At 43.0% G+C, this 57,671-nt stretch carries 52 protein-coding genes, 1 tRNA gene, 3 pseudogenes and 1 other annotated feature (2 of these 57 cut by a window edge); of the genes and pseudogenes, 36 read left to right on the top strand and 20 right to left on the bottom strand.

The window, feature by feature from the left end; translation table 11 throughout:
- Positions 1-1,172, top strand: partial view of a M16 family metallopeptidase gene (locus F6K64_RS02675; protein WP_008180608.1) — the 3' portion only. It extends 316 nt beyond the left edge of the window; the window shows 1,172 of its 1,488 coding nt (coding positions 317-1,488); its start codon lies beyond the left edge, outside the window; it ends in the stop codon at positions 1,170-1,172.
- 100 nt (positions 1,173-1,272) lie between these two features.
- On the top strand, positions 1,273-2,490 hold the full coding sequence (locus F6K64_RS02670) for a glycosyltransferase family 4 protein (RefSeq protein WP_008180606.1): 1,218 nt from the start codon (positions 1,273-1,275) through the stop codon (positions 2,488-2,490).
- 167 nt (positions 2,491-2,657) lie between these two features.
- Here F6K64_RS02670 and murJ read toward each other — a convergent pair whose 3' ends face one another.
- Positions 2,658-4,280 (bottom strand): murein biosynthesis integral membrane protein MurJ, encoded by a 1,623-nt coding sequence (gene murJ / locus F6K64_RS02665; RefSeq protein ID WP_008180604.1) that lies wholly within the window; start codon positions 4,278-4,280, stop codon positions 2,658-2,660.
- 171 nt (positions 4,281-4,451) lie between these two features.
- Here murJ and F6K64_RS02660 point away from each other — a divergent pair, with 171 nt between their 5' ends.
- Positions 4,452-5,636, top strand: coding sequence for a DUF3095 domain-containing protein (locus F6K64_RS02660; protein ID WP_287249438.1), 1,185 nt, complete (start codon positions 4,452-4,454; stop codon positions 5,634-5,636).
- A 74-nt stretch (positions 5,637-5,710) separates the two neighbouring features.
- Here F6K64_RS02660 and F6K64_RS02655 read toward each other — a convergent pair whose 3' ends face one another.
- A complete protein-coding gene (locus F6K64_RS02655; protein WP_287249440.1) occupies positions 5,711-6,019 on the bottom strand; it encodes a hypothetical protein in 309 nt (102 codons plus the stop codon).
- A 24-nt stretch (positions 6,020-6,043) separates the two neighbouring features.
- Between F6K64_RS02655 and F6K64_RS02650 the strand changes: the two genes are divergently transcribed.
- Complete coding sequence (locus tag F6K64_RS02650) at positions 6,044-6,283, top strand: hypothetical protein (protein WP_287264768.1); 240 nt, start codon at positions 6,044-6,046, stop codon at positions 6,281-6,283.
- Positions 6,284-6,409: 126 nt separating this feature from the next.
- Here the strand turns inward: F6K64_RS02650 and F6K64_RS02645 are convergent, their stop codons facing one another.
- From F6K64_RS02645 to F6K64_RS02630, 4 genes and pseudogenes are all read right to left on the bottom strand, one after another.
- Complete coding sequence (locus F6K64_RS02645) at positions 6,410-6,556, bottom strand: hypothetical protein (protein WP_154659697.1); 147 nt, start codon at positions 6,554-6,556, stop codon at positions 6,410-6,412.
- A 112-nt stretch (positions 6,557-6,668) separates the two neighbouring features.
- Positions 6,669-7,931, bottom strand: coding sequence for an RNA-guided endonuclease InsQ/TnpB family protein (locus F6K64_RS02640; protein WP_071105495.1), 1,263 nt, complete (start codon positions 7,929-7,931; stop codon positions 6,669-6,671).
- A gap of 92 nt (positions 7,932-8,023) precedes the next feature.
- Positions 8,024-8,903: pseudogene (locus F6K64_RS02635) on the bottom strand (Rpn family recombination-promoting nuclease/putative transposase).
- A 290-nt stretch (positions 8,904-9,193) separates the two neighbouring features.
- Positions 9,194-10,576, bottom strand: coding sequence for an aminopeptidase P family protein (locus tag F6K64_RS02630; RefSeq protein ID WP_287264766.1), 1,383 nt, complete (start codon positions 10,574-10,576; stop codon positions 9,194-9,196).
- A gap of 72 nt (positions 10,577-10,648) precedes the next feature.
- Between F6K64_RS02630 and F6K64_RS02625 the strand changes: the two genes are divergently transcribed.
- The 7 genes and pseudogenes from F6K64_RS02625 (at position 10,649) to F6K64_RS02595 (ending at position 19,141) form a co-directional block, all read left to right on the top strand.
- Positions 10,649-10,840: a hypothetical protein gene (locus tag F6K64_RS02625; RefSeq protein WP_287264764.1), complete on the top strand. Its 192-nt coding sequence runs from the start codon at positions 10,649-10,651 to the stop codon at positions 10,838-10,840.
- A 145-nt stretch (positions 10,841-10,985) separates the two neighbouring features.
- Positions 10,986-11,078, top strand: a pseudogene (locus F6K64_RS02620) (abscisic acid-deficient protein Aba4 family protein); the annotation flags it as partial.
- 167 nt (positions 11,079-11,245) lie between these two features.
- Positions 11,246-12,505: an RNA-guided endonuclease InsQ/TnpB family protein gene (locus F6K64_RS02615; RefSeq protein WP_287264763.1), complete on the top strand. Its 1,260-nt coding sequence runs from the start codon at positions 11,246-11,248 to the stop codon at positions 12,503-12,505.
- Positions 12,506-12,520: 15 nt separating this feature from the next.
- Positions 12,521-12,838 (top strand): annotated as a pseudogene (locus tag F6K64_RS02610) (ABA4-like family protein); the annotation flags it as partial.
- Positions 12,839-13,331: 493 nt separating this feature from the next.
- Positions 13,332-15,773 carry a dynamin family protein gene (locus F6K64_RS02605; RefSeq protein ID WP_287264762.1) on the top strand — a complete coding sequence of 814 codons (2,442 nt, stop codon included), beginning with the start codon at positions 13,332-13,334 and terminating at the stop codon, positions 15,771-15,773.
- A gap of 87 nt (positions 15,774-15,860) precedes the next feature.
- Positions 15,861-16,730: a hypothetical protein gene (locus F6K64_RS02600; protein WP_287264760.1), complete on the top strand. Its 870-nt coding sequence runs from the start codon at positions 15,861-15,863 to the stop codon at positions 16,728-16,730.
- Positions 16,731-16,849: 119 nt separating this feature from the next.
- A complete protein-coding gene (locus tag F6K64_RS02595; RefSeq protein WP_287264758.1) occupies positions 16,850-19,141 on the top strand; it encodes a dynamin family protein in 2,292 nt (763 codons plus the stop codon).
- Between the two features lie 189 nt (positions 19,142-19,330).
- Here F6K64_RS02595 and F6K64_RS02590 read toward each other — a convergent pair whose 3' ends face one another.
- The 3 genes from F6K64_RS02590 to F6K64_RS02580 form a co-directional block, all read right to left on the bottom strand.
- Positions 19,331-20,494 (bottom strand): 5-(carboxyamino)imidazole ribonucleotide synthase, encoded by a 1,164-nt coding sequence (locus F6K64_RS02590; protein ID WP_287264756.1) that lies wholly within the window; start codon positions 20,492-20,494, stop codon positions 19,331-19,333.
- A 227-nt stretch (positions 20,495-20,721) separates the two neighbouring features.
- Positions 20,722-21,102: a pentapeptide repeat-containing protein gene (locus F6K64_RS02585; protein ID WP_008180578.1), complete on the bottom strand. Its 381-nt coding sequence runs from the start codon at positions 21,100-21,102 to the stop codon at positions 20,722-20,724.
- Positions 21,103-21,334: 232 nt separating this feature from the next.
- The gene (locus tag F6K64_RS02580; protein ID WP_131827131.1) at positions 21,335-21,604 is read right to left on the bottom strand and encodes a hypothetical protein; all 270 of its coding nucleotides are present in this window, start codon (positions 21,602-21,604) and stop codon (positions 21,335-21,337) included.
- 77 nt (positions 21,605-21,681) lie between these two features.
- On the opposite strand from F6K64_RS02580, the gene F6K64_RS02575 reads away from it, so the two are divergent.
- Positions 21,682-22,032: a phage holin family protein gene (locus F6K64_RS02575; protein WP_044492381.1), complete on the top strand. Its 351-nt coding sequence runs from the start codon at positions 21,682-21,684 to the stop codon at positions 22,030-22,032.
- A gap of 577 nt (positions 22,033-22,609) precedes the next feature.
- On the opposite strand, the gene F6K64_RS02570 is transcribed toward F6K64_RS02575, so the two are convergent.
- Complete coding sequence (locus F6K64_RS02570) at positions 22,610-22,783, bottom strand: hypothetical protein (RefSeq protein WP_287264754.1); 174 nt, start codon at positions 22,781-22,783, stop codon at positions 22,610-22,612.
- Between the two features lie 654 nt (positions 22,784-23,437).
- On the opposite strand from F6K64_RS02570, the gene F6K64_RS02565 reads away from it, so the two are divergent.
- The 7 genes from F6K64_RS02565 (at position 23,438) to F6K64_RS02535 (ending at position 29,351) form a co-directional block, all read left to right on the top strand.
- Positions 23,438-26,386 carry a zinc-dependent metalloprotease gene (locus F6K64_RS02565; protein WP_287264753.1) on the top strand — a complete coding sequence of 983 codons (2,949 nt, stop codon included), beginning with the start codon at positions 23,438-23,440 and terminating at the stop codon, positions 26,384-26,386.
- Between the two features lie 214 nt (positions 26,387-26,600).
- Complete coding sequence (locus tag F6K64_RS02560; protein ID WP_287257328.1) at positions 26,601-26,744, top strand: hypothetical protein; 144 nt, start codon at positions 26,601-26,603, stop codon at positions 26,742-26,744.
- A 128-nt stretch (positions 26,745-26,872) separates the two neighbouring features.
- Positions 26,873-27,289, top strand: a complete 417-nt coding sequence (locus F6K64_RS02555) for a hypothetical protein (RefSeq protein ID WP_008180569.1) — start codon at positions 26,873-26,875, stop codon at positions 27,287-27,289.
- Between the two features lie 55 nt (positions 27,290-27,344).
- Positions 27,345-27,587 carry a hypothetical protein gene (locus F6K64_RS02550; RefSeq protein WP_131827129.1) on the top strand — a complete coding sequence of 81 codons (243 nt, stop codon included), beginning with the start codon at positions 27,345-27,347 and terminating at the stop codon, positions 27,585-27,587.
- A gap of 71 nt (positions 27,588-27,658) precedes the next feature.
- Positions 27,659-28,417: a DsbA family protein gene (locus F6K64_RS02545; protein WP_008180566.1), complete on the top strand. Its 759-nt coding sequence runs from the start codon at positions 27,659-27,661 to the stop codon at positions 28,415-28,417.
- 533 nt (positions 28,418-28,950) lie between these two features.
- Positions 28,951-29,172: a hypothetical protein gene (locus tag F6K64_RS02540; RefSeq protein WP_008180564.1), complete on the top strand. Its 222-nt coding sequence runs from the start codon at positions 28,951-28,953 to the stop codon at positions 29,170-29,172.
- A gap of 2 nt (positions 29,173-29,174) precedes the next feature.
- Positions 29,175-29,351 (top strand): hypothetical protein, encoded by a 177-nt coding sequence (locus F6K64_RS02535; protein WP_008180562.1) that lies wholly within the window; start codon positions 29,175-29,177, stop codon positions 29,349-29,351.
- 234 nt (positions 29,352-29,585) lie between these two features.
- Here F6K64_RS02535 and F6K64_RS02530 read toward each other — a convergent pair whose 3' ends face one another.
- The 4 genes from F6K64_RS02530 to F6K64_RS02515 all read right to left on the bottom strand — a co-directional run bounded on the left by F6K64_RS02530 (position 29,586) and on the right by F6K64_RS02515 (position 34,053).
- Positions 29,586-32,138, bottom strand: a complete 2,553-nt coding sequence (locus tag F6K64_RS02530) for an NB-ARC domain-containing protein (protein WP_008180560.1) — start codon at positions 32,136-32,138, stop codon at positions 29,586-29,588.
- Positions 32,135-32,527, bottom strand: a complete 393-nt coding sequence (locus F6K64_RS02525) for a hypothetical protein (RefSeq protein ID WP_008180559.1) — start codon at positions 32,525-32,527, stop codon at positions 32,135-32,137. Before F6K64_RS02525 ends, F6K64_RS02530 begins: the two co-directional genes overlap by 4 nt.
- 271 nt (positions 32,528-32,798) lie before the next feature.
- Positions 32,799-33,002, bottom strand: coding sequence for a DUF433 domain-containing protein (locus F6K64_RS02520; protein WP_008180552.1), 204 nt, complete (start codon positions 33,000-33,002; stop codon positions 32,799-32,801).
- Between the two features lie 853 nt (positions 33,003-33,855).
- Positions 33,856-34,053 carry a hypothetical protein gene (locus F6K64_RS02515; RefSeq protein ID WP_287264751.1) on the bottom strand — a complete coding sequence of 66 codons (198 nt, stop codon included), beginning with the start codon at positions 34,051-34,053 and terminating at the stop codon, positions 33,856-33,858.
- A gap of 105 nt (positions 34,054-34,158) precedes the next feature.
- On the opposite strand from F6K64_RS02515, the gene pruA reads away from it, so the two are divergent.
- On the top strand, positions 34,159-37,356 hold the full coding sequence (pruA, locus tag F6K64_RS02510) for an L-glutamate gamma-semialdehyde dehydrogenase (protein WP_008180545.1): 3,198 nt from the start codon (positions 34,159-34,161) through the stop codon (positions 37,354-37,356).
- Positions 37,357-37,574: 218 nt separating this feature from the next.
- Here the strand turns inward: pruA and F6K64_RS02505 are convergent, their stop codons facing one another.
- Together F6K64_RS02505 and F6K64_RS02500 are read right to left on the bottom strand one after the other, a co-directional pair.
- The gene (locus tag F6K64_RS02505; RefSeq protein WP_008180543.1) at positions 37,575-38,330 is read right to left on the bottom strand and encodes a hypothetical protein; all 756 of its coding nucleotides are present in this window, start codon (positions 38,328-38,330) and stop codon (positions 37,575-37,577) included.
- Positions 38,331-38,821: 491 nt separating this feature from the next.
- Positions 38,822-39,601 carry a hypothetical protein gene (locus tag F6K64_RS02500; RefSeq protein ID WP_287264750.1) on the bottom strand — a complete coding sequence of 260 codons (780 nt, stop codon included), beginning with the start codon at positions 39,599-39,601 and terminating at the stop codon, positions 38,822-38,824.
- Between the two features lie 1,009 nt (positions 39,602-40,610).
- On the opposite strand from F6K64_RS02500, the gene F6K64_RS02495 reads away from it, so the two are divergent.
- From F6K64_RS02495 to F6K64_RS02480, 4 genes are all read left to right on the top strand, one after another.
- Positions 40,611-41,276: a methyltransferase family protein gene (locus F6K64_RS02495; protein ID WP_008180535.1), complete on the top strand. Its 666-nt coding sequence runs from the start codon at positions 40,611-40,613 to the stop codon at positions 41,274-41,276.
- Positions 41,277-41,460: 184 nt separating this feature from the next.
- Entirely contained in the window at positions 41,461-43,077 is a 1,617-nt protein-coding gene (locus F6K64_RS02490) for a glycosyltransferase family 39 protein (RefSeq protein WP_008180533.1), read from the top strand.
- A gap of 20 nt (positions 43,078-43,097) precedes the next feature.
- Positions 43,098-43,262, top strand: coding sequence for a hypothetical protein (locus tag F6K64_RS02485; RefSeq protein ID WP_008180531.1), 165 nt, complete (start codon positions 43,098-43,100; stop codon positions 43,260-43,262).
- Between the two features lie 161 nt (positions 43,263-43,423).
- Entirely contained in the window at positions 43,424-43,861 is a 438-nt protein-coding gene (locus F6K64_RS02480) for a GNAT family N-acetyltransferase (protein WP_008180527.1), read from the top strand.
- A gap of 116 nt (positions 43,862-43,977) precedes the next feature.
- Here the strand turns inward: F6K64_RS02480 and F6K64_RS02475 are convergent, their stop codons facing one another.
- The gene (locus tag F6K64_RS02475; protein ID WP_008180525.1) at positions 43,978-44,286 is read right to left on the bottom strand and encodes a helix-turn-helix domain-containing protein; all 309 of its coding nucleotides are present in this window, start codon (positions 44,284-44,286) and stop codon (positions 43,978-43,980) included.
- The gene (locus tag F6K64_RS02470; RefSeq protein WP_044492385.1) at positions 44,279-44,671 is read right to left on the bottom strand and encodes a type II toxin-antitoxin system RelE/ParE family toxin; all 393 of its coding nucleotides are present in this window, start codon (positions 44,669-44,671) and stop codon (positions 44,279-44,281) included. Before F6K64_RS02470 ends, F6K64_RS02475 begins: the two co-directional genes overlap by 8 nt.
- Positions 44,672-44,771: 100 nt before the next feature.
- Here F6K64_RS02470 and F6K64_RS02465 point away from each other — a divergent pair, with 100 nt between their 5' ends.
- From F6K64_RS02465 to rplL, 11 genes are all read left to right on the top strand, one after another.
- Positions 44,772-47,927: a phospholipid carrier-dependent glycosyltransferase gene (locus tag F6K64_RS02465; RefSeq protein WP_008180522.1), complete on the top strand. Its 3,156-nt coding sequence runs from the start codon at positions 44,772-44,774 to the stop codon at positions 47,925-47,927.
- 661 nt (positions 47,928-48,588) lie between these two features.
- Positions 48,589-49,761, top strand: a complete 1,173-nt coding sequence (locus F6K64_RS02460; protein ID WP_131827128.1) for a zinc metalloprotease — start codon at positions 48,589-48,591, stop codon at positions 49,759-49,761.
- A gap of 112 nt (positions 49,762-49,873) precedes the next feature.
- Positions 49,874-50,236 (top strand): 50S ribosomal protein L19, encoded by a 363-nt coding sequence (gene rplS / locus F6K64_RS02455; protein WP_287248026.1) that lies wholly within the window; start codon positions 49,874-49,876, stop codon positions 50,234-50,236.
- Positions 50,237-50,415: 179 nt separating this feature from the next.
- Entirely contained in the window at positions 50,416-50,565 is a 150-nt protein-coding gene (locus F6K64_RS02450; protein ID WP_158026589.1) for a hypothetical protein, read from the top strand.
- Positions 50,566-50,916: 351 nt separating this feature from the next.
- A tRNA-Trp gene (locus F6K64_RS02445) sits at positions 50,917-50,989 on the top strand.
- 682 nt (positions 50,990-51,671) lie between these two features.
- Entirely contained in the window at positions 51,672-51,899 is a 228-nt protein-coding gene (gene secE / locus F6K64_RS02440) for a preprotein translocase subunit SecE (protein ID WP_008188891.1), read from the top strand.
- A complete protein-coding gene (gene nusG, locus F6K64_RS02435) occupies positions 51,899-52,516 on the top strand; it encodes a transcription termination/antitermination protein NusG (protein ID WP_008188893.1) in 618 nt (205 codons plus the stop codon). Before secE ends, nusG begins: the two co-directional genes overlap by 1 nt.
- A 10-nt stretch (positions 52,517-52,526) precedes the next feature.
- Positions 52,527-52,952 (top strand): 50S ribosomal protein L11, encoded by a 426-nt coding sequence (gene rplK, locus F6K64_RS02430; RefSeq protein WP_008188895.1) that lies wholly within the window; start codon positions 52,527-52,529, stop codon positions 52,950-52,952.
- Between the two features lie 174 nt (positions 52,953-53,126).
- Positions 53,127-53,843, top strand: coding sequence for a 50S ribosomal protein L1 (gene rplA, locus F6K64_RS02425; protein ID WP_008188897.1), 717 nt, complete (start codon positions 53,127-53,129; stop codon positions 53,841-53,843).
- Between the two features lie 484 nt (positions 53,844-54,327).
- Positions 54,328-54,496 (top strand) — a sequence feature (ribosomal protein L10 leader region).
- Positions 54,497-54,630: 134 nt separating this feature from the next.
- Positions 54,631-55,197, top strand: a complete 567-nt coding sequence (gene rplJ, locus F6K64_RS02420; RefSeq protein WP_008188899.1) for a 50S ribosomal protein L10 — start codon at positions 54,631-54,633, stop codon at positions 55,195-55,197.
- A 102-nt stretch (positions 55,198-55,299) separates the two neighbouring features.
- A complete protein-coding gene (gene rplL / locus F6K64_RS02415; RefSeq protein WP_008188901.1) occupies positions 55,300-55,704 on the top strand; it encodes a 50S ribosomal protein L7/L12 in 405 nt (134 codons plus the stop codon).
- A 375-nt stretch (positions 55,705-56,079) separates the two neighbouring features.
- On the opposite strand, the gene F6K64_RS02410 is transcribed toward rplL, so the two are convergent.
- Positions 56,080-56,352 (bottom strand): hypothetical protein, encoded by a 273-nt coding sequence (locus F6K64_RS02410; protein WP_008188903.1) that lies wholly within the window; start codon positions 56,350-56,352, stop codon positions 56,080-56,082.
- Between the two features lie 2 nt (positions 56,353-56,354).
- Positions 56,355-56,483, bottom strand: a complete 129-nt coding sequence (locus tag F6K64_RS02405) for a hypothetical protein (protein WP_267872105.1) — start codon at positions 56,481-56,483, stop codon at positions 56,355-56,357.
- Between the two features lie 635 nt (positions 56,484-57,118).
- On the opposite strand from F6K64_RS02405, the gene F6K64_RS02400 reads away from it, so the two are divergent.
- Positions 57,119-57,671: the 5' portion of a hypothetical protein gene (locus F6K64_RS02400; RefSeq protein WP_008188904.1), read on the top strand. It continues 188 nt past the right edge of the window; the window shows 553 of its 741 coding nt (coding positions 1-553); the start codon lies at positions 57,119-57,121; its stop codon lies beyond the right edge, outside the window.

Raw genomic sequence — 57,671 nt, 5'->3', positions numbered from 1 at the left:
GAGTTGTGATGCGTACTGGGGGTACCACTGAACACTCAGGCAATGAGTTAAATGTGCTCTTAGAAGAAAAGGCAGCTTCGGTGGAAACTAGTATTGACACTAGTTCTGGCAGGGCGAGTTTTAGTGCTTTGAGCGAAGATTTGGACTTGGTCTTTGATTTGTTTGCTGAAGTTATTCAAAAGCCTGCCTTTGCTCAAGCTAAGCTCGCCCTAGCTAAACAGCAACTAGCAGGACAAATTGCCCGGCGCAATGATGATCCCGGTGATATTGCTTCTCGTGAATTTAGGAAACTGATCTACGGTGACACTAGCCCCTATGCCCGCACGATAGAGTATGAGCATCTAGACAATATCTCTCGTAATGATTTAATCACTTTCTCACAGAGGTATGTGTATCCAGAAAATATGATACTGGGTATTGTGGGGGATTTTGACTCCGAGAAAATGCGATCGCTAATTGAGGAGAAATTTGGTAGCTGGAAATCTACCTCTGCCCCAACACAGCCAAAGGTGCCAGACGCATCCCAGGCTCAGTTAGGGGGTATATTTTTTGTGGATCAACCTCAACTGACCCAAAGTTATATTCAAATGGGACATATCGGGGGCAAGCTCAATAGCCCTGACTACGCCGCCCTTTCTGTTTTAAATGAGGTGATGAATGGATTTGGGGGCAGACTATTTAACGAAGTGCGATCGCGTCAAGGTCTAGCTTACTCGGTCTACGGGGTTTGGAGTGTTCGCTATGACTATCCGGGTTTATTTATTGCTGGGGGACAAACTCGCTCTGAAACCACCGTACCCTTTATTAAATCCGTTCTAGATGAAATCCAGAAACTGCGCACTAGTCCGATTACCTCAGAAGAATTGGCTAAGGCAAAAGAAAGCGTTCTCAACTCCTTTGTGTTTAATTTCCAGAAGCCAGAGCAAACCTTATCTCGGCTGATGCGCTATGAATACTATGGCTACCCAGAGGATTTCATCTTCCGTTATCAAAAGGCAGTGACAGCTACTACGATTGAGGATATACAGCGGGTGGCGGAAAAGTATCTCAAACCCGATCAGATTGTTACGGTAGTTGTAGGCAATGCTTCCCAAATCAAACCAGCCCTGACTAGCCTTTCCGAGGAGGTCACCGTCTTAGATATTACCATTCCAGAACCACAAAACAGCTAGTATATCAGTATATCAATGGCAAATTGTTAATGGTTAATGGTTAATTAAGAAAAAATCGATTTACCATTTGCCTTGTAACATTTGCCATTTGCTATTGTCCATGCGTATTCTATTCCTACATCCTAATTTCCCTGCCCAATTTCGCCACATAGCAACTGCTTTAGCTAAAGATAACCGCAACCAGGTTATGTTTGGTACCAGGCGCAAGGAAGGGCAACTGCCTGGAGTTGTAAAAGCTCTTTACAATACCTCTAGGGAAATACGTCCAGAAACTCACCACTATGTTAGACCCTTAGAAAATGCCGTACTTCAGGGTCAAGCTGTCTATCGCTTAGCCAATCAGCTGAAGGCTAAGGGATTTGTTCCTGATGTGGTCTATGGTCACTCGGGTTGGGGCCCAACGTTATTTATTAAAGACGCTTTCCCCCAAGCAAAATTACTTTGCTACTTCGAGTGGTTTTATCATGCCCATGGCACAGATGCTGATTTTGATCCATCCGAGCCCCTCAACGCTGACGATGAAGCCCGGATTCGGATGAAAAATGCCCCGATTTTGTTAGACCTAGCCAGTTGCGATCGCGGATTGTCTCCTACCTACTGGCAGCGCCAGCAATTTCCAGCCGACTTCCACAACAGAATTACCGTGCGTCATGATGGGGTAGACACCGAGTTCTTTAAACCCAATCCAGGGGCAAAGTTAGTACTAAAACGGATAAACTTAGACCTGTCTGAGGTGGAAGAACTGGTTACCTATGTAGCACGGGGCATGGAACCTTATCGAGGTTTTCCCCAATTGATCGAAGCAATCGGTATGCTTCAGCAGCGACGTCCTAAGTGTCATGCTGTGATTGTCGGGGAAAATCGGGTGGCTTATGGTAAAACCCTACCGGATGGCAAAACTTACAAAGACTTGATGTTAGAAAAAGTCCCTCTTGACCTAGACAGAGTCCACTTTACTGGTTTACTTCCTTACTCAGAATACTTACAAGTCCTTCAAGCTTCCTCTGTTCATATTTATCTCACCCGTCCTTTTGTTCTGTCTTGGTCGATGCTAGAATCCCTTTCTACAGGTTGTTTGGTAGTAGCGTCTGATACTCCCCCAGTGACAGAGGTGATTGAAGATGGGATTAATGGTTTGTTAGTAGACTTTTTCTCGCCAGAGGAAATCGCCGATCGGGTTGAGGAAGCTCTCGACCATCCAGAACAGATGGCTGGTATTCGCGCTAAGGCAAGGGAAACCATTCAACAAGGTTATGATTTAAATGAGTTATTATCCCAGCATTTGCAGTGGATACGAGAAAGTGGGTTGAAGGTTTAAGGTTGAAGGTGATCGGGTTGAAGGTTGAAGGTTGAAGGTTGAAGGTTGAAGGTGATCGGGTTGAAGGTTGAAGGTTGAAGGTTGAAGGTGATCGGGTTGAAGGTTGAAGGTGATCGGGTTGAAGGTTTAAGGTTTAAGGTTGAAGACCTAAACAGGATTAAATACTGTCAACGACCCAGCTTCTGGCGCACACGAGCTACAAACATATCCACCTCTGGTAACTTCAACTGAGTTGCTAACAAACCAAATATACCTAAACCTGCTAATCCAGCTAGACTCAATTGCAGCAATTTTACCCAAATAATACTGGTTTCTAATACTTGCTCACATCCCCAACTGACTCCCCAACTGGCGGCACCAGCGATTACACTACTTACTGCTAAACCGAGAATTGGCAACATCCATTCTTGCCAAGGTAAGCCATTTAGCCTGCGGTTCAATATCCATAACAGCACTACCATGGAAAAGGCATTCACACCAATGGTGGCAAATACAATACCGGGTGTGCCAAAGGTATCGATTAGAAAATAATCTAGTACAGCATTGAGAAGAATATTAATCACACTCAGACGAAAGGGTGTCTGTCCATCTCCTAAACCATAAAATACCCGCACTAGCACATCCCGTCCCAAGTAGACAAACATGCCCATCCCATAAGCCATGAGCACTGATGCTACTAACCGAGAGGCATTAGCATCAAAGGCTTGACGCTGATACACTACCTGCACGATGGGCATGGCTAAGGTCACCATCAATGCACTTAAAGGTAACATTGTCAAGGCACTGAGCAGAATTCCCTGGCGAATCCGTTGCTTGAGTTCTGGCCAATTTTCGGGAGCGGCTAGTCGGGAAAATACAGGCAGTAGAGGAACTAGAATAACATTGGAGATAATGCCTAGGGGGGTATTCACTAAAAGATTGGCATAGTTTAAGCTAGCAGCAGCAGCATCGGCTTGGGGGAGGAAGGAGGCAAAGAATAAGTCGGTGTAGACATTAATATGCAGCATCCCAGAGGAAAAGGTGGCCGGAGCCATGACCTGCATCACGTCTTTGACTCCAGGGATACCCCAGTTAAATCGTAGGCGTATTTTACCTAGGCCACTGCGCCACTGAGCGATTTGCTGCACTACCCATTGAAGAGTTGCTCCAGCAAGGGTACCCCCAGCTAAGACAATCCCACCGATCATGGCAAAATCGGGATTACTAATTTCTTTGCCCAACTGTAGGGCTAATATTCCTAAGCCAACAATGACGGTGATGCTGGAAAATAAGGGACTGACGGCAGGTAGCCAGTATTGATCGCTAGCATTGAGGGTACCAAAGCCAATGCCAATTAATCCGGCTAGCACTGCCATGGGTGCCATAATCTGTAATTGCCGGATTGCGATCGCTCTAACTTGTAACCCTTCTGGAGTATCCTGAAACCCTGGTGCTAGAACATCAATTAAGACCGGAGCAAATAGCACTAGAGCAATGGTTACTAGTAACAGGATGCACGCGACTAAGGTAGTTACTGTTTCCACCAGCCGTGGGGCTTCTGATTTATCTCGTTTAGCGAGAACACTAACTAAGGCGCTATGAAAAGGTCCGTTAATGCCACCGAGGAGGATTAATAAAAAGCCGGGGATCACGTAAGCATAGCTGTAGGCATTGATAACCGGACCAACTCCAAAGGCTGCTGCCATGGCTTGTTGGCGGACTAAGCCAAATACTTTACTAATAATGGTGGCTACTGCGACAATCCCGGCAATGCCAGCTAGGGAACGAGTGGTTTTCTGGTTTTCAGACACAAATGGTTAATAAAATCAATAGTTAACTTGCTTATTTTATAAGGATCCCTTGTTGTTGACCCTTGACAGTTGACGGTTGCTAGGGTGTAGCAGCTAGCTTGGTTTTATCTAAGTGCCTTTCAGGGTGTTATCACCCTACTAAAAAGGTTTGTTATTCCTTTAGATTAAACCATGACTACAGACTTTTTTTATGCTAATTTACCCCTTTTAGAAAACTTCATCGATATTACTGACTCTCAGAATTTTAAATCGGTTCCCAGGGATTGGTATGTTGTAATTAGCGATATTATTGGTTCGACTCAAGCTATCGAATCAGGACGCTACAAAGAGGTTAACCTATTAGGAGCCTGCTCCATTGTCGCTGTTTTAAATATAGCAGGTAATTTAGACATTCCTTTTGTATTTGGGGGAGATGGTGCAACTCTGTTGATTCCTCCTTCTCTGTTTGCCCTTGCTCGGGAAGCGTTGTTAGCGACTAGTCAGCTAGCCAGGGGAGAATTTGGGATGGAATTGCGGGTGGGTGCAGTACCTATGTCTGATGTGAGAGTTAATGATTATGATGTTAAATTAGCGAAGCTCAAGGTATCTGAAAACTATTATCAGGCTATATTTACTGGAGATGGTTTGACTTATGCTACTGAATTGATTAAACATTCAAATACGAGTCAATTCTACCTTTACCAAAACCCTACTGATAAGGCTAAAGCTGATTTGTCTAATTTAGAGTGTCGCTGGCAAGACATTCCTAGTAAATATGGTGAAACGATCAGCTTGATTGTCAAAGCAACGTCTAATCAACAAAATTTAGCTAATTTAACTTATCGAGCAATTATTGAAAAAATTGACACTATTTATGGAAGTGAAGAGGTTTTAAATCCAGTTGATGAAAACTATTTAAATCTAGGGTTTAGTTATCAAAACTTAAGTCCTGAAACTCGCCTGTGCGCCCAGTCGAATAAGCTGAGCCATAGGATGCTCTATTTTGCTAAAATCTGCTTGGAAAATCTCTTGGGCTGGTTGTTGATGAAGTTAAAGGTGACATTACCAGATGGAGACTGGGGAGCCTATAAACTAAATGCGATCGCAGCAACGGATTACAGAAAGTTTGATGATATCTTGCGCATGGTTATTGCTGGCAATGAAGTACAACGAAAACAATTAACAGACTATTTGGAAAAGAATTATAAACAAGGTAAGTTAGTGTATGGTCTGCATATTTCAGACCGAGCACTGATGACCTGTCTGGTATTTGAGCGCCATGGACGCCAAGTACATTTTGTGGATGGTGCAGACGGAGGCTACGCTGTAGCTGCGAAAGATATGAAAGATAGACTTAAGCTGATAGCTGATAGCTGATAACTGATAGCTGATAACTGATAGCTAATAACTGATAGCTAATAACTGATAGCTAATAGCATGATAGGGAATAATTACACTGGCTTAATAGTAACGTCTTCATAGTCAGCATATCTAATAATAAAGCATTTTGCCCCAATAGTGATTTGGGCAATCTGGGATGAAAGCTTACACAATCCATCCCTGACTTCTAGATTTGGACAGTGGATGATTAAGCTATCAGTAGCAGTAACCCACTCTAGTTTACAGAGTTGAGTTAGAGGAATTTCTGTCTTAATTTGGCTTAGTCCTTGACTCAGTTGTTTAAATTTCTGTAGCCATTGGGACTCTTGCAAATTTTTCTCTAGCTTGCTTTTTAATGGATCTTCTTCTTGATTAGTCATGATAGCATGATAGGATTTTTTATCGTGTTAACAGTCAGCAGTCAGCAGTCAGCAGTCAGCAATCAGCAATCAGCAGTCAGTAGTCAGCAGTCAGTAGTCAGCAGTCAGCAGTCAGCAGTCAGCAGTCAGCAGTCAGCAGTCAGCAGTCAGCAGTCAGCAGTCAGCAGTCAGCAGTCAGCAGTCAGCAGTCAGCAGTCAGCAGTCAGTAGTCAGCTTATTTTATTCAAAAGCACCGATTGCGCTACGCGCACGCTGGGCGAATAGTAGCGTTGCCAAAGGCCAAGGCTGATAGCTGATAGCTGATAGCTGATAGCTGATAGCTGATAGCTTACCTTATTATGATATCCTCAATTATCCTGGAATAATTCAGCAACTTTCCCCCTGAAACCCTCAACGTTCAACGGTAATTTGCTTATAAGCTGTTTCAAGATTATCCTTGTATAATCCTTGAAATTTATAATTCTTATAAGCAGCAGGTATTTGGGAATAGTTGGCCAGCACTTGTTCTTGAGTCAGAGACTTTTCTTTCCAAGTCAATGCCAATTTTTCCAGTTGCTCTAAGTAAGTCTTTAAGGTGTCTAAGCCACTGCTATCGGTAATCGGACCTTGACACTCCCACCGCTAAATCGTAGATTATAGCGGGGGATTCTTAAGAGCATAAAACCCTTAACGGCTGAGCCAAACAGCCTCTAAACCCTCCAATAAAATCATCAGGCTTACTTGTATGTTTACGAATTATGTTTAATGCTCCGTTGCAATCAGCGTTGATCAACCAACCTTTACTAGTGCGGTATAATCCACGCTTTATTCTTTTACCGCTGAATGTGTAACTTTTTGGGTTATCAGCATTCCATACTGGTAATTCATCCTTATCCAAGCTAGACGCTTTACTGGTGTAAGATTCTTCTTGCTCAACTAATTCAATCCCATACCGCTGACAGAGGCTTTCCAGCTTGTCCTTAAACGTATAAATCGGAATCTGGGTGAACTTCTGATTGTTCCGCTTGCCCATGTTGACCCTTTGTTTTAGGTCGGGGTTGTACCCGATAACAATCTTGTTGATTTTGTTTCTTCTACACCAATTCACGACATATCTAGCCGCCTTGTTAGTGAAATCCCTGATTTTGTGATTTCGCTTTCTTAGCAACCTAGCTTGTCGATTGGTCAAGATCTTAATGCCTTGTAAGTCTTTAATAGACTGAAGTTTGGCATTACGCTTATTGTAAAACTGATTGTCAGCCTTGATCTTTTTACCGTCAATAATAAATGACTTTTGAGTGGTGCTAACACATGTAGCAAAATTATCAAGTCCTAAATCAATTCCCAATATTTCACTAGTTTTTTCTACTTTTACCTCAGGTTCATCCTCGTAGCAATAACAAACATCAAAATACCTGGCTTTGTATTTAGGAAGTATGCGTATCTCTTTGACAGTCTTAGACCTTAGCCTCTCTGGGACAGTAAACTGAACTACCCCGTACTCCTTTTTAAATTGACGAGACATAGGAACGGTAAATAACCAGTTCTTTCCCGGGAGTTTCTCCCAGTCGCGCTTTCTCACTGGGATAACCAAGAGGAAATGTCCATCCTTTGGTAAGTAATTCGGAAGTCTTACTTTTTCTTGATAACCTCCACTCTTATTTAGTTTCAGTAAACCAAAAAAAGATTTAAAGGATCTATCGACAATTTTTAAGGTTTGCTGGGCAATGTCCGTCGGTAGTAACTTGTAATTTTCATTCTCTTTAGAGTGATAATAATTACTCTCATACCGCAAATGTTTGCGTTCCTGGAAGAAATACTGACGGACGTTATATAAACCCACGTTGAACATATTCTTGCTCAAATGACACATTTGCCTGAGAGCCAAGATCTGCTGCCTGTCTAAACGAAGATTATTAACTTGAGTTAGCATCGACCCTTCCGCTACCAATACCAATATTATAGCGGAATCCCTGGAAAAATGCAACAGATCTTGAAGTTACCGTAAGAATAAAGAACGCACTACTACTCCTGATCCAACCAAACCACTAAATCCGTTACTGTCTCAAAATCCAACAACGCTTCACTCAATTCCTCCAATCGAGTAATCGATAATCCCTCAATTTGCTGTTGGAGCACAGGGTCAAGTAAACCTAACCTCAGGGTTAGCAAACGGATAACAATTAATACCGCTTCCTCCTGCTTGCCGCGCTGGCGTCCCTTTTGGATAATATCTTGATAGGTGACTGATTCTTCCATAATTTCCTCTGACAACAATCGACGGACTAACTCTTTGTCAAACCGTAAACCAGCTAGGACATTCACACAGGCTGCTAGGTTTCCCCGTAATGGTTTTTCTTCAATTGTATCCACTTCCACAACGACTTGCTCTAACAATAGATTAGGCCGATTACTCTTAGCTAAAGTTGCCAAGGGTAACAAAGCCCGATTGGCCAACAGTGGTTGAGGGTCTTGCTCCCAAAGACGAATTATTCTATAACGATGCCAGGTGTTAGTATCCCTAAATTCGTTATTGAATACCATCTGTGAGGTCGTAGACTTTAAAAAAATTACCACCTGCTCAATCCGACATCGGTATTTACGTTGTAATCTGACCCAATAGTCCAACATCCGAAATGGTAATGGTGGCTCGGATTGGGGTAGGGTTTGAAATTCTAGATGCAGAATTTGGTTTGTACTTTGGAGTAGAGTTAGAGCATCAGCTTGAATTGGTTCAGCACTTAATTCGCTGTCTTGATGCAGTCGCTCATGGGGGAAACCCCCAAGACCGCGCTGCATCGCTTTTAAGTACCTGAATATCTCTAGGTTGTTTACCCAATACCCACTGAAAAAACTCTGATGGGTATGCTTCTGATAAGTATTTGCAGATATTGTCGTAGGCCAAGGCAAATTGTTCAAAGTTAACACTATCTCAGACAGTGTAGTGAATTTGAGCTAAAAAATTGATCGCACCTGGATCTTGTTTATTGATTCAAGTTATGATAATCGAGCACTGATGATATAGATAAGATCTAAAAAAGACCTGATTAGATCAGATCTTTTCAAAATCATGTCTGTCAACTTAATACCACCATCTAAGCATTCAGCTGATAGCTGATAGCTGATAGCTGATAGCTGACCGCTGATAGCTGATAGCTTACAGCACCATTAACCCGTTCACCCACACCCGAAAACTTATACTCCCGTAACCAAATCCTCAACTGCCTCTAGATCAGTCGGTAACCCAGCCGTCAACACCTCTGCTCCTGTCTCGGTAATCAACACATCATCCTCAATCCGAATCCCTCGCACATCATCAAATTGTGCCAATCTATCCCAATCCACCATATCTTTGTAGGTTGACCGTCGCTCTGGGTCATTCAAAATCCCTGGAACTTGATAAAATCCTGGTTCAATTGTCACCAACATCCCTGGTTGCAAGGGTCGGTCTAGTCGCAGGAAGCCCAAGCCAAAGCGATCGCTTCTTTCCCGTCCTGGTGCATACCCTGCCAAATCCCCTAAATCTTCCATATCATGGACATCTAATCCGAGCAAATGACCAACACCATGGGGAAAGAATAAAGCATGGGCATCCATTGCTACCAAATCCGAGATGTCTCCTCGCAGAATCCCCAAATCTATCAATCCCTCAGCCATCACCCCTGCTGCTGTCATATGAATCTCTCGATATTCCACCCCAGGGTAAAGATTCTCGATACAGAAATCATGGGCTTCTTTGACGACATTATATATATCCCGCTGAGTAGGGGAAAATTTTCCAGTCACCGGCCAAGTACGGGTAATATCCGCTGCCCAACCCATAGGGGTTTCTGCTCCTACATCCGCCAGCAGTAACTCTCCCGGTTGCAGGGAATGGTGATACTCACCATTGTGGAGCACTTCCCCATGAACCGTAACAATACTTGTGTAAGCACGGGTCATATTATGGGCAATAATTACCCCTTCCATCGCTCCCCGCACTTCCGCTTCTAGTTTAGCCTTGGGAGTAGCTGCCATTCCGGCTTTATGAGCAGCTATCGAAACCTCAGCGGCTTGGCGCAACTCCGATAATGCCCCCTCGTCATGGTATAACCGTAGGGATATTATTGCTTTTGCTAAATCCAAGTCAATCCCTTCTGGAGCATCAGCGGGTCCCACAGCACGACCTAATAATTCCTGTTGTTGGCTGTAAGTAGTGGGATTTTGAACAGCAATGGTTGCTGCTCCCTGAGAATGCAATTGCAATTCTGAGAGGGGAAAAACCCGATCAGCCCCAATCATCTCAGCAATTTCCTCAGGTGAAGGGGTTTCTCCGTGCCACAACGCACTACCAGGGGCTGGCTTATCCATGAATAAATCCAGTTTGCCATCATTGAGGCCAATTACCGCATTAGTTAGGGGTAAACCAGCAAAATACAAGAAGTGACTGCTAGCCCGAAACGGGAACGAATTGGCTCGGAAATTCCGAGGACTAGGATGTCCAGACCAGAGAATTACTGGAAAATCCACCAGCTGAGCCAATTTTTGACGCCGTTGCTTTAGTGTAGTGGCTAGAGAGCCGTCTTGGTTGTTAATCATTGGATTTATATTAATTTATTAAGTTTTGAACGTTCACCGTTGAATAGTTATAGCGTAAATTCCACAGGTCTTGTGGAATTTGTTCAAAATTATCCCCAGGAGCAACGTGAGATTAAAATCTCGCCAGTGATCGGGTTTGGGACGAGCAATGACAATGTTATTGGTCTAAGCAACATTCAACTATGGAAACTGAACCAGAATAGATTAACACCACAGATTCATGCGATTCGGCAAAGCCGACGCTATGCGATCGCCTTTGGCTAACACTGATAGCAGTTATCATAGCTATGAGGTACACAAGATTTTTTCCCTGCTCCCTACTCCCTGCTCCCTATTTCCTAAAACCCAGAAAGACCTTACCCAATTTATAATTGCTATATTAAATAGTTGAAATCTCAAACTCATAAATATGGTGATCACTCAACTCTTTAATATTGCCAATATTTTCGTTTTGCCCTTTTGGCTACTAATAATTTTCTTGCCAAATTGGGGAATTACTAGAACTCCAAAGGCTGAAAGCTCCGCGTCTTTAGAACGGATATGAAAGCCAGTAGCGAGTTTAGTCGCCGTGAATATTTCATCCTGTCCGGATATTTGTCGCCAGGTATGGTAATATAAAACAATAACTTAAAAGGTCGATATCCGTTCGCGGAGCGTGACCTTAGGTCAATGATTATAATTGAGTTCAAAGCTTACGGGAAAGAAAGTCAATACCAAGCCATAGATGAAGCTATTCGGACAGTTAAATTTGTTCGCAATTCTTGTCTTCGTTTATGGATGGACAATAAAGGGACTGGGAAATATGACCTTAGTAAGTATTGTAAAGTACTGGCTAAGCAATTCCCTTTTGCTAATGAGCTGAACTCAACAGCACGACAGGCAGCTTCTGAACGTGCATGGTCATCGATTGGCCGTAGGCCACGCTACGCGAACGTTCGATTTTATGACAACTGCAAAAAGAACAAGCCTGGAAAAAAGGGCTTTCCTAGATTTCAAAAACATTGCCGGTCTGTAGAGTACAAGCAGTCTGGGTGGAAGCTATCCTCTGATAATAAGGCTATCACCTTCAGTGACAAGAAAAGCATCGGAAAGCTCAAGCTCAAGGGAACTTGGGATTTGTGGCAATTCGACAAAAAACAAATCAAAAGAGTAAGGATAATTAAACGTGCTGATGGCTACTATGTTCAATTTTGCGTAGCAGTTGACATAAAAGAAGACTTAGACCCTTCTAAGAGAAACGTTGGTCTAGATGTGGGACTAAAGGAGTTCTATACTGACTCTGACGGAAACACAGAACCAAATCCTAGATTCTATAGGAAAGGCGAAAAACGCTTAAAGTTTTATCAACGTCGAGTATCTCGGAAAGTGAAAGGCTCTGCTAACCGCAAGAAAGCCATTAACAGACTAGGAAGGCATCATCTTAGAATAAGTAGGCAGCGTGTTGGCGAAGCCTGCGCGAAGCGCATAGAACATGCTAAGAGACTGGCACGTTGCGTAATCCGGTCTAACGACTTGGTCGCTTACGAAGATTTAAGAGTCAAGAATCTAGTAAAGAATCATTGTCTTGCTAAGTCTATTAATGACGCTGGTTGGTATCAATTCAGGAAATGGCTGGAGCATTTTGGAACTAAGTTTGGCAGAGTGACTGTAGCAGTAAATCCTGCTTATACAAGCCAAAACTGCTCAGAATGCGGCGAAGTAGTGAAGAAATCATTATCAACTAGAACTCACATTTGTAAGTGTGGTTGTAAGTTGGACAGAGACCATAACGCCGCAGTCAATATCCTTAAAAAAGCCTTGGGTACGGTGGGGCACACCGGAACCTGGATCATAGATCCGAACGCTTCGGGAGATTTAGCCTCTACTGTTCTTGGTTCCGGCCAGGTTCAGCAAGCCGAGTCTATGATCGAAGAATCCCCGCGCCTTTAGGACGGGGAGTGTCAACTATTTATTAATAGTATTACACCAGAATCTGCCCAAGCCTTATCCAATCCTCAGTTAGCCGATATTGCCCGCTTTTTTAGTGACGAAACCGTTGCTGCCACTGGCTGGATACACTTCCTAGTTCTGGACTTGTTTGTAGGGCGTTGGATTTATTGGCAAGGGCAACAGGCTGGTATTTGGACTATTCACTCCCTAATTCTGTGTTTATTTGCAGGACCAGTCGGACTACTTTCTCATATTATTACCGCTTGGGTTACCCAGAAATCCACTTCAGATACTCCCTTAGACCCTGAAACTACCAGTCCATCACAGACATAATCAGCGGGTTTTTATTTGATTTGTAAACACAGGGATTGCTGAAAAAGGCAATAGGCAAGAGGCAAAAAGCAATAGGGAAAAGAGGTGTAGAGTTTTATGAGACTGTCAAAAAATACCTTTTAGGTTTACATCTCATTTAAAGCACTACCCATTAAGGTTAGGAAATTGATACAAGTTTAAAAGCTGTTTTGCTATAATTTTGCCTTTTGCCTTTTGCCTTGAGCTTAGCGCTATATAAACCCTATACTCGATCATCACCAATAATCCAATAGTAATTTCTTCATTATCCTTGCCTGGATTCACAAATATTTCATTCAGCAATTTACCTTGACAGTTTTATATTAAGTTAGGGTAATCTTAGATTAAGAGCTATTTAAAAACTAACTAAAAGCTTAATCAAGAAATAATCCCTATAGGGTTTTTTTCGCTACTTTGAATTTCATAGTAGTTTATATAGCATCGTTACTACTCAACACTAAAGGCTTTGATTATAATGAGAAGCAACATCAAAAATATTTTTGAAGCTGTTGAAGAATCAATCAATACTATTAACAAGGAATGGGGTAGTTTTCAAGATAAAATCCGTAATCAGCTACCCCCAGAGTACCATACTGAACTCGAAGGTTTAAACATCGAATTTCAGCTGGCGGTAAGTGAATTAGTGAAAGAACTTAGTCAACCGGTTCTTACCTTAGCCACAACAGGGACAACTAGCAGTGGTAAAAGTACCCTGGTCAACTTCTTGTGTGGGGCAGAAATTGTCCCAGTTGCTGTACAAGAAATGAGTGCAGGGGTTGTGATTGTAGAATACAGTGAAACCAAATCTCTGAAAATTGATCAAACCCCAGGCGCACTTTGGGAATGTGGAGAATGGCGCAATCTTACCGACGAAGACATTTATGACCGTTTAGACCAAGTCATGAAGTCCTATCTTCAAGCTAATCGAGACGGAAAAACTAGTGTGGCTTGTCCACAAACAACGATATATTATCCTTTCCGGCTTGTAGCCGATCCTAACTTGCTTGATTTGCCTGAAAAAACCAAAGTGCGAATCATGGATCTTCCCGGTTTAGCTTATGTGGGTGATGAAGGAAATGGCTCTGTGATTAGAAAATGTAAAGAAGCCTTATGTATAGTTACCTATAATAGTGCAGAAACCGATAGACAAAAAGTTAGTAATTTACTTCAAGAAGTGGTTGATCAGGTCAAAGAACTAGGAGGCTCACCAGCCCGGATGCTCTTTGTTATGAATCGGATTGATGAGTTTCGCAAAGACCAAAATTGGCCGGATAGTGAAATAGATTTTTTCAAAAAAACTGTTCACGATATAAAACAGAAGTTAACCAAAGAGCTAGAAGAATATCAAGAAGATATTAGTGCTTTGAAAGTAATAAAAATGAGTGCATTGCCAGCTCTATTTTCGATGCAAATGAAGAGTGATGATCAACAAAAAAGTACTCAAGCCTGTAGAAAAATTGACAGTATGTTTAACTTCTTAATTCCAGAAGAGATTATAGAAGATTTACCCAGAAAAGTAGAGCGATGGGAAAATCATGAGCGCCGCCGTGTTGCCCAGAAGGTTTGGGAAGTATCTTACGCAGAGGAATTTCACAAATACCTGAAAGAGCATATCGATGAAAACTTTCCACAATTAGTTATCCCACAAATTGTAGACCGCTTTAAAGCTAAAGCAGGTAATGCAGTAGCAGAGTGGGCTATACAAACCACTTATGCTTTTATTAATAGCTCAGAAGAAAACTACCAAAAAGAATGTGATAATATTGCCAAAATTCGGCAAGACATCAGTCAGTTTATTTTACAAAAAGCTCAAGAACTAAGAGGCCCTTTTGAACAGATTGAAAATGCTCTAGAAGGTTTAATGAAAGAAAGTGGTCAAATGGCTTCACCAGAGCAGGAATCAATCGATCCTAGAACCAGGACAGATCAGATTATTGCCGATATTATTCGCGAACTAAGAGAAAGCTCTTATCAAGAGCGTGCCGACAGCTTAGTGCCCCTTTATGGATGGCGAAAAGCTATGACAGAAGGAGTCGAGGAAATATTGGAACCTGTAATTGAGTCTTTGGATAACGGAAAACTCCGCTTAGACAGTAAAACCCTTCAAGCTGCTAATCCGACAATATTAAATCTTTTAGAAAGAACAATTGACGATTTAATTGACTTAGGGTATTCTCCTGCAGTAGCTGAGAACGGCAAGGAGATCGAAGCACGTACTTACGAAGAAAAAAGTAATCTTACCAAGCTCAATGATAAGTTGAATCAGTTAGCTGATATCTTGAAGCTTTTGATCAATGAAGCAGTAAAAAAAATATTAGAGCGAGAAATGAGGAGAGTGCGTGATGCTTTAGAAACCTTGTTGAATGCTTACTTATCTATTCTGGAAGAAGGAATGAGCAGTATTGCCCCTAATATAGGGATTAGCTTTTCCAGGTCACAACTGGGAAAAATTGATATTGAACTTCAGCCAAGCTTTGAATTTAAAGCAGGATTTCCAATTGTGGAAGGGACATGGTTAGACCATGTTGAGGTTCCAAAACATAAAAGAGATTGGTGGTCTCTCTGGATTTGGAAAAGAATAGCATACTATATAGAAACCAAAGAACGCTCTAGTGATAATGCTAAGTTACCAAAAACTGAAGACATCCTGAAAGGATGGCTACTGCAAAAAAATCAGGCAGAAGTAGAAATTTATCGTCAGGTTGCGGATTGGTTTATATCTCAAATCAATAGCTTTCTAACTGGAGTTGAATCTTCTCAAAAGGAAATTGTAGACCGTTATCAAGAGCGGCTCGACAAAGCCCACGATCAAGCTAGACTGTCTCATCAACAAGACTTATCCATATGGAATTACCTACAACTAGAAGCTAAACAACTTGAGGATAATATTAAGAAAGCTGGAAAAGTGCTGAGGTAGTTTATCTTGATTTTGTAAAATTACAAAGTAACCTGTTTAAGTTACTAATTTACAGGATTAGTTTAGCATGAAGAGTGCGGCAATGAAATGAATCAAGACTACCAAGACCCCCTAGAAATCTATCAAGAGCAGTTCAAGGAAATTTATGCGGCTATTAAAAATCGTGATCGGGGGTATCTCTATGAAGCCATCACTTATCTAGACCCAGAGAATAGTGAAGATATTTGTCACTATTTTGGCATAGATAAAAATTCGACTCTCGACAATGACTTCAAATTTTGTAAACCTTTCTTGTCCAGTCCAATCAAGGATTTATCTATATTTGAACATTTTTTACTAAAGGAAATAGCCAAAATGAAAGAGGAAGCGGAGCGTCAAGTAGTGGAATTAGCTAATTTTTTTGCACCGGTTAAAGATCCTTCCGTAATTTTAACAGGGATAATTATTGTAGCTTTTATACTTCCTGCCTTATATTTTTTCAGTCAGAAATTACAGCCAAGACGGAAATTAAATAAAACTACAAATATAAGGCAGCCTCAAGTAAAAGGTAGAGACCGATCTTTAGAGCCATTTAAACCTAGAGTTACTGGATTACCAAGAAAGCCTTCTGTTTTGTGCTTAGTTCTTTCTTCTCGTCAATTCAGTGGATTGAATCCAGGTCTTCAGATTCCTTCAAGTCGTGTTAAAGAACTTATATCCTCTGCATCTTATTTTTTATGTGATGGTTCACTCCAAGCTATTGACCAAAAAGTCAATCTTAATTTCAGTGGAAGTAGTATCAATTTTTCTAGCGAAGAATATGCTTATATTCAGCTGATAATTCCTGAAGGTGAAGGGATGATTGCTCAGGAGACAAAATACAGTCTTAAGAAGAAGCTACCTGATGGTGATGCTAAAATCAATAAAATTGCTCGTCTTATCAACCTAGATGGTTTAGAAAATTTTATTTGTGCTTAAGTAATTATAGCAATTCTGTTTCCCATGAGGTACCAAGGGATCCCCCTAAATCCCCCTTAAAAAGAGGTTGCTTACTGTACCTAATACATGCAATAAACGCTATAAAATAGATTGGAAAAATGGATTGGAAAACTGCTTCATCCTATTATGAAACTCGTTTAAGTCACGCTTTAACTGTGTTGCGCCACGCCCTTGATTTAGCCAAGCTTCCTCAAGCGGGAGTTCCTGCTCACCTAAAAGAGGTGCTGTTGGAAGAAGAAAAACCCGCTCGTCGTCAGCTTGAACGCTTGAAGAAGCGAGAATTTCGGATTGCTGTTGTGGGCTTGGAAAAAGCCGGAAAAAGTACCTTTGTCAATGCCTGGTTAGATTGTGATTTACTGCCAGCAAAAGCTGGACGTTGTACCTTTACAACTACACAAATTTATTCCGTTGAACAAGATTCTCAGCAAAGGCTAGAAGTTGAGCCTAAAACCGAAGAACAATTTACTAGTCTGCTGCATGAACTGGAGTCAGCTTCCAACAGTAATTCTAGGCATAGAGATGGAGCCAAACAAGATTTAGAGACAATCCGAAACTATGAAAACACATTAAGACAAGTTCGTAGCGAAGGTCGAAAAACTATCCCATTTAGTCGCCTTGAAGACATTAACAAAGACCTGAACAAGTATGTTGCTGATGAGCAATACGCCCATGCAGTATTAGAAGCTAGACTTTATACCAATAAACTCGTCCAAGCTGAAGGTATTGTTTTCTATGATGTGCCTGGATTAGACTCAGGTTTAGCCAAGCATATAGAGGAATCTAGAGAAATGCTGTCAGATTGTGATGCTGTCATTGTTGTGCAGCAATTTTCTAGTATTCGGGGTGCAGAACTTCAAATTGTTGAGTTTACTGAGCAGGGTGACAAGAATGTAAACCTTGCAGATAAACTTTTCGTTTTCTTGAGTCGGATTGATCAGTTTGCTAGTCCAGCAGCTCTTCAAGAACATCTGGATGTAGCATCAAAAGATTGGTATCGACGAGCACAATTACCTCCTCAGCGAATTGTCCACGGTTCAGCCGGAGCCTATTTAGTATTAAATGGTTTGGCTAATGAACAAACATTCAAATGCGTTGGCAGTCCGGAATCAATTTTAAATAAGCTTAACTCTCTCACAGGTATCGAAAATGAGGAAGCCTTAAGACAGGAAGCTACTGGGATTCAGGAAATCAAGGCTCGCATTACTGACTATATTAATAATGAAAGGGTTACTGTTTTACAGAAACGTTGTGACGCTTTAATCACTAAAATATTAACAACATCAAAAGAAATTTTTGAAATCGTTAGTAAGCGTTATCCTGAGAATCCAGCGGAAGCAAAGCGATTACAAGAAAATCAACGTCGTATTGAATTTTCCCAGTGGTGGGAAGAAAAGTGGAGAACGATTAAAGCAGACCTCAGCGACTATTATAATGATAATATTCGCAAGTCTACGGCAGCAGGGGAGGAATCTCTAACCTCAGATATCGTAGAAAAATTTCGGTCTCGGTACCTCCAGGATATTGAAACCAAAATTGAAGAAATAAATACTAATAATGAGCAAAGAAAAAAACGAATTTTCCATGAAAATGATTCCGGTATATTTGATGCTCAAGTAACTAACTATAACTGGCGTAAAGAACTTTCTGCTACCATTAGCATTTTCTTAGTAGATATTGCTCATAACCTTGCCCTAGAAATTAATGAAGAGGCATTAAAGTTAGTTGACTATCTGACCACGTTACTCTGGAAAACCCAGGAATTAGAGCAGCGACTTATTGGTAATCCCGAGCAGTTTGTGGAAGTCTTAAGTCGAAGTTTGACGGCCTTATTTCTTCGCTTTGCCCGTCCCGTTGCCGACTCCTTAATTCCTGGTCCTTTAGGTAGTGAAACTCGTCAGCGTATTGTGAAAAGACTGGGAGCCGATATAGAAGTAGTCGATATTTACTACAGTGGGGAAGAGAAGGCTTTCAGCGTCCTAAGACGATATGTAAATCGTGGGTCAAAGTTGCTCTATGATCCCAAGCTGCGCCATGAGCTATTAGGTATTCGTGAAGTTTCTGGGGATGTGCCACCAAAACCTACCAATTCAGCGGAGGAGGTGATCTTGGAAGTTGAAACTGATATCAAAGCCTTTGAAACCTATTTGCGTTCGGCTATTTTTGAAGCCGCAGGGTTTGAGCAATTTTGCTTACAAGAACTCGATCAATTGCGCGATCGCTTTATTCAATATGAAGCGGTGTGGCGAGGAGTAGCCCAGAATGAATGGTTAGAAGAAAATCCCTTACTAATGGCTGAAATGCCCGAACATTTAAAGGCTCACGAAGTAAATTTAGAAGTTAGCGATCGCTTACGCCAGTTATCTACTGCTTTGAAAAACATCAAGGTTTAGCAAAGGGAACAGGGAATAGGGAACAGCGGATCTGGGAATTTGTAGGGTGGGCAAAAACAGTTTGGTTGTTTTGAGTATTAATGATTAGATTACTTTGCCCACCCTACTGCTTCAACCTTCAACCCGCTAACCTTGGCCTTTGGCCACGCTTCGCGAACAACCAGTTAACCTTCAACTTTCAACCTGGTCTTAACCATACCAAACCGATTCAACCTTCTCAATTACCTCTTGTACCGAATTCCCATCACTCAAAACCGTGACATGACCTAACTTACGTCCTGGACGGGATTGAGTCTTACCATACCAATGGACAAAGGCTCCTGGTAAACTGGCTAAGGTCTGCCGTTTCTGTTGGTAATCATCCAGGGCAGACTCATAACCCAAAAGATTCACCATTACTGCACTAGGACAATGCATCTGTGGGCTACCTAAGGGTAAACCTACTACGGCTCGCAGTTGCTGCTCAAATTGAGAAGTTTCGCAAGCATCAATGGTGTAATGGCCAGAATTATGGGTACGAGGGGACACTTCATTAACCAAAACTTTGTGATTGCTAGTCAGGAATAACTCAATCCCAAAGACTCCCACTACCTCTAAACTAGTCAGGAGAGTTTTTGCGATCGCATTCACCTCCGCCACCGTATCTGGGCTAATCTGGGCCGGTGCAATCACTCGCCGACACACCTGTTCTTCCTGCTGAGTTTCCACCACCGGGTAAACCACCACCTCCCCATCTACAGAACGAGCAGCCATTACTGCCAACTCCCGTTCAAAGGGAATAAACTCTTCTAGCACCACAGGTTGATTGCTTAACTGGTTCCAAGTTTCCTGTAAGCTATGACTGTCTTTAATAATAAACGTACCCTTGCCGTCATAACCTTGGCGTCGCGCTTTCAGCACCAGAGGAAACTCTAACTCACTCAGGTTGATGGGGGTTCGAGAAGAGGCTAGGGACTTTAATTCCTGCTTACCCACTTCCCCCTCCAGACTGATAAACTCTGGCTGGGGTAAACCAATCCGATCGAAATAGCAGCGTTGGTCATATTTATCCAACAGTGGCGCTAGGGCCTCTAGTCGGGGGTAAAAGCAAATTCCCCGCTTTGCCAGATATTTCAGGGCATCAAGGTTAATAAATTCATTCTCAAAGGTAATCACATCACAGCGAGATGCCATTTGCTCGGTAGCCACCCCATCATCAATAGCAGCAAAGATAGTTTCAGCAGCAACACAGACAGCTGGATCAGTAATATTAGGAGTTTGAACCACTAGCCGAATACCCAAAGATTTGGCAGCCATTGCCATCATCCAGGCCAGTTGTCCTCCACCAATTACACCTACTCGTTTAATCGACATCCCAAACACTCACAAGTCGCAACACCAGTTTGTTTTCAGATGCACCTCTAGCAAACAGTTATCAAATTTGCACACCATCCAGCATACCATCGCTCAAGTCAGCCCCATCGATCAAGACTGTTGACTATTTGATGGTCAACAGTCAACATTCAACAGTCAACATTCAACAGTCAACATTCAACAGTCAACATTCAACAGTCAACATTCAACAGTCAACATTCAACACCTTACCAACACCCCAAAGAGTCACGAGTCACCACACCAGTTGTAGGATTCACCCCACTTGCTACATCGCAGAGTTTTAACCGTTCTCTGACCGGTTGGATCAGGGTGCTAGTAAAATCAGCACCGGTGATGTCAGCCCCATCAAAACTGGCACGTTGCAGTAAGGCACCAGTAAAGATGACATCAGTTAAATCTGCATCATTGAAGCTAATGTTGTAGGTGTCGCTCTTGGTCAAGTCTGCTCCATGGAGATTAGCATTATTCAGGGTAGTATGTTTGATAGATGCTTGGATCAATTTGGCATCGGCTAAGTTAGCCTGGTCCAAATTGCAATAGGTAATTTTGACTTTCTGTAAGTCTTCACCAGATAAGTCTGCTCCCACGAGTTGTTTCCCATCGCAGGCTATACTCTTGGCGTGAACGGGTAAGGGATAACAAAAAACAGAGCACGCAAATAAGAATGTAACCAGTAGCCGGAAAAACATAAAGATTTATTGCTGCAATCGTCCAATTTAATCATACTGTGATGCATAATCACTTGAGTTATACCAAAGGTAAGCATATGCGCGTTCGCGCACGCTGCTTGAGGTGCCGTCAGCGGTCAGCGGTCAGTGCTCAGCCGTTGGCTGAAAGCTGAAAGCTGATAGCTGAACGCGATCGCGTGTGCCTAGCACATATGCTGATGGCTGAAAGCTGATAGCTGAAAGCTGAACGCGATCGCGTGTGCCTAGCACATATGCTGATGGCTGAAAGCTGATAGCTCATAGCTGAACGCGATCGCGTGTGCCTAGCACATATGCTGATGGCTGAAAGCTGATAGCTGATAGCTGAACGCGATCGCGTGTGCCTAGCACATATGCTGATGGCTGAAAGCTGATAGCTCATAGCTGACGGCTGAATGCTTACAGGCTAATCTTGCCAGAATCGCTAAAATCATAGTGAGCGATATTTTTGTGAGATCGATGCTTAATATATTTTTGACTTGGCTGCTAAGTGCTATCTCACTAATGATTACTGCTTACCTGGTACCAGGAATTACCATTAGTGGTTTTGGTGCAGCTGCTGTAGCGGTAGTAGTCATTGGTTTAGTGAACGCCATCATTAGACCGATTCTAGTGATTCTGACCTTGCCCATCACAATTTTATCCATGGGACTATTTCTGTTGGTGATTAATGCTATCACCCTATCCCTGGCATCCTATTTCACTCCTGCTGCGTTTATGGTCAACGGTTTCTGGCCAGCTTTTTTTGGGGCCATCGTTCTGACTTTGGTGTCTAGTGTTATCAATAGCTTGGCTGCTAATCAAGTTTAAGCTATCAGCTATCAGCGTGTCGCGTATCAGCCGCTTTAACTGCACGGGGTCGGATTAGTAAAACCAGCAGGGATTCTGAACCAGACGTAGCATAACCCCTGGTGCTTGTTTACTACCTGCCGTTGATGAGCTGACTGTTGACAGCACCTCAAGTAGCGTGGGCGTAGCGCATTTGCTGAATGCTTACCTAATTTAGCTGACACTACTTTCAGTCAACTATACTTCTGAGCTTAAGTAGTCAGCTGCAAGGGCTGACTAATAAATACCTGAAAGCTGACTGCTCAAAGTATAGCTTGACTTGAAGTCACTGTACAGTTTTTTTGTAAGCATTCAGCTATCAGCCGTCAGCCGTCAGCTAATTAACTAATCAACGGGAGGTAGTAAACAAGCTTACGAACGAGTATGGCTGGTTGACAATCCCTGCTCGTTTGACTGATCCGACCCAGTGCAGTTAAAGCGCCTACTCGCTAATAGCTGATAGCTGTTCGCACCTCAGAGGATATCTCCCAAGTTTTTTTATACTGAATTTTGCCCCCCTAGCCCCCCAACTTTGGGGGGAACAAGAGTCAATTTGCTTCTAAAAGTCCCCCAAAATTGGGGGATTTAGGGGGCTTGGATGTAACAAATGAAACTTCTCAGACAACCTCTCAAGCAGCGTGGCCATTAGCGTAGCGTGGCCAACGGCCAAGGCCAAGCGTGCGCGTAGCGCATTAGCTGACGGCTGAATGCTTAGGTTTTTTTGAACTGCCAAGGCTCAAAGTACAGGAAAAATAGATCTAGACTAACCCAAGGTGTGGAAATTTCGGGGTGCTTGAAGGGTTAGTCCATTGATTCGTCTATTTAATTAAAAAAAGCTATAGTAAAACCACTATAGTAAAATCACACCATCTTGACTAAAAATAAATAGAACATCTAAAACCATGGCTCTGCTCTGTGCTTCCCATTGATAGTAATACTTAAGTAATACTTAGGAATCAGAAGCTATAAAGATTAAACTAATCAACAACTAATCAATTGTAACTCTAGCAGCTATCAATTGGTTGAAGTACTTTCGTCTTGGGTAGTAGGGAGTAGAGAGTAGGGAGTAGGGATAAAAAAAATGAAGGGACATTATATAGCAGAAGTCAGAAGTCAGAAGTCAGAAGTCAGAAGTCAGAAGTCAGAAGTCAGAAGTCAAACTCTTGCGCTTACAAAGGGTGTGAGACTTTTGTCATGTCCTAACTGCCCTGGCGACTGCTATAAGTGTCATAAACGCTATAATCAATAATTAATTGTCAAATTTAGGAAGTTGGTAATTATGATATGAAGTGATGAAGTTTAAATTTTTAAGCTTTCATGATTCCTAACCATGATAATTATTAATCAGTCCTCTTTATTTTCGTAAAAAAAAATTAGTGATTAATCGATGAAAAGACTAAAGTTCTTGATATTATGTGTGTGTGCATTCGTCTTGGTACTATCCCCTTTGTACCTCCAAACCATAGCTCTATCTACTCCAAGGGGCAATACTTTGGATCAACATTTGGGTCAACAGATTGTTGACTCGCCCCAACTAACCTTAGCCCATAACCAAGTTCAAACTCCTGAAATTGCTGAAGGCCCCTCAGAGGCACCCTCAGAGGATTTATCCGATTCAGATAGTAGTAATTCCAAGTTAAAGCCCTTTGATAAGGTCGTAGAAGATGCCGAAGAATTAGCAGGATTACTCACCCTCTACCGCAATAAAGAAAAAGACAAAGTTTATTTAGAAATTGAGCCCGATCAACTAAATCAAAACTTCCTATGTGTTGTCACCCTTGCTTCGGGAATTGGGGAGTTGGGGCTCCAAACAGGTTGGCCAGTTAATGATTTTTTGTTCCAATTCCGCCGCCGACAGAAGACCATAGATTTAGTCATACCAAATATCTACTTCCGTACTCGACCCGGTGACCCCCAAGAGCGTTCTGTTAAGCGTTCTTTTAGTGATTCGGTGCTATATTCCCTGCCCATTACCAGTATTCATCCAGAACGAAAAACTCTGTTGGTGGATTTAACACCACTCCTAGTCAGCGATGGGTCTTTCTCTGGACTAGCATCGGCTTTTCCTTGGATATTAGGAGGCAGTTATGGAGTAGACCCTCAAAAATCCTATGTCAGTGACGCTCAAGCATTTCCGTTGAATGTAGAGATTGAGTCGGTTTATGGCTTTTCTGGTGGAGGAGATTTATTCTTTCCCTTAAGGAGTCTGCCAGATCAACGGGCTTTTAATCTTAGTGTCCGCTATAGCTTTTCTCAACTACCGACTAACAATGGTTACCGTCATCGACTAGCGGATGAACGGGTAGGCTATTTCATCAGTGCTTATCAAAATCTATCCAATCAAAACCGCAAACAGCCCTTTATCCGTTATATCAGGCGCTGGAATTTAGAAAAACAAGACCCTACTGCTACTGTATCCCCCCCAAAAGAACCGATTGTATTTTGGATTGAAAATACTGTACCTCTAGAGTACCGAGATGCAATTCGGGAGGGGATTTTGATGTGGAATGAAGCGTTTCGGGAGGCAGGGTTTGACAATGCCATTGAAGTGCGGCAAATGCCAGATGATGCGACCTGGGACCCGGCTGATATTCGCTATAACACCATTCGCTGGTCGAATTCTTTTCCCTCATTCCCAGGCATTATCGCTATGGGACCATCCCGAGTGAACCCCTTGACTGGGGAAATCTTGGATGCAGACGTGATTATTGATGCTAATGCGGTGCGCTGGATCAAAGCGGAATACCAGGCTATTGCTTCCCAGCCTCAATCCCAGGCATTATCTGGGTTATCCCAATTCCCGTTTAATGGTTCCCTGTGTAGTAATGGCATCAAAAGTCCTTACCTCAAATGGCAGGAAATCCTCAAGAGCAATCCTGGCAAAGCGGCTCAGTTGACCCTACCAGCTGGGCAATTCCTAACCGGACTAACCCAAGTCCCAGACCATGAGTTCTGTTTTGGGATGGTATCAGCTCAGCAAGCTAAGTTTGGAGCATTGTCTCTATCGATGGTAAACCACCAGTTGCCCAGTGGTGAGGAAATGAAAACCTTCATCGAGCAGTATTTGCGCTACCTGACGGCTCACGAAGTGGGTCATACTCTGGGATTGCGCCACAATTTCCGGGGCAGCACCATGTTGAGTCCAGAGGAATTGAATAATATTGAGATTACCCGCAACCAAGGGCTAGTGGCGTCAGTAATGGATTATGTGCCAGTTAATCTAGCGCCAGAGGGAATGGAACAGGGAGATTATTTCTCGACAGTGGTTGGTCCCTATGATAAGTGGGTGATTAAGTATGGCTACACTCCTATTGATGCTCTAACTCCTCAACAAGAATTACGCACACTGCGCAAAATTGCGGCTGAAGGGTCCGAAATGGGACTATCCTATGCTACAGATGAGGATACTTTCGATTTTATTGACCCAGAAGCTAAGGTTTGGGACCTTAGTGGTGATCCATTGCGCTACTCTCAGTGGCAAATGGAGAATGCTAAGGGAATTTGGAAACGCTTGAACACCAGTTACCTGCTGCCTGAAGAAAGTGCTGGGGATTTACGCGATCGCTTTGATACGGTCTTCTCCTATTTCTTTGATAACGCTATGTCCCTTACTGGTTATATTGGGGGACAAACCTTTAATCGAAACTACACTGGTGGCAAGACTGGCACACTCCCCTTTGAACCCATCCCTGTGGAAAAACAGCGTCAGGCTTTAGCCATGCTCGGGGAGTATATGTTTGCTGAAGATACCTTTAACTTCTCACCCCAACTACTGAACCAGTTAGCCCCATCTCGCTGGACTCACTGGGGTGCTTTTACCACTATTTTCCCCCTAGATTATCCCATTCATGAGCGAGTGATGTTAGTTCAAACCATTGTGCTGGGGGATTTATTTTCATCAGAACGGCTGGCTCGTTTGCGGGATGCTCAACTGAAAACTAGCTCTGGGGAAGCCTTGACCATGGCAGAAGTGTTTGACACCGTTCAAGATAGCATCTGGAAACTAGATAGTAACGCTAAGATTGAGCCAATCTCTAGCTTGCGTCGGGGATTGCAACGGCAGTATATGAGTCTTTTAGTGAACATGGCACTGCGCAATTCCAATAGTCTAGAAAGTGCCCGCACCTTCCCTGAATTTATTATTGCTATCCAAACCTTTAATACTCCCGAGGATGCTCGGGTGTTAGCCCGGTATAAACTCCGTCAATTGCGGGATGCGATCGCAAAGACCTTGAACAAACAAGGGAAAAACCTTGATACTGCTAGCTTAGCCCACTTAGAAGGCGCACGCGATCGCATTACTAAAGTGTTGGATGCACCGTTGCAATCGGAATAAATCATGACTTGAGCCGTAAGCTCTCAGCTCTCAGTTTTCAGCTATCAGCTATCAGCTATCAGCTATCAGCTATCAGCTATCAGCTATCAGCTATCAGCTTTCAGCTAAAGGCCAACCGCTGAGGGCTGAGGGCTGAGGGCTGAGGGCTGAATGCTTACCATAAGCTACTCCCCCGAATTGAATTTGGGGGATTCTGTTTGACCCGGTGGGTGGAATGAGCCTGTTGGTGGAACAGGCATCTTGCCTGTTTCATTTCCCGGCGGTCTGTCCCAACCCTGGCCACGAGGCGGAACAGGCATCTTGCCTGTTTCATTTCCCGCCTGTGGTCTTCCCAGGAATTTTTCTTTCCTGGCAATAGTACCCTTAAGGGTACTGCCGATCTAGGAATACTTTTTAGATATTAGAAGAGGGTTCAAGGTCAGTGAGATTTATTCACCTGATTTGCATCCGTGAGTACCTAATTGAAGTAAAAAGTAAACCAGAGTCATGAGTAATCAAAAAAAGAGTATCTTGATCGTTTTAAGTTGTTTGATTCTTGCAGCAATAACCATATTGCCAGCCCAGCCTGCCTTTGCCGCTAATGGGTGTAGTAGACGTGACTGCATCCAACATGAACTTCGCACTCAAGCTGCTTGTACATTGCAAGGATCTGATGAGTCTGGTCTACCTCCAACTGGAAAAAATCCTGGATGGTATAAAGGACTAAATACAGAGATCGACCATCAGATTTTAGGGGGTGATGTTGTTGCCTATAAAATTCAATGGTTCAATGGTTCATGGTCTGGCTGGTATGTGACAGGAGTTAATGATATCGATCATAAATTTAACACTGGTACTAACGACTTGCGTCGTATGTGGAGCTATTTTACTGACCACAAACATCAATACATTTTGTGCAAATAACCCTGATTTATAATAGATTTCTTGAGAGAGAATAAGACTATCAAGAAGTTTATAGATGTCTTCCACAGAGGAAGACATCTTCCTGTTTTATGGGATGCCAGGATTACGTCTGGAGGGTGCATCTCAATGCATGGAATTAGGCAAAAATTATAATAACATCTCCACACTCCCGACACTCCCATCTATTAATCTATCCCTTATAGCACTACCCATTAAGGTGTTTGACATTGATACAAGCTCAAAAGCTGTTTTAGTAAACTTTTGCCTATTGCTAGCATGCCTATTGCCTTGCCCGTAGCGCTATACCAATCCGTTGCCGATGTTGCCTGATGTGAGATACCCTATGCCTTGGTTCCATTTAAGACAATCATGTTCACTAAGCTCCTTAGCATTTTCCAGAAAGCCCTATCACTGACAGGATTAGTACTACTCCTGTGCTTCTCAACCTGGTCACTGCCAGCCACAGCAGCCTCCAAGATTAGTCCTCAACTAGAACAACAAATACTCGAAGTCATCCGCAACCACCCAGAAGTAATCCTAGAATCGGTCCAGAGATACCAGCAGCAACTGGAACGGGAAAGCCAGCAGCAACAGCAAGCAATCTTGCAGGGCTTCAAAACCAATCCCCAAGCCTTCATTGGTTCCTCTCCCGCGACTGGCTCCACTGAAGATAAAATTGTGCTAGTAGAATTCTCAGACTTTCAGTGTCCCTTCTGTGCCAGAGCTCACGACACCGTCAACCAGTTTATAGCAAACCATGGTGATGAAGTCACCTTAGTTTACAAACACTTCCCCCTTACCAGCATTCATTCCCAAGCCCTGCCAGCCGCTCAAGCAGCTTGGGCCGCCACTCAACAAGGCAAATTCTGGCAGTACCATGATGCCCTCTTCGCCAATCAAAAGCAATTAGGAGAAGAGTTATATCTTGCCATTGCCCAAGACCTAAATTTAGACCTAGAGGAGTTTAACCGAGATCGGAACGCAGCTGATCGTGCTATTGCAGAAGACATGCAGCTAGCAGAAATATTGGGACTGAGCGGCACACCCTTCTTTGTTATGAATGGTGAAGCCTTCTCTGGTGCCGTGCCCCTACAACAGATGGAAGCGATATTGGCACGAGTGCGCTAAATAAAGTAGGGTGGGCAAATTAATCTAATCTCGAATAGTCACAATAACCAAACTGTTTTTGCCCACCCTACAAGCTCAATAAAGTAGGGTGGGCAAATTAATCTAATCTCGAATAGTCACAAGAACCAAACTGTTTTTGCCCACCCTACAAGCTCAATAAAGTAGGGTGGGCAAATTAATCTAATCTCGAATACTCACAAGAACCAAACTGTTTTTGCCCACCCTACAAGCTCAATAAAGTAGGGTGGGCAAATTAATCTAATCTCGAATAGTCACAATAACCAAACTGTTTTTGCCCACCCTACAAGCTACAGCTAAATAAAGTAGGGTGGGCAAAGTAATCTAATCTCGAATAGTCACAATAACCAAACTGTTTTTGCCCACCCTACAAGCTCAATAAAGTAGGGTGGGCAAATTAATCTAATCTCGAATACTCACAAGAACCAAACTGTTTTTGCCCACCCTACAAGCTACAGTACCTCACCCTATTGAAAACCGCTATACTGAATGAAGTAAACAAGGCGTTAAAATCTATGGCAAGGAATACTAAAAGTCATTTTGCTCCCTACTTAAAATATAGAGGTAAAACTGTTGAAGAACAAATTAAACTCAATCAACCTGCTCTGGCATGGCTAAGAAAACGCCTCGAAGAGGAAATCACTCAAGAAGAAGCTAAAATCAGACAGGAAGATTTAGAAAAATTTAAACAAATTGTTGATAGTTTTCGTCCAGAAGGCTCTAAGCTATATAACTAAGAATGATTGTTTTTGTCGATACAGGGGTTTTAGGGTTGCTATCTTCTCCCAATGACAAATTAGAAGCACAACAATGTCAGCAATCGCTTTACTCTCTTTTAGCTAGAGGGGTTTATGTACTGAGTTCTGATTTGTGTGATTATGAAGTTACTCGAAGATGGCAAGATATTAGATTTTGAATTGAGGGATGCGAACGCACTCTATATTTCCTGAACTTTATTTCAGCGCAATTATTCCCCATGGAACAGGCATCAACTGAATCCTAATACCTGTTCGCCCCACACCCAGTAAAGCTAATAATAATTCCTCTATCCTTGATTAACTCTTATCTCTTGCCTCTTGCCTTTTGCCTTTTGCCTTTTGCCTCTTATCTGTTCCCTACTCCCTACTCCCTACTCCCTACTCCCTTTCCTTTACTTCCACCATCCGCTAACATCCTCAACCGCTGCCATCGTTTCTCTTAGGGCTTCAACACCCCCAAACTTAATGATTAAAGGAGCTAATTGAGGAAGAGCTTCAAGAAAATTGGGACGGGTTAGACTAGCTAAACTATCAAGAATTTCTTGCCAAAGAGGAAAATCAACTGACGAAGGAGTTAAGTTCTCAATCAAGTGCTGTAAGCCAAATGCTCGGTAGTATTCAGACTCAATCCCTCTGGCGCAATCTAAGGCTTGGGGTAACAACACATCGGGTAAGTGGGGGGCTAAGCGCTCTAAAGCATAGGCTCGGTGGTGTTCAAACTCAATCCCTCTGGCGCAATCTAAGGCTTCTGGTAACACATCGGGTAAGTGGGGGGCTAAGGCGATTAAGGCAAATGCTCGGTGGTATTCATACTTAATCCCTCTGGCGCAATCTAAGGCTTTTGGTAACACATCCGGGAAGTGGGGGGCTAAGGCGACTAAGGCTCTGGCTCGGCAGTTTTGATCGGAAATCCCTCTGGCGCAATCCAAGGCTTCTGGTAACACATCGGGTAAGTGGGGGGCTAAGGTGATTAAGGCTTTTGCTCGTTCGTATTCATCGGAAATCCCTCTGGCGCAATCTAAGGCTTTGGGTAACAACACATCGGGTAAGTGGGGGGCTAAGGCGACTAAGGCATTAACTCGGTAGTATTCAGACTTAATCCCTCTGGCGCAATCTAAGGCTTCCGGTAACACATCCGGGAAGTGGCGGGCTAAGGTGACTAAGGCATTAACTCGGGATAATTCATTGGAAATCCCTCTGGCGCAATCTAAGGCTTCCGATAATAAAGAAGGGGGAAGATACTCACTAATTGCCTCCAAACCCGTTACTTGACTACTATAATCTTTATTCTGTCGCACATAAGCTAGTGCTTGAGCTGGCGTCCAGATTTTATTCTGCAGTAATGCTGCCATTAACGTTGGAGGAATATTTCCAGCCAAGCTGTTGAGGGATGTGGTAATCAGAGCATACCGACACTGTAAACTAATCGATTCTGTAGGATTTTCTGTAAAATTATCTGCTGCTATTGCCCAAGCTCTCGATACATCCTTGATAAAATTAGCAGTGTTCCCCTGTCTCTCACACTGCCAATACCAACCGTTATCTCCTGCTGGAGTTTCTTCTTTCAGGAGTTGATGAATGTCATTAATTTTTTTAGCTTTCTCTAGATGCCAGAATAAGTGACTATAGATGTAACCATCATCGGGTAAAGTATGCCATAATCCCTTATCGGTCTTAGTTTGATAACGTTCTAATAATTGTTGATGAGCTTCGGTAATTGATAATCCTAACTCTGATTGTACCAGACGACGGGCTAAATCATGTAACAAGTCATGGAGGCGATAGTTAGTTTCTGGTGTAGTAGATAAACCTGGTAGTAATAACGCTTTTTGTCGTAAGTATCTTAACGTATCTTTAGCTTCAACTAAATTACAGTCCCATAACGTTGTGGCCATGGTTTCAGTAATAGTAACATCCTCTGGCAGTACCCCTAACCAAGCAAAGTTTTTCAACCTCTCGTCGTCGCATAATCCCTTTAAACTGAGATTCAAGGAAGCCACTAGACTATAGTTTTTGCGCTTAGCGTCACTTGGCTCTTCCTCTGCTTTCAATCTATCCAAGGCTTCTATGCCAACAATTAAATCTTGTAACTCATCCAGTAACTCCTGCCAAGAGATGCCATCTCTAACTTGGGCAGCAGCTAATTCTAAGGCCAGGGGTAAATATCCCACAGTTTTGGCTAAGGTTTCAGCATATTCCAGGTCTTGATTAGTTAGCTGGTTGGTTACAGCAATTTTCGCCCCCCTAGCCCCCCAACTTTGGGGGGAAATTGAGTTAAAGTCCCCCGCCCCCCTAGCCCCCCAATTCTGGGGGGAAATTGAGTTAAAGTCCCCCAGAATTGGGGGATTTAGGGGGCTTGTAGCTAAAGGTAGTGAGGTCGATTCATCTGAAAACAGCTGTAAACAAGACATTAATAACTCCAAGGATTGATTGGGAGTCATCACGTCTAAATCATAGGCAATCGCACCTTCAACCTGGGCTTCTCTGGTAGTTACTAAAAGCCGACAGCCATCCCCAGCGACTCGAAAGGGTTCAACATGGTCAGGATGCCAAACATCATCCACTACTAGCAAGGCTTTTTTATCGGATAATAACGTTCTTAATTGTAAAGAAGCGCTATCAATGTTAATCGCTTTGAAGTCATAATCTCCTAATTGCTGTATCCAGCTACTTAGAAAGGATAAGATATCAGGTTGCTGACCTAAGGTTGCCCAAAAAATACCATCGGTAAAATGGGATTGAACCTCTGGATCATGGGCTAACGCAGCAGTAATGGTGGATTTTCCAATTCCTCCTAAGCCATAGATGGCACTAACTACTAAGGTGCCAGCTTTTGATGTTTCTTGGGATAAAAGGATTTGTTTTAGTCGTTGGCTAACTTCCGGGCGTTCCACATAATACAGAGGTAGTGGGGGAGCTTGATTGAATCGAGTTTGGTTATTCATATTCTCAATGTTGTAATTTTAACTAGTAGCGTAGCTTGGTGGGATTCCAATGCTTTAGTAATCTCTTGAATAATTTGCTCTAAATTAGGCAAAGCTTGAGCATCAACAGTAGTCACTAAACGCTCCATAGCTTGGGCAACTTCCGGATTTTGCTTAGCTGCTGCTTCTACTTCCAATACCACCTTGGCATAATGAAGAGATTGCTCTGGGGTTTTCTCGATCGCAGTTACTGTATCTGGAGACTGTTTTCTGAATAATTCCAGAAACAACCGCTTAGGTGTGTCCCAGAGAGCTTCCCCTACCTTGTGCCCGATTTTTTCTACGGCTTTAGTCGCTACCAGAATACCAACAGTAGCAATAGGTAAACTCACAGTTGTTAATGGTTCCATAGTTGAACAAGATTACTCAAAGTTAAAGTATATTATAGTATTTTTAAATTGGGTTTAGATATTTTAGAGTTTAGTAGGGTGGGCAGTGCCTACTAATGCGATCGCCAGCTACTGTTATCTATCTTTGGCACTGCCCACCCTACATCAATATTCTATTGTGATTAATTCGGGCGGTGGGCAGTGCCTACTAATGCTATCCCCAGCTGCTCTTATCTATCTTTGGCACTGCCCACCCTACATCTTAATGGGGTTAGGTAGATTTTTTAGGGAGCTATTGCATACATTCAATAGTAAAGGCAAAGATTGCTCGGATTGATTCTGTAGTTAGTGTTGGATAGCTCTCCAATATCTGTAACTCTGTCCAACCAGCAGCAAACAAGCCTAAAATAAACTCAACGGATAAACGAGTGCCTTTAACCACTGGCTTACCTAATAAAATGTTGGGATTTGAATGAATGTATTCTCTCCAATTCATGATGATTACTTTTTTGATTAGATTTATGGTTAATCTAGTTTATAGCATTTATCCAAAAATCAGCTTAGGTGCGCTTGACCTTGGCGAATTAAATTCGCCACGGGTCGCACCTGTCGTAAAGGATTTCATTAAGCTCCTTAACTTGATTGCTAGCAATATCTGCTTCGGCTCTGGCAATAAGGGTGTCTAGCTTTCCTGATTTTAGGTCAGATTCTAGCTGCTGGTCCCACCTATTATCGCGCATCATCTAAATAATTTTGTAAGCGGGCTGCCAGCTCTCGAATCTCGCTGTTCGGTAATTGTCGAATAGCTGTTTCGATTTCATCGAGGGTTAACATAACTAGTCTGTAAATGATGATTGATACTATCCTATAGCATTTTTAGTTTAAATGTAAACATAGGATTGATCTAAAAAGGGAGCAGTAAGTAGGGAGGAGGTAGTAGGGAAAAGGGAACAGAAAATAGGTAACACGTAACAAAAAATATTACAATTAATTTACGATTGCTATAACCAAAAAAAACTAGCTATATACTACACAGATTTTAATATATAAACTGTCAAATTTTTTATTCATAAATAAATGTAAATAATTTGAATTACCCCTTGCATTTTTTAGAGGATTTATCTATACTATAGAAGGTGACGACTGAAACTAATAACCGCGCTGGTCATAACTGTTAACCACCACCAGCGCGGCTTTCCTCCCACCTAAATAGGAGTTACTTCTATGATGACAAAAATATCACGATTATCAATCCCGGCTTTTCTATCAGCTATCAGCTATCAGCTATCAGCTATCAGCTATCAGCTATCAGCCATCAGCTATTAGCCATCAGCGAACAGCGATTAGCGCTACGCGCACGCTACGCGAACAGCCATTGGCCACAGGCCAATGGTTGAAAGCACCTCAAGTAGCGTGTGCGTAGCCCATAGGCTGACAGCTGAAAGCTGAAAGCTGAATGCTGATGGCTGAATGCTGATAGCTGATAGCTGATAGCTGATACCTGAAAGCTGAAAGCTGACGGCTGACTGCTGAATGCTTATGAGCAAATCCCTCTAAAGACTCAGGTCAGATATTGCTTTAACTAGAGAAAATAGAATATAATGGTTGTTTTATCAAAAACTGCCATAGTCTAGAACAGGAGTCTACTACCGGTGGTTATAGAAATCCCCAAAAGCACTTACGAAGCTAAAACTCAGGAAATTGCCAGAGAACTTCTAGCCGCAACTCGGGAGAAAGGTTCCTTTCTTGCCCAAATGCGAGACCAAATGCGGTGGGATGATAAGTTACTAGCCTGGGCAATGAGTAATCCAGGACTACGGGTGCAGCTATTTCGCTTCATCGATACCCTACCGGCACTGCTTAGCCAAACGGAAGTGGCTCGTCACTTTCAAGAATACCTAGGGGATGAGTCAGTAGAACTGCCTGCTGCCCTTAAGGGAATGCTCAATTTCACCAATCCTGACTCCATACCAGGACAACTGGCAGCCAAAACCATATCTGCTGCTGTAGCCACCCTAGCCCAAAAGTATATTGCTGGGGAAAATCTCAACCAGGCCCTGAAAACCATTAAACGCCTGCGAAACCAGAAGATGGCATTTACCCTAGATTTATTGGGGGAAGCAGTAATTACAGAATCAGAAGCTCAGTCTTATCTAGACCGCTATCTGGAACTGATCGAACAACTCACTGAGGCAGCCAAACAGTGGTCTACGGTAGAGGAAATTGACGTTGCTGATGGTAAATCCTTGCCATTAGTGCAAGTATCGGTTAAACTAACAGCATTCTACTCTCAATTTGATTCTCTTGATCCTCAGGGTAGCCAAAATCGGGTGTGCGATCGCATCCGTGAATTGCTCCGCCGTGCCAAAGAATTAGGAGCGGCGGTTCATTTTGATATGGAGCAGTATGAATACAAAGACATTACTTTCTCCATACTCAAAGACTTGCTGATGGAAGAAGAGTTTCGCCCACGCACCGATATCGGTGTTACCATGCAAGCCTATCTGCGAGACTCACAACAAGATTGTCAAGACCTGATTGCCTGGGCAAAACAGCGGGGTAATCCAGTAACCATACGCTTGGTCAAAGGAGCCTATTGGGACCAAGAGACGATAACAGCACTGCAAAACCATTGGCCCCAACCAGTATATAACCAGAAAGCCGCTACGGATGCCAATTTTGAGCGTATCACCAAGCTGCTGCTAGAAAACCACGAGTATGTCTATAGCGCTATCGGTTCCCATAACGTGCGCTCCCAAGCTTATGCGATCGCAATTGCTGAAAATCTCAATATCCCCCGCCGCTGCTTTGAGATGCAAGTCCTCTACGGTATGGGAGACCAACTCGCCAAAGCCTTAGTCAATCAGGGTCATCGGGTCAGGGTTTATGCACCCTATGGAGAACTACTACCAGGAATGGCTTACCTGATTCGGCGGCTATTGGAAAATACCGCAAATAGTTCCTTCCTACGACAAAGCTTAGAAGATAGACCCGTAGAGGAATTGATTGCACCACCAAAAGCGTTGCAGGTTGGCAGGTTGAAGGTTGAAAGTTCTGAAGGGTTGAAGGTTGGCAAGTTGAATAACGAACCGTTGCAGGTTGGCAAGTTGAAGGTTGAAAGTTCACAACCTGCTAACCTACCCTTCTCGAACGCCAAAGGCGAACAACCAACTAACCTTCAACCAACTAACCTTCAACCAACTAACCTTCAACCTTCCAACCTTCAACCTTCTAACCTTCAACCTCCTAACCTTCAACCCGATAACCTTCAACCTCCTAACCCATTCACCAATGCTGCAAATACAGACTATGCTCAGCTAGAAGCCAGAGAAAAAGCCAAACAAGCCTTACTTACCGTTCGCCAACAACTGGGTAAGACCTATTTACCCTTAATCAATGGGGAGTATCAGTCTACAACAGACACAGTAGATTCTGTTAATCCCTCTAACCCTAGGGTCGTGATCGGGAAAATTGGATTAATTTCTGTAGAACAAGCAGAATTAGCGATCGCAAAAGCTAAAGCAGTATTTCCCAGTTGGCGACGTACACCTGCAAGGGAACGTGCTGGTATTTTACGTAAAGCAGGAGACTTGATGGAACAACGCCGTGCTGAATTATCAGCATGGGTCTGTCTGGAAGTTGGGAAACCATTACGAGAAGCCGATGGAGAAGTCACCGAAGCGATTGACTTCTGTCATTACTACGCATCAGAGATGGAACGGCTAACCGATGGATATAACTACGACATTGCTGGAGAAACCAATCGCTATGTCTATCAACCCCGAGGTATTGCTCTAGTAATTTCTCCCTGGAACTTCCCCATGGCTATTACTACAGGCATGACTGTAGCAGCCCTAGTGGCAGGAAATTGTACGCTACTCAAACCCGCAGCAAATTCCTCAGTGATTGCCGCAAAAATAGCTGAAATTTTAGTAGAAGCCGGGATACCCAAAGGAGTATTTCAATTTGTTCCAGGCAAAGGCTCAACCGTCGGTGCCCATATGGTCAAGCATCCCGATATCCATCTAATTGCCTTTACCGGTTCCCAAGAAGTCGGTTGTCGTATCTACGCCGATGCCGCCATCGTGCAACCAGGTCAAAAACATCTCAAGCGAGTCATTGCTGAGATGGGAGGTAAAAATGGAATTATCGTAGATGAAAGTGCTGACCTCGACCAAGCCGTAGCTGGAGTCGTCAAATCAGCATTTGGCTACAGTGGTCAAAAGTGTTCCGCTTGCTCCCGAGTAATTGTGTTGGAGCCAGTGTATCAGAGCTTCCTAAAACGGTTAGTTGAAGCAACGCGATCGCTTAACATTGGGCCAGCAGAAGCACCCAGTACCCAGGTCGGTCCAGTGATAGATGCTACTTCACGCGATCGCATTCGGGAGTACCTTGAAAAAGGACGTCAGGAAGCCAACGTAGCATTAGAAATGCCAGCACCTGACACCGGATACTTTATTGGTCCAGTGATCTTTAACGATATCTCTCCCAACGCCACCATTGCCCAAGAAGAAATCTTTGGTCCAGTAGTAGCAGTAATGGCCGCAAAGAATTTCCAAGAAGCCCTTGATATTGCCAACAGTACCAACTATGCCCTCACCGGAGGCTTATATTCTCGCACTCCATCCCATATAGAACAAGCCTCAGCCGAGCTTGAGGTCGGTAATCTATATATCAACCGCAATATTACCGGTGCCATTGTCTCACGGCAACCGTTTGGTGGGTTCAAGATGTCTGGAGTAGGCTCAAGAGCAGGAGGTCCCGATTATCTAGTGCAATTCCTCGAACCCCGTACTATTACTGAAAATATCCAACGACAAGGCTTTGCACCCATTGAAGGAATGGAATAGTTTCTAGGTAAGCATTCAGCTATCAGCGTGTCGCGTATCAGCTTATGTGCGTCCCAGGGTCGAAGCCTGTGCCACAAAGCTGATAGACTTTTCTGGTGACTTTCAATTCTCATTAATCTATCAATATTAAATTCTCGCTTTTGAGGTTTATATTAAGCTGACCGCTGAGAGCTGACCGCTGAGAGCTATTCGCGTAGCGCATATGCTTACCTATGAACTTAGTAGGAAATCCCTCGATATTTCTTTTTAGACCGTTGTATAACAAACCCTTGAGCATCGGTCGGTAACTGGAGAAAAATAGCTTCCACTTCATAGCAAATCCCTCGATATTTCTTTTTAGACACCCGTTTAACAGATTGCTTAGTAATTTGCTGACAACTAGGATTCAGGTCGCCCTCAGCTTTTGGTGTATTGTTCTGGTCACTGACTGCTGTCTCAGAAACCACTTTCTCCTGATCGAGATTACCAGTAGGTACTTTTGGATTTTCGGGGGAATCAGATTCTGTCGAATTGTGCCAGTATCCGGGGTTTTGAGTTACTATCGAAGCTTCGGAAGCTGAAACATCATCTTCCGGGAGTGAATCAGGTAAAACTGGCGTAGGAAACTGGTTATGATTTCTGGATTCTTCACTATCAAGATGTCTAGGAGTTTCCGCTTCAGATCTAGCTGTTTTTAGTGATAAAACATCAGTGAATTTAGGTTGATCACTATTTATTGGTGAACTAAAAACTTTGTTGGCTAAACTTGCTTCTTTTTCCTCAATCCAAATTGTCAGATAATGGGGATGTTCTAAAACTAAATACAGAGGCCGAAATTCCTCACAGATTTCGCAACTACAACACTTTAAGGATTTTTTATAAGCATTTGGGGAAAGATCAAAACCTCTCTTGAATATTTTATTTTGGAAAATAATTGTAGATTCATCCAGCCACTGAATCTCTTGATTAATCTTTTCTTGATCAATTATTAACATTTGGGTAGTTTACCCCCTACTTGATCTATTTTTGGAAATAGCTGGTGAGATTGTGGCAATTTTGCTCTCAAAGTGTCAACGGAAGAATGTAGTCAATTGCGTCGCAGATTTGGCTACATCCTTGACCCAATATATTGAAAATTTATTTGATTAATCCTGGGATTTTGGGCATCGAGCTGGAGTCTTGCCCAGTCAATTAACGGTTTCACGCCTATGTGGGTAAAGACAAAGTATTTAGGATGGAGTAAATAATATCAATAACTATTATATCACAACTCAATTGATTTGTCAACCATAAAATGTAGCTACTTTGAGAATTAACCCAAGCTTCCTTGTCTCCGCTTCCAGAAATCGCTACATTTCTGTCTTGGTAATTGGGTATCTGATCATGATCTACTCTATTCAAATATAGCGTTGATCGCAGTTATGAGGTACACAATATTTTTTCCCGCTTCCGACTTCCCTCTTCTGACTTCCCTCTTCTGACTTACCTACTCCCGGGCAACCCAGGGCGTAAGTCCCTCACGGAAAGGAACCCCTCGATAGGTTTTTTTAGACCGTTTTTGATCCAATGCCTCAGAATTGGAAGCCTCAGAATTGGGAGATAACTCCGATTCCGGTAGCTGGCTCAAGACATCTTGCTCCTGGTAAGAAATTCCTCGATATTTCTTTTTAGACAGCCGTTGAAGAGATTGCTCCGTAATTTGCTGACACCTAGGATGCACATGGAATTCAGATTCCGGAATCTCTTGCTCCTGATTGAGATTACCAGTAGCTAATTTTGGAGTTGCTGGGGAATCAGATTCTGTCGGATTGTAACAGTATCCGGGGTTTTGAGTTACTATCGAAGCTTCGGAAGTTGAAATATCTTCCGGGAGTGAATCAGGTAAACCTGGCGTAGCCAACTGGTTATGATTTCTGGATTGTTTACCATCAAGATGTCTAGGAGTTTCCGCTTCAGATCTAGCTGCTTTTAGTGATAAATAATCAGTGGATAATGGTTGAGCACTATTTATTGGTGAACTAGAAACTTCGTCCGCTAAAGTTACCGGTTTTTGCTCAATCCAAATTGTCAGATAATTCGGAGGTTCTACTAGCAAATAAAAATTCGGATATTTCTCAGAGAGTTCGCCACAGAAATGAAAGGATTTTTTGAAAAAACTTTGGGAAATATAAAAACATATAGTGAATAGTTTATTTTGGAAAATAATTGTAGATTTATCCAGCCACTCAATGGTTTGACTGGCTTCTTTTTGATCAATAATAAACATAACATTTTGAAATTCCTTTACTTGTCTTGATGCAGTCGCTCATGGTTTGGGTTCTGTGTGCGGAACACCGCGATTCTCGGAGACACTAGGTGAACGAACCTTGCTTGTAAGCCCCGTGGAAACCACGCCAGTTGCTCATGGTATAAACCCCCAAGACCGCACTGGCTCCCGAAGACTGCCCTGGATCGCTGCTCCCTCCTCCCTAATCCCTGCTCCCTAAAACTAAGAGGATATCTGAAAAGTTTTTTGATATTGAATTTTGCCCCCCTAGCCCCCAATTCTGGGGGGAACAAGAATCAATTTGTTGGTAAAAGTCCCCCAAAATTGGGGGATTTAGGGGGCTTGAATGTAGCAAATGAGACTTCTCAGACAACCTCTAAGGAGGAAAGTAACTCACCCGATGGAAAACTGCTATAGGGTTTCTAAAGGTGCGCTTGACCTTGGCGAATTTAATTCGCCACGGGTCGCACCTAAATGATTCGTGAACGCCAAACTAGATGAAATTAGTATTTCAATAGGGTACTTTGTTCACAAATCAAATGTAAAAGCTCTAGTTAATCATAAATCATGATTGCATTAATCAGAGGATTTTTAAGACAAATTACTGATAAATACGCGAATTATTTTAAAAATAATGATAGCAAGTATATATTAATACAATAAATCATTATTTTTAAAATTCCTATTCGGTAATTTTTAATTAAAAAATAACAAGTTTACGTAGAATTGCGGTAGTGATATTACCTTTAATATAAGTAGTCGTATGCAATTAATTTTGACTAGGTAAATTATAAAATAGTGACCGGAAAACCTTGAACAGCAATGAATTGAGTAATTTTCAAAAAGTTAATATAGTTAATATAATTTATGTCCAGGTACTTAGTCACTTACTCCTGAACACTAAATTCAATCCACTGATAGACTGGTTAATTGTGGAAACACGATCAGAAATTTCCGTAGAATTACGGTAGTCACTTAGCAAGCCTTTAATCGAGAAGACACCTTACCTATGAAAATCAAGCACTTCATCAATCTTTCCAAAGGACTTACCGCTCCAGTAGTGCTGGGATTAATGGTTGTCTACCAGAATTTCACCCTTGGGCCATGGGTTTACCTAGCCCTCCATGGTACCTATGGGGTGATGTGGCTACTCAAAGACCGTATCTATCCAGACAAGCAGTGGGAGGAAGAAATACCGATTGGCATGGGAATTCTTGGCTTCGGAATACTAATGCTCTACTGGGTTGCTCCCTTTATTCTGATCAGGAGTGGTTCTGAGCCTCCCTTACCCCTGGTCGCTGCTGCCATTTCCATGAATATCATGGGAGTCTTTCTACACTATGCCAGTGATGCCCAGAAATACTATACTCTCAAGTATCGTCCTGGATTAATCACAGAAGGATTCTTTGCTCGCTGTCGAAACACAAACTACTTGGGAGAAATCCTGATCTACTCTGCTTTTGCCATGCTAGCTCAGCACTGGCTACCCTTTTTGATTTTGGCAGGTTTTATGGCAGGTATATTTATTCCCAATATCCTCAAAAAAGATAAGTCTCTCTCCCGCTATCCAGAGTTTGCTGACTACAAGGCTAATTCTGGATTACTACTACCACAGCTATTTTTAGCTACTACTTCCAATCCAAAAGATCCAGATTTTGCCCAAAAAAACAGGTAGTCACAAATTATAGCATTTATCAATTCGGTGAAGTACAAAGCACTGGGTTGTAGGGAGTAGGGAGTAGGGAGTAGGGAGTAGGGAGTAGACGTTAGGAATTAAGTACAAAAACCATTAACCTTTATATCTACAATATTTCTATCTAAAATACTGGTGAATGGAATCCCAACCACCAATTTAATATATGACGAAACCATCTAAGCAGTATTTTTCCCTAAGATGGCGATTTTTAATTATCGTCCTTTTACTGCTAGGAATCTTCTTCCGCTGCTTCAATCTAAACCATAAAATATACTGGCACGATGAGGTTTATACCTCAATTCGGAGTTCTGGCTACACTGGATATGAAGTAATTAAGGAAGTTTTTGATGGTAGGGTGATTGGTGTTGAAGACTTACAAAAGTATCAGCATCCTAATCCTGAAAAAGATTTAGGCGATACTATTCATGCCTTAGCTAAAAACCCAGAACATCCACCCCTCTATTATTTAATGGCGCGGTTTTGGCGGCAGCTATTTGGTGCTGCTGTCAATAACCCTAGGGGTTTATCTGTTCTGTTTAGCCTGCTGGTTTTCCCAGCTATCTATTGGCTATGCTTAGAATTATTTGAATCCCCTTTAGTGGCATGGGTAGCTGTGGCACTTTTGGCGGTATCTCCCTTTCATGTACTCTACGCTCAAGAAGCAAGAGAATATAGTCTATGGACACTGACTATTATCCTATCTTGTGCGTCTCTGTTACAAGCTATCCGCAAAACTAAGGATAGTAAAAAAGTAACACACTACCTCTGGTCATGGGTAATCTATGCTGTCACCTTGTCCCTTAGTCTTTACACATTTCTCTTTTCTATATTTGTTGCCATTGGGCATGGAATTTATGTCTTTATTATAGAACGGTTTCGCTTTAATAAAACTATTTTTGCTTATTTCATAGCATCTGGTGCCGGGTTTCTAGCCTTTTCCCCTTGGTTAGTTGTGGTGGTTACTAACTTAGCTGTCATTCAGCATAAAACCCATTGGACAACTATTCAAGTCCCTTTATCATTGTTGGTAAAAATCTGGGGGATAAACCTTAGTTTTATCTTTTTTGATTTTGGAATACCACTGGAGCATCCATTTACCTATATAATTCCACCAATTTTAGGAAGTTTTGTGGGATATGCAATTTATTTTATCTGTCGTTATACTACCCAGCGAGTTTGGTTACTGGTTTTAACGTTAATCGTTATTACTGCATTAGGGTTAATCTTACCAGACTTAATTTGGGGAGGACGACGTTCAGTGAGTAGTCGGTATTTTCTACCTTGCTATATCGGAGTGCAGCTGGCTGTTGCTTATGTAATTAGTATGTATATAACTGGGTCTCTATCCAGGGCTAACTTAATAAAGGCTAATTTAAGAACACAGAAGGTCTGGAAAGGAATAATAGCTGTGCTGCTTACAGGGGGAGTTATCTCTTGTGCTATTATTTCCCAAACAGAAATCTGGTGGAACAAGCAAGTTGGGGGTAACAATCCTACTATCGCTAGGATTATTAATCAAACTGATCGACCTCTGGTAATTAGCAATGTTTCTTCAGTGAATCCTGGGGATGTGATTTCTCTTAGTTATTTATTAAATCCTCAGGTAAAATTTCAGTTAGTCATTCCCCCTAATATTCCCGATATTCCTCAAGGGTTTAGTGATGTGTTTCTATTTTATCCATCTGAAAATTTGCAACAAGGACTTGAGGAAAAGTATAGTACTAAAATAGAGTGGTTTGATGAGTCGAGTGTCAAGCCCCTCGGTAAGTTAAGGCTTTAAGTATAGCGGTTTTAAATTAGGTGAGATACAAATCCTTGGGTTTTAGGGAACAGGGAACAGGGAACAGGGAACAGGGAACAGGGAACAGGGAACAGGGAACAGGGAACAGGGAACAGGGAACAGGGAACAGGGAAGAAAGAAAAAATCCTGTGTACCTCATTAAGATAGAAACCACTATATTATAATTTAAGTAGTTAATAATTGGGTAAGCATTCAGCTATCAGCTTATGGGCTATGGGTACGCTACTTGAAGTGCTGAGGTTTCTTTTAAGCTGACGGCTGACGGCTGACTGCTGTTGGCGTAGCCTGCGCGTAGCGCATATGCTTACATAATTGGAATAAGTAAATGGATGAGTTGACTATTAAAGTTGTTGGATATACTGAACGATTATCAGAAATTACGTTAATCAGGGTGCAGGTTTTTCAGATTGAACAAGGGGTAGCAGCGGATTTAGAGTTTGATGGTAAGGATGAAATAGCGAAGCATTTATTAGCCTATTGGAATAATCAGCCAGTAGGCACAACTAGGGTAAGATATCTAGATGATAAAACGGCAAAAATAGAACGGTTAGCTGTCTTGTCTGATGCTAGAGGTAAGGGCATTGGGAAACAGTTGATGATTAAAGCATTAGAGTTAGCTGACCAAGCTGGAATTAAGGTAGTGGTAGTTCATGCTCAAGAGTATGTGAAAGGGCTTTATGAAAAGTTAGGTTTTGAAATAATGGGAGACTCCTTTGAGGAGGCTGGTATTGTTCATGTGAAGATGGTAAATGAGTTAATATAATTGAGCTAAAAAGGTGACAATAAATAGGTAATCGTGATGCATCGCTACTCCCTAGTCCCTAAAACCCTACACGAAATTACGTCATCGAATTGAGAATTGCTATATTTGCAAATGGTCTATGGAATCAGATTTGCGGTAGGGATAAACGCGATCGCTACCCGGTGATTGAGAGCGCGAGAGATTTTTTGCAACATCGAAAGGGAGTGTCCTTCATAATCAGCATCTTCCAGTCGTGCAATCACAGGCTGCTTTGTACCCACAAGTTCTGCAAGCTGTTTCTGGGTTAACCCCGCTTTTGTTCTGGCTTCATAAATCAACTGTGCCACCTCTGCATTAAGAGAAGCTTCTGCTATCATTTCCTCCATCTCGGGGTCGGTACGAATTTTCTTGTTAAGAATTTTAATCGCATCAGAAGTCTTAGTCATTTTCTTCCTCCTCTACATAGGTATGAACATGTGCGTTTTCTTCAAATAAACCCTTTCTCAAGATTGCCCTTTCAATATCAATGTCCGGTACTGCTGCTTGTTCCTTGGTAATAGCATGGGCGAGAATCGTCACATTCTGTCCGTAAAAAAAATACAAGATACGATACTGCACACGACGATGCTTTGCCCTCAACTCATAAATACCAGAACGCAGATAATCTGCCACTGGACGACGCAGTTCATATCCAGATGCCGCAAGTAGCTTAATTCGGGCAACACAGTTGGCATAACCTTTACGGTCTGACTGCAAAAGTTGCGTCAACCATTCTAGGACTGGAACTTCCCCATCCTCCTCCTGGAAGAAAACAACACGGGTTTCCGGCACAGCACACCATCCTAATATAACAATATTGTTATAATAAGTCAATATCACTACAGGTAAGATTGTTGTAGCTAATTCATCTGAGCACCTAGCACTCACCACTATGAAAAGACGCTTGAGAGATCCAGTAATTCTAGGACTAATTTGGCTAGGGAGTGGATTTTGCGATCGCATTTGGTTTGCCCTAGATCACTCTGTTCCAGCTTGGGACCAGGCGGATTATTTGACCGGTTCCTTGAATTACTGGCAAGCGTTGCAGCATCCTGAGTGGTTCTCTGGGGAGTGGTGGAGCAGTTTTTGGGCAATTTCCTCAAAAGTCCCGCCATTGACTTATATTATTGCCGCAATGGTTCAGCAGCTGTTTGGAACCGAACCAGAGCTAGCTACGATAGCGCTAGTTTTATGTAGTGGAGTGTTAATTGCTTCAGTTTATGGATTAGGGCTGGTGTTATTTAACCGCCGGGTAGGGTTATGGGCTGCTGGTTTAGTCATGTTGTTACCAGGACTATATCGCTACCGTTTAGAATTTTTGCTGGATTATCCCTTAACCACAGTAGTCAGTTTGTGTTTTTGGTCTCTGACAGTGTGGTGGAGTTTGGCAAGGGCCAAGACACCCTTATCCCGAACCACAGTAAGACAAGGATGGTTGTGGGGGTTGGGGTTTGGGCTTTGTTTAGGATTAGCGTTGCTAGTTAAGCAAACCGCCTTATTTTTTCTATTCGTGCCAATCGCTTGGGCTGGGGTGAGGGTTCTGTGGCAGAGGCAATGGCAAAGGTTAGCTCAATTAATCGGGGGTTTGCTGGTATCAGTTTTGCTATTTGGTCCATGGTACCGGATTAATTGGTTGTTGATATTGACCTCTGGCAAGCGAGCAACCATTGATTCCGCGATCGCAGAAGGAGACCCAGCCCTCAATACCCTTGATGCTTGGGTTTACTACTGGAAAATCTTACCTTACCTGATCTCTTGGCCGCTGTTGTTAATACCGATAGTAGGACTATTAATTTATGGGCTCAAGTATGGGCTCAAGCAATCCGCGATCGCAAAATCGAACAATCTGCCATCCCCCCATCCCCCCATCTGGTCACTAACCTGGCTAGGGGTCTTCATAGTGGGTGGTTATCTATTGTGTTCATTGAATATTAATAAAGATGCTCGCTATATTTTGCCATTAGTTCCAGTGCTATCACTGTTTCTGGCTTATGGCTTAACCTGCTGGACTAATCGTTGGGGTAAACCGATGCGTTGGAGCACGGTAGGGCTAGCAACTGTACTGATGATGTTGAATCTATTTCCATTAGGAGGTAGAGGATTGACTCAATTACTTAGTCCCCGTGTACAACATTTTCCCTACTTAGGACAGCCATGGCCTCATCGGAAGGTAATTGCTGAAATCATCAAGACTCAACCTTACTTGCGCTCTAACTTAGGAGTATTACCATCAACCCCAGACATTAACCAACACAACTTCAATTACTATGGTGCATTAGCCAATTTCCAAGTATACGGGCGTCAAGTGGGAACCCAAGCCAAACAAGTGAAACAGGATATGCGATCGCTTTCTTGGTTCCTCACTAAAACTGGTGCCCAAGGGTCAATCCCAGAATCCCAAGCAGCTATTGTTCAGGCAGTTGAGCAAGGGTCAGAGTTTGAGCTACACCAGACTTGGGAATTACCCGATGCTAGCCAACTGAAACTGTATCACAAGCGGCAGCCACCAATAGCCGTAAAACCATTATCGATCAAGCCTGTGGGTGACCAATCATCCATCAAACCCACTAGTTTCAATGGCAATGGTTCACTGAGCACTACTCTCACTTCAAGTCCCAGAGTTAAATTAGAGCAAGTCACCATACCAGAAACATCTCCTGCTGGAGTACCTGTACCAGTAACTTATCAGTGGACTGGTTCTTGGGAGCAATTAAAATCTGGCATCGTTATCCTAACCTGGCAACCGGTAGATTTGAAGGTTGGTAAGTTGTTCGCGAAGCGTGGCCTTTTGGCCAAGGTTAACAAGTTGAAGGTTGGTAAGTTGTTCGCGAAGCGTGGCCTTTTGGCCAAGGTTGACCCGTTGTTCGCGAAGCGTGGCCTTTTGGCCAAGGTTGGCCAGTTGTTCGCGAAGCGTGGCCTTTTGGCCAAGGTTGGCCAGTTGTTCGCGAAGCGTGGCCTTTTGGCCAAGGTGGGCCAGTTGTTCGCGAAGCGTGGCCTTTTGGCCAAGGTTAACAAGTTGAAGGTTGTTCGCGTAGCGTGGCCTTTTGGCCAAGGTTCAACCGATACTAACCTGGAACCTAACAACCTTCAACCTTCAACTGATACTAACCTTCAACCTTCAACCGATACTAACCTTCAACCAAACAACCTTCAACCTTCAACCGATACTAACCTTCAACCTTCAACCGATACTCACCTTCAACCTTCCACCCAAACTAACCTTCAACCTTCAACCGATACTAACCTTCAACCTTCAACCCAAACTAACCTTCAACCAAACAACCTTCAACCTACCTTTCGGGAACGCCAAAGGCGAACAACTCACCGATGGTTACACGACCATGGTATTGCCATGGGAGAACTACACTCTTCCCAATTACCACCTGCCAATTCTCAATTTCAAGTCATTGAACGGATGGCGATGTTTCCCCCAGCAGATATCCCAGCTGGAAGCTACACCCTGAAAGCAACTTACCTGAATCGACAAACTGGCGAAACCTATCCGATACAAGTACCAACAGTTACCTTGACCATCGATCCCGCAGCTAGCCCCATACCTGCACCAGAACTAGATTTAATCACCCAAATGCGGATATTATCCACTAATTTACCTAAAGGACTCAATGGCCTAGAACCAGTTTTTGAAGAAACTGCCCGCATTAACCAGTACGATCCGATTCAGGACTACTTAGAACAAGCAGATTTAGCCTTAAGCTATCGGCTGGAATCGGAACCGAATAACCTAGACTTGGCCTATGCTCTGGCCTTGAGTAGGGTATTGCAGCAAGATGTAGAAGGTGCGATCGCAGCATTAAAGCGAGTCACCCAACTTGACCCCCAAAATCCCTATGCTCACGCTTATCTTGCCTTCGTCTATCTCTATGATTGGGATGGAAAAGATGGGGAAAAAGCCCTGAAACCTGCCCTTAAAATCAACCGGACTATTCCCGAACTACAAGCCCTATCTGGTATAGCTGCCTTGATGCAAGGTAATGTGTTCAAAGCTTGGAGTGTTATTCAGGGATTAGATCTTGAAAGCGATCGCTAATTGTAAGCTATCAGCTATCAGCGTGTCGCGTATCAGCGTGTCGCGTATCAGCTTTGGGCCTGTGGCCAAGCTACTGTTCGCGCAGCACCTCAAGTAGCGCAATCGCTGCTTTTGAATAAAATAAGCACCTCAAGTAGCGTGAGCCTTTAGCTCACGGCTGACCGCTGACGGCACCTCAAGCAGCGTGCGCGTAGCGCATATGCTTACGGCTAATTTTCTTTCATTGTGAATAAATTGTGAATCAATGTGTCAATAATACTAAAAAATTTAGTCTTCGTCTTCTTTGGGTCTTTGCGTTTACTCATACCAATTTACCGATACCGATTACTTAATATAGCAGTCGCCAGGGCAGTTAGGACATGACAAAAGTCTCACACCCTTTGTAAGCGATGCAGCGCGGTCTTGGGGGTTTCCCCCATGAGCGACTGCATCAAGAAGCGCAAGAGTTTGACTTCTGACTTCTGACTTCTGACTTCTGACTTCTGCTATATTTCGCAATCATAAAATTTACTAGATTTATAAAATTTCCGTATTTTTATTGATGTTATTCAATTAAATTTGATATTTAATTGAATTAAAGCGGATTTCAAAAAAACAGGTCATTTGATATTGAGCAAACTAATCTGCCAATAGATTTTAATGTATGAAAATCAAAAATCTTATGAAAACAAACTCCAAAAACAAACAACCTATGGATTTACTCAAACTGACACAAAACCTATCACTAGCCATCCTAGGGTCTGTTTTGAGCTTCGCCGCCATTGAAGTTGCTAACCCAGGACGCTCTGACGCTTTTGTAATTTTTAACCGGTCTGGTAACACACTCGGAGGTGGCTCCCGATGGGATGCAGCTCCAAGGACTATCCAAGGACAAGATCGTTCCTTGGACGGCGGATTGCGATACTCACTACAGGGCGGTTCCTATCAAGCTTACCGAGATTTATTCACCTGGGATATTGTTCCTAGTGTCAACGAGTTTCAAAATGCCATTGAGGCTGCGTTCAACGCCTGGACTGTAGTTGACCCAGTTTCTGGGTTAGGTACCGATTTGTCATTTGTAGCAGATTTAGAGACATCAGTAATAGGAACCGGTACAGGAGGCGTTCACCCAGATGGTGCCGAGATTGACCTGTTGGCATCGACAGATGCAACTTTCTGGAATCCTGGAAATACCTCACCCCAAGGTGAATCGTTTTTCTATTACATCAACGATACTGTAACTCTCACTTCTGGAACGGAAAATTACGCAGGCTCAAGCGCCATTATCGGGGCAGATATGACCTTCAACAATAATGCCGGAACAGTATATACCCTCGACTTTTTCAGGCGATTGTTGACCCACGAGATCGGTCATGCCATTGGATTAGGGGACATCGAAGGAGACATCAGTGCTAATAGATTTATCGACGACAACTATGATGGCAGTACTAGCGCCACAGCTCTAGCCACATTGAGCAACCCGATTGCCCAACTAATCGATCCCCTCAATCCAGCTGCTTCACCATTTTCATTGTTTACAGTTCCAGATCAGGATCCTGGTGTTGACACCCCAGGCGTAGATATTCTGATGGAATCCCGGGGACTAGGTATAGCTCCAGGGAACCCAGTCACCAACCTTAGCCCATTGGTTAACGATGACTACGCTGGTCGCCAGTTCCTGTATCCAGTGTCATCTGAGGCTAGATTTTCCTCTGAGGCTAGAGTTGATGAACCTACTGCTACATTAGGTTTACTAGCCCTTGGTATTATAGGTGTACGTTTGAGTACTCAAGGCAAAAAAAGCAAGCAACAGAGAGTAGATACACCTACGAGATCAGCTATTTACACCAAATAGACAGACACAGACACAGGTAGTGGTGCTGAAGTCCTACCTTTTCCCAAAAAATTCTAGACTTCAAGTCTTTCTTTGGGATATAATCAAAAACTGGTGCTTTTAGGCAAAAACCATGAATGCTCAAGAAATCATTCGTTCCATAGAAGCGGAACAACTTAAGGACAACGTCCCTACCATCTACGTCGGTGACACCGTGCGTGTAGGGGTACGGATTAAAGAAGGTAATAAGGAACGGATTCAACCCTATGAAGGCACTGTGATTGCCATGCGCAATGGTGGCATTAATGAAACGATTACAGTACGCCGGATTTTCCAAGGGGTTGGTGTGGAACGGGTTTTTCTACTCCATTCTCCAAAAATTGCTAATATAAAAGTAATCCGTCGAGGCAAGGTACGTCGAGCCAAGCTATACTATTTACGCGATCGCGTTGGTAAGGCTACTCGCATCAAACAACGCTTTGACCGTAGTTTATAACCTTTTTCTGGCCTAGCATCAGTTTGGTGTAAATGGCAAAATTAGGGTTAGTAAACAGTTAGAGAAAATGTTGCCGAGTCTACCAAAAACTTTTATTATTTGTTAGACTTAAATTAGGGTAACACCGACAGGGATTATTATGTAACTTAAATTAAAGCCGAAAACCAAGGATTTAATAGTTGCGCTATATCCATACGGTGGAACCAACTTTGTTGACATTTTTATGGCGCTCGCGGGATATTCCCGAGAGCTTTGGGAGATACCCCCTGGATGCTATTGCATCTTGCATTGGCGAACCTTGGTCTATCTTGGTAGACTTTGGTAGCTAAAAAGTATCGGTAAACTAAATAAAGCGAGAGGTTAGTAAACAGTTAGAAAAAATGTTGCCGAGTCTACCAAAAACTTTTATTATTTGTTAGACTTAAATTAGGGTAACACCGACAGGGATTATTATGTAACTTAAATTAAAGCCGAAAACCAAGGGTTTAATAGTTGCGCTATATCCATACGGTGGAACCAACTTTGTTGACATTTTTATGGCGCTCGCGGGATATTCCGTCAGAGCTTTGGGAGATACCCCCTGGATGTGAAAGCATCTTGCATTGGCGATACAGAATTTGCTTTTGGTAGATTTTGGTAGCTAAAAAGTATCGGTTAACCTCTACCTCTCTACTCCATCTGCGTCCTTAGTTCAGTTGGTAGAACGCAGGTCTCCAAAACCTGATGTCGGGGGTTCGAGTCCTCCAGGGCGCGCTCAAAATTGGTAGAATACAAAAGTTAGGTGCGCTCTTACTTGGCGAATTAAATTCTCCAGGGGTCGCACCTGTGCTATGCCAGGGTTTACCTGAGCAAATCCAGTGGTAGTCCGTCAGTTGAGGGGGCTGAGTAGCAGAGTTTGACTCAACCATCAGGACTAGTGGATTATTGTGGCAGGGATCCTACCAGCTAGACTATTGCTGACGCAAGGAGCAGGAAATTGACACCTGTAAATCCCACTTGTGTCTTCTAATCCCTGGCTGGATTAACTCAGCAACATACGCACATAGCACTAAGCACCGACCATGGTAGACAAATTTTGGGTTTAAAGCCCCATCCTTCAACGGAGGGCTTTGAGTTATAATTAGACCTAGCGGTAAAGCGCATATATAAAAAGCGTAGTAGGTCTAGCGGACAGCTTCTGATCCGGAACCCTGGTAGCAAAAATCCTAAATCTTGTATAAATTTGGAAGCCGTAGCACGAGAATTCAATAAATATCTTTCGGTGGGCTTTCCGTTTGGCAAATTTAATTCGCCACGGGTCGCACCGTTCCAAACGCCGCCGGGCAGACGGTGTATGCTTGTGGAGGGTAAAGTCGTTGGACTCCCGGAGAAGCAAGAATCCTCGCTGCGTTATTCACGAGGAGTGTCAATGCGTTGATGGGGGAAAGGAGAAGTTGTGGCGAAGAAAACAAAAGCTGAACCAGAGACTAAAGAAACTGAATCTGGGTTTAACCTAGGTAAGTTCTTCAACGAAACCAAAGAAGAACTCGCTAAAGTCGTTTGGCCTTCTCGGCAACAGTTAATTAGCGAATCAGCAGCGGTATTGTTGATGGTCATTCTGTCTGCCACCATAATTTACTTGGTAGATGGTTTATTTTCCTGGGCATCAGGACAGGTATTTTGATGAGTTTTGCTGCAGACGAATCCCAAGATTTCGATCAACAGGTATCAAAACCTGCAGGTTCACGTTGGTACGCAGTCCAGGTTGCTTCTGGCTGTGAAAAACGGGTTAAAACGAACTTGGAACAGCGTATCCAAACCATGGATGTAGGGGACCGGATTTTGAAAGTGCAGATTCCCCAAACACCTACGGTTAAAATCCGTAAGGATGGTTCTCGGCAACACAGCGAAGAAAAAGTTTTCCCCGGCTATGTGTTAGTCCAGATGGTGATGGATGATGAAGCTTGGCAAGTTGTCAAAAACACACCAAATGTGATTAATTTTGTTGGGGCAGAACAAAAACGCAGCTACGGGCGTGGACGGGGACATGTTAAACCCGTACCCCTCAGCCCTGGCGAAGTGGAGCGGATCTTCAAGCAAGCCGAAGAGCAAGAGCCGATTGTCAAAGTAGATCTGGCAGTAGGGGACAAAATCATTGTGCTATCTGGTCCGTTTAAAGGATTTGAAGGGGAAGTGATTGAAGTTAGCCCCGAAAGGAGCAAACTCAAAGCGTTACTCTCGATCTTTGGGCGGGATACACCAGTAGAATTGGAGTTCAATCAGATTGAAAAAACAAGCTAGACCCTAGATCATGGCTAAAAAAGTTGTTGCATTGATTAAGTTAGCGCTCCCAGCTGGGAAAGCTAACCCAGCTCCCCCCGTCGGACCAGCACTCGGTCAGCACGGGGTCAATATTATGGCATTCTGTAAAGAGTACAATGCCAAAACTGCTGATCAAGCTGGTATGGTGATACCAGTAGAAATTTCAGTGTTTGAGGATCGAAGCTTTACCTTTATCCTCAAAACTCCACCAGCATCTGTACTGATTAAGAAAGCTGCTGGCATTGAGAAAGGTTCAGCACAACCCAACCGCACTAAAGCTGGCAGCCTTACTCGCTCCCAGCTGCAAGAAATCGCCCAAACTAAAATGCCTGACCTCAATGCCAATGATATAGAAGCGGCAATGAAAATTGTGGAAGGCACAGCTAGAAACATGGGTGTAGCCATAACCGATTAGAAGGATGCATAGAAAGAGTGAAGGATGAAGGATGAATTTACACTTTCAACTTTCAACTTTCAACTTTCAACTTTTAACTTTCAACTTTCAACTTTCAACTTTCAACTCCAATGTCTTAAAGTAAACCATAGAGGGGGAGGAGTTTTACTTCGCTAAGTACCCCAGGAGATCTAAATGCCCAAGAAACCATCGCGTCGATTACAAGAACTAAAAAAGAAGGTTGAAGAGCGACCTTATGAACCCATAGAAGCTCTCAAACTCCTCAAAGAAACAGCCACCGCCAAATTTTCGGAATCGGCTGAAGCCCATATTCGCTTAGGAATTGACCCAAAGTATACTGACCAGCAACTGCGCACTACAGTAGCTTTACCGAAGGGAACAGGTCAGACGATACGAGTAGCAGTGATTGCTCGGGGTGAAAAAGTCTCGGAAGCTACTAATTCAGGGGCAGACATTGCCGGTTCTGAGGAGTTAATTGCAGAAATTCAAAACGGGATGATGGATTTTGACCGGCTAATTGCTACGCCGGACATGATGCCCAAAGTAGCCAGATTAGGTCGTCTCCTCGGACCACGGGGCTTGATGCCTTCTCCTAAAGGTGGTACAGTTACTAATGACATAGCTCAGGCAATTCAAGAATTCAAAGCTGGTAAACTAGAATTTAGGGCTGACCGTACTGGCATTGTTCATGTTATGTTTGGTAAGGTATCCTTTAGCCCCGAAGACTTACTGGTGAATCTCAAAGCTTTGCAGGAAACTATCGACCGCCATCGCCCATCTGGCGCAAAAGGTCGGTATTGGCGCACTTTATATGTGTCTGCCAGCATGGGTCCATCGATTGAAGTGGACATTGCTATTCTGCGTGAACTCAAGCTTGAGGGTGCCGCTTAAAACAGAACACTGACGAGCGAGAGTTAGCCACCTACTAATTTATTGGGTGGCCAGGGATCGCGCCGGGATAAATCCCGGCTATCGTGTTAAAATAGAATTACGAGTAAGAATAAGGTTGGTTACGTTGATTTTTTGCTAGTATGGTGAGATTCCAGCCAGTAAGAGACGGGGTTGATCCTACGACTATGGAACAGGCAAGTAATGCAGCAAAAAGTAGTGATTTATTGCCCTGATTTGTTTGGTACAACCACTCCGAAAGTTATTTAAATGAAAAGTAAATCCACAGGTTAACTTCTATGTTAATCCGTTCGCGTAGCGTGGCCTACGGCCAGGGAGGTAGGGCAGTTTTGAATCTGCCGCAACGATATACTAGATTAACTTCTAGATCAGACCGTGAGCTTAGTGGAGCGCGGTTTTAAACCGCGCAACGACATCCGCTCAGAATCCCCGTCTTTTCAAAGCGGGGAGAGTTCAAAAACTAGAAAATTGAAGAAGGCTTGCGCTGAAGACAGCAGGAGTAACTAGCTTAATATCCTGCCGAGGTTAAAGTACTATGTATCATCTGCCCAGGCACTGATCCTACAGTGAGTTCTATAGCGGTAATGATACGACCCTTAACCCCGGCCAAGTCTCCGGGGTTTTAGTTTGGTTATTTGTTATCAGTGAGATCATCGACGGTTGAATACTTATCATTCTTGGTTGAGAGTCAATTGAAAATAAATAATATTTATTTTTATTTATTTTTATTTATTTTCAATGAACAATTAACCAATTAACACTTAACAAAATGGGTAGAACACTTGACGAAAAAAAGACAATTGTGGCGGAGCTCAAGCAAACCTTGAGTGAGTCTCAGTTGGCTGTAGTTATTGATTACCAGGGGCTGTCGGTTGCTGAAATTACCGATTTACGGAATCGTCTGCGTCCCACTGGCACGATTTGCAAGGTGACCAAAAACACCTTCATGCGGCTTGCGGTGGAAGAAGACGAAAACTGGCGGCCAATGACAGAATTCCTCAGTGGTACTTCAGCCTTTCTCCTGGTCAAAGACGATGTTGGTAGTGCCATCAGAGCTTACCAGGAGTTTAAGAAAACCGCCAAGAAGACTGAATTTCGCGGCGGCGTGATGCAAGGTCAAGCCTTGAATGAAGAGCAAGTTAAGGCAATTGCTGACTTGCCTTCTAAGGAGGAACTGATCGCGCAAGTTGCTGGAGCGATTAATTCTATCGCTACCAAACTTGCTGTCGGTATTAATGAGGTACCAGCCTCCTTGGGTCGTAGTATTAACGAGGTGCCAGCTTCTTTGGGTCGATGCATCCAAGGGGTTGCTGCCAAGGAAGAAGGCAACAGCTAGTACTCGGTTTTCCCCCTTTCTGAGATTTGTACAACACTCAACTACAAGAGTTAAGTACAACACTCAACAAATTAAACAATTCACCTAAAAGGAGTTATATCAATGTCTGCTACAACTGATGAAATTCTCGAAAAATTAAAATCTCTCACTCTGCTAGAAGCTTCTGAGCTAGTTAAGCAGATCGAAGAGGCTTTTGGTGTCAGCGCTGCTGCTCCTGCTGGCGGTATGATGATGATGCCTGGTGCTATGGCTGGTGCTCCTGGAGCTGCTGAGGCTGAGCCAGAGGAAGAGAAAACTGAATTTGATGTGGTTCTAGAAGAGTTCCCCTCTGATAAGAAGATTGCTGTACTTAAGGTGGTGCGAGCAATCACTGGTTTGGGTCTCAAAGAAGCCAAAGAGTTGGTGGAATCTGCTCCTAAAGCGATTAAAGAGGCCATTGCTAAAGAGGCGGCTGAAGACGCTAAGAAGCAACTGGAAGAGGCTGGTGCTAAAGTTACCGTCAAGTAACATCTACCATCATGTCTGGTTGACTAATCATCATATCCCTTCTCGGGTAATGTAAGCATTCAGCGGTCAGCGGTCAGCCGTCAGCCGTCAGTGATTGGCCGTAGGCCACGCTACGCGAACAGCGGTCAGCTATCATGGTTATTTTATTCAAAAGCACCTCAAGTAGCTTGAGCCTACAGCCAATGGCTGTTAGTGTAGCGTGCCCATAGCGCATAAGCTGATAGCTGAAAGCTGTTCGCGTTCGCGGAGCGTGGCCATTCGCGTAGCGTGGCCAACGGCCAAGGCCAAGCGTGCGCGTAGCGCTTAAGCTGTTCGCGTAGCGTGCGCGTAGCGCTTAAGCTGATAGCTGAAGATTAGGGACTATTTGGTAAGTGATTAACCAGACTTGAGCTCAGTTGAATCAACCTCGATTTTTGGGGAGCCGACGCAATCGGCTCCTTTTTTTTGTGGAACGGACATCTTGTTTTTTGTGGAACGGGCATCTTGCCCGTTTGATTTTATGGAATGATTTGAATAGTTTTGTGGAACGGGCATCTTGCCCGTTTGATTTTCGGTTGAGGGGGTGACAAGCCAGCTCAACTTTTTGGCCTTGCTTAATAATGGAATGATTTGAATAGTTTTGTGGAACGGGCATCTTGCCCGTTTCATTTTCAGTTGAGGGGGTGACAAGCCAGCTCAACGGTGATGCGATCGCATAGCATCGCCTTCGGGGGAATCCCGCCTAGGGCTTGAGAAGACGCTGATTTCAATAACTCCATCCAGTCAGTGAATCCAGTCACCTCATGCAGTAATTAACTTCACCGGTTGATGTGATTTATATCACACCTTTATCTAACTAAATCGATAATAATGATTATTAGGGAAAATTATAAGATTAGTCAGCCAAGTCTTAGAATTTATCATTTCAGGGCAAAGCATCTGATTATATGCTCAGGATTATAAGCTCAGGGTAGCGCGTCTCTGGCTAAGAAAATATATCACTCAAGAAATATAATATCATCTCTGATTGACTAATTATCATATCCGAAATCAGGTAATTTGGAATTGGTAATTTGTATTTGGTGATTTTGAATTGGTAATTGGTAGTTGAGGATTACCCATTACTGATTACGCTTACCCAACAATCTATAGACTATTTTGGAAGTGATTAACCGCACTTGAACTAATAGATCAGTTCAGATCATTTATGTAAAGCTGTATCGGTTTCTTCAGCTAAACGTGAGATGCTCTTTGTGCCGTGTGTTTCACATTTAACTAGATTTTACGTGCATTTCTGCTGAAACTATTCGAGCAGAGGTCGCTGTCATCAGTAACCTAGAAGCAATTCTTTGCAAACGTAACGATTCACTCGTTTGCCTATAAGCCTTAGGGTTGCTTTGCCAGTAAACTGTGAACCTCTCTATCCTAATTTAGCATGTTACAAAGAAAATCGACACCGCTTATCCTACCAGAGGAAAATAAATTTCCAGACTGTCTGACGATGGAGCTTAAAGTTGAGCCAGTCTCGACAGGGATTTTTTCATCTCGCGATAGAGAGCAATTAAAGCTATACCTGACTATTCAATTTAATGAACAGTGGCTGCAGATGCTATTGGGTCGAGTTAGGTTCGGACTCAAAGGTGGAGAACTCAGGCTAAGGCTAAAAAATGGCAAGATACCTTTGGAAGCTCGTAACTTCAGTGGCTCATTTGAGCCTGCTGTTGAAAAACAGAGGAAGCAGCAAGAGAGTAAGGAAAATCACAGTAAAGTCGAGGCTTCTTGGGATAAAAATCAACCTGGAGTTAAAGCTAACCATGGTGAAAAGAATACAGGAGGGACAACAGATGGGTTTCAGTTCATTGACTATCAGATCACAACGAAGGGGTCAGAGGAAACTCCAGCTTGGGTTTTTGAGGTAAAAACGGGTCAACCCGTGTTTAAAGGATTACTCAAGGAAGTCGAGCTGGGAACAATAGATGTAATGGCAA

The sequence above is a fragment of the Moorena sp. SIO3A2 genome (assembly GCF_010672265.1).
Classification (GTDB): Bacteria; Cyanobacteriota; Cyanobacteriia; order Cyanobacteriales; family Coleofasciculaceae; genus Moorena; species Moorena producens.
Note: the sequence above shows the minus strand (reverse complement) of the source record. Positions and strands in the feature narration are given on the sequence as shown.

Excerpts from the sequence above, each read along its gene's own strand:
- F6K64_RS02590 (WP_287264756.1), bottom strand. The coding sequence starts at position 20,494 with ATGTCGATTAAACGAGTAGGTGTAATTGGTGGAGGACAACTGGCCTGG.
- F6K64_RS02670 (WP_008180606.1), top strand. The coding sequence starts at position 1,273 with ATGCGTATTCTATTCCTACATCCTAATTTCCCTGCCCAATTTCGCCAC.
- rplK (WP_008188895.1), top strand. The coding sequence starts at position 52,527 with ATGGCTAAAAAAGTTGTTGCATTGATTAAGTTAGCGCTCCCAGCTGGG.
- rplJ (WP_008188899.1), top strand. The coding sequence starts at position 54,631 with ATGGGTAGAACACTTGACGAAAAAAAGACAATTGTGGCGGAGCTCAAG.
- F6K64_RS02520 (WP_008180552.1), bottom strand. The coding sequence starts at position 33,002 with ATGAATTGGAGAGAATACATTCATTCAAATCCCAACATTTTATTAGGT.
- F6K64_RS02465 (WP_008180522.1), top strand. The coding sequence starts at position 44,772 with ATGAAAAGACGCTTGAGAGATCCAGTAATTCTAGGACTAATTTGGCTA.
- F6K64_RS02555 (WP_008180569.1), top strand. The coding sequence starts at position 26,873 with ATGAGTAATCAAAAAAAGAGTATCTTGATCGTTTTAAGTTGTTTGATT.
- F6K64_RS02630 (WP_287264766.1), bottom strand. The coding sequence starts at position 10,576 with ATGATTAACAACCAAGACGGCTCTCTAGCCACTACACTAAAGCAACGG.
- F6K64_RS02505 (WP_008180543.1), bottom strand. The coding sequence starts at position 38,330 with ATGTTAATAATTGATCAAGAAAAGATTAATCAAGAGATTCAGTGGCTG.
- F6K64_RS02410 (WP_008188903.1), bottom strand. The coding sequence starts at position 56,352 with ATGAAACGGGCAAGATGCCCGTTCCACAAAACTATTCAAATCATTCCA.
- F6K64_RS02480 (WP_008180527.1), top strand. The coding sequence starts at position 43,424 with ATGGATGAGTTGACTATTAAAGTTGTTGGATATACTGAACGATTATCA.
- F6K64_RS02540 (WP_008180564.1), top strand. The coding sequence starts at position 28,951 with ATGGCAAGGAATACTAAAAGTCATTTTGCTCCCTACTTAAAATATAGA.
- rplA (WP_008188897.1), top strand. The coding sequence starts at position 53,127 with ATGCCCAAGAAACCATCGCGTCGATTACAAGAACTAAAAAAGAAGGTT.
- F6K64_RS02545 (WP_008180566.1), top strand. The coding sequence starts at position 27,659 with ATGTTCACTAAGCTCCTTAGCATTTTCCAGAAAGCCCTATCACTGACA.
- F6K64_RS02490 (WP_008180533.1), top strand. The coding sequence starts at position 41,461 with ATGACGAAACCATCTAAGCAGTATTTTTCCCTAAGATGGCGATTTTTA.
- F6K64_RS02660 (WP_287249438.1), top strand. The coding sequence starts at position 4,452 with ATGACTACAGACTTTTTTTATGCTAATTTACCCCTTTTAGAAAACTTC.
- F6K64_RS02550 (WP_131827129.1), top strand. The coding sequence starts at position 27,345 with ATGTCTTCCACAGAGGAAGACATCTTCCTGTTTTATGGGATGCCAGGA.
- F6K64_RS02655 (WP_287249440.1), bottom strand. The coding sequence starts at position 6,019 with ATGACTAATCAAGAAGAAGATCCATTAAAAAGCAAGCTAGAGAAAAAT.
- F6K64_RS02605 (WP_287264762.1), top strand. The coding sequence starts at position 13,332 with ATGAGAAGCAACATCAAAAATATTTTTGAAGCTGTTGAAGAATCAATC.
- F6K64_RS02575 (WP_044492381.1), top strand. The coding sequence starts at position 21,682 with ATGCTTAATATATTTTTGACTTGGCTGCTAAGTGCTATCTCACTAATG.
- F6K64_RS02500 (WP_287264750.1), bottom strand. The coding sequence starts at position 39,601 with ATGTTTATTATTGATCAAAAAGAAGCCAGTCAAACCATTGAGTGGCTG.
- F6K64_RS02495 (WP_008180535.1), top strand. The coding sequence starts at position 40,611 with ATGAAAATCAAGCACTTCATCAATCTTTCCAAAGGACTTACCGCTCCA.
- F6K64_RS02525 (WP_008180559.1), bottom strand. The coding sequence starts at position 32,527 with ATGGAACCATTAACAACTGTGAGTTTACCTATTGCTACTGTTGGTATT.
- rplL (WP_008188901.1), top strand. The coding sequence starts at position 55,300 with ATGTCTGCTACAACTGATGAAATTCTCGAAAAATTAAAATCTCTCACT.
- F6K64_RS02580 (WP_131827131.1), bottom strand. The coding sequence starts at position 21,604 with ATGAGCTATCAGCTTTCAGCCATCAGCATATGTGCTAGGCACACGCGA.
- F6K64_RS02565 (WP_287264753.1), top strand. The coding sequence starts at position 23,438 with ATGAAAAGACTAAAGTTCTTGATATTATGTGTGTGTGCATTCGTCTTG.
- F6K64_RS02475 (WP_008180525.1), bottom strand. The coding sequence starts at position 44,286 with ATGACTAAGACTTCTGATGCGATTAAAATTCTTAACAAGAAAATTCGT.
- F6K64_RS02535 (WP_008180562.1), top strand. The coding sequence starts at position 29,175 with ATGATTGTTTTTGTCGATACAGGGGTTTTAGGGTTGCTATCTTCTCCC.
- F6K64_RS02530 (WP_008180560.1), bottom strand. The coding sequence starts at position 32,138 with ATGAATAACCAAACTCGATTCAATCAAGCTCCCCCACTACCTCTGTAT.
- rplS (WP_287248026.1), top strand. The coding sequence starts at position 49,874 with ATGAATGCTCAAGAAATCATTCGTTCCATAGAAGCGGAACAACTTAAG.
- F6K64_RS02640 (WP_071105495.1), bottom strand. The coding sequence starts at position 7,931 with ATGCTAACTCAAGTTAATAATCTTCGTTTAGACAGGCAGCAGATCTTG.
- F6K64_RS02460 (WP_131827128.1), top strand. The coding sequence starts at position 48,589 with ATGAAAACAAACTCCAAAAACAAACAACCTATGGATTTACTCAAACTG.
- F6K64_RS02595 (WP_287264758.1), top strand. The coding sequence starts at position 16,850 with ATGGATTGGAAAACTGCTTCATCCTATTATGAAACTCGTTTAAGTCAC.
- nusG (WP_008188893.1), top strand. The coding sequence starts at position 51,899 with ATGAGTTTTGCTGCAGACGAATCCCAAGATTTCGATCAACAGGTATCA.
- F6K64_RS02615 (WP_287264763.1), top strand. The coding sequence starts at position 11,246 with ATGATTATAATTGAGTTCAAAGCTTACGGGAAAGAAAGTCAATACCAA.
- F6K64_RS02600 (WP_287264760.1), top strand. The coding sequence starts at position 15,861 with ATGAATCAAGACTACCAAGACCCCCTAGAAATCTATCAAGAGCAGTTC.
- F6K64_RS02560 (WP_287257328.1), top strand. The coding sequence starts at position 26,601 with ATGAGCCTGTTGGTGGAACAGGCATCTTGCCTGTTTCATTTCCCGGCG.